At 62.5% G+C, this 57,671-nt stretch carries 50 protein-coding genes and 1 other RNA gene (2 of these 51 running past the window's edge); 21 read left to right on the forward strand and 30 right to left on the reverse strand.

Annotation, left to right across the window (positions count from 1 at the left end; translation table 11 throughout):
- Together J5286_RS13800 and J5286_RS13805 are read right to left on the reverse strand one after the other, a co-directional pair.
- Window positions 1–307 carry the 5' portion of a dihydrofolate reductase gene (locus tag J5286_RS13800; RefSeq protein ID WP_209190820.1) on the reverse strand. 206 nt of this gene lie to the left of the window's left edge, so the window shows 307 of its 513 coding nt (coding positions 1–307); the start codon lies at window positions 305–307; its stop codon lies off the left edge, out of view.
- A 12-nt stretch (window positions 308–319) separates the two neighbouring features.
- Entirely contained in the window at window positions 320–1,114 is a 795-nt protein-coding gene (locus J5286_RS13805; protein ID WP_209190821.1) for a thymidylate synthase, read from the reverse strand.
- Window positions 1,115–1,230: 116 nt separating this feature from the next.
- Here J5286_RS13805 and ssrA point away from each other — a divergent pair.
- The 5 genes from ssrA (at window position 1,231) to J5286_RS13830 (ending at window position 3,349) form a co-directional block, all read left to right on the forward strand.
- Window positions 1,231–1,600, forward strand: a transfer-messenger RNA (tmRNA) gene (ssrA, locus tag J5286_RS13810).
- A gap of 127 nt (window positions 1,601–1,727) precedes the next feature.
- Complete coding sequence (locus J5286_RS13815) at window positions 1,728–2,246, forward strand: SspB family protein (RefSeq protein WP_018900294.1); 519 nt, start codon at window positions 1,728–1,730, stop codon at window positions 2,244–2,246.
- Window positions 2,247–2,309: 63 nt separating this feature from the next.
- Window positions 2,310–2,504: a DUF4169 family protein gene (locus J5286_RS13820; protein ID WP_209190822.1), complete on the forward strand. Its 195-nt coding sequence runs from the start codon at window positions 2,310–2,312 to the stop codon at window positions 2,502–2,504.
- A 79-nt stretch (window positions 2,505–2,583) separates the two neighbouring features.
- Window positions 2,584–2,859: a ribbon-helix-helix domain-containing protein gene (locus J5286_RS13825; RefSeq protein ID WP_209190823.1), complete on the forward strand. Its 276-nt coding sequence runs from the start codon at window positions 2,584–2,586 to the stop codon at window positions 2,857–2,859.
- Window positions 2,843–3,349 carry a GrpB family protein gene (locus tag J5286_RS13830; protein ID WP_209190824.1) on the forward strand — a complete coding sequence of 169 codons (507 nt, stop codon included), beginning with the start codon at window positions 2,843–2,845 and terminating at the stop codon, window positions 3,347–3,349. The genes J5286_RS13825 and J5286_RS13830 overlap by 17 nt, the downstream gene beginning before the upstream one ends.
- Before the next feature lie 36 nt (window positions 3,350–3,385).
- Here the strand turns inward: J5286_RS13830 and J5286_RS13835 are convergent, their stop codons facing one another.
- The 3 genes from J5286_RS13835 to J5286_RS13845 all read right to left on the reverse strand — a co-directional run bounded on the left by J5286_RS13835 (window position 3,386) and on the right by J5286_RS13845 (window position 9,935).
- Window positions 3,386–7,138 carry an AsmA family protein gene (locus J5286_RS13835; protein ID WP_209190847.1) on the reverse strand — a complete coding sequence of 1,251 codons (3,753 nt, stop codon included), beginning with the start codon at window positions 7,136–7,138 and terminating at the stop codon, window positions 3,386–3,388.
- 242 nt (window positions 7,139–7,380) lie between these two features.
- Window positions 7,381–8,793, reverse strand: coding sequence for an FAD-binding oxidoreductase (locus tag J5286_RS13840; RefSeq protein WP_209190825.1), 1,413 nt, complete (start codon window positions 8,791–8,793; stop codon window positions 7,381–7,383).
- Between the two features lie 107 nt (window positions 8,794–8,900).
- A complete protein-coding gene (locus J5286_RS13845; RefSeq protein ID WP_209190826.1) occupies window positions 8,901–9,935 on the reverse strand; it encodes an aldo/keto reductase in 1,035 nt (344 codons plus the stop codon).
- 92 nt (window positions 9,936–10,027) lie between these two features.
- Between J5286_RS13845 and J5286_RS13850 the strand changes: the two genes are divergently transcribed.
- Window positions 10,028–10,930, forward strand: coding sequence for a LysR family transcriptional regulator (locus J5286_RS13850; RefSeq protein ID WP_209190827.1), 903 nt, complete (start codon window positions 10,028–10,030; stop codon window positions 10,928–10,930).
- 159 nt (window positions 10,931–11,089) lie between these two features.
- Entirely contained in the window at window positions 11,090–12,178 is a 1,089-nt protein-coding gene (locus J5286_RS13855; protein ID WP_209190828.1) for an AbrB family protein, read from the forward strand.
- Here J5286_RS13855 and J5286_RS13860 read toward each other — a convergent pair.
- On the reverse strand, window positions 12,175–13,074 hold the full coding sequence (locus J5286_RS13860) for an AraC family transcriptional regulator (protein ID WP_209190829.1): 900 nt from the start codon (window positions 13,072–13,074) through the stop codon (window positions 12,175–12,177). The genes J5286_RS13855 and J5286_RS13860 overlap by 4 nt on opposite strands.
- A 33-nt stretch (window positions 13,075–13,107) precedes the next feature.
- Between J5286_RS13860 and J5286_RS13865 the strand changes: the two genes are divergently transcribed.
- On the forward strand, window positions 13,108–13,515 hold the full coding sequence (locus tag J5286_RS13865; RefSeq protein ID WP_209190830.1) for a DUF2000 family protein: 408 nt from the start codon (window positions 13,108–13,110) through the stop codon (window positions 13,513–13,515).
- A gap of 117 nt (window positions 13,516–13,632) precedes the next feature.
- Here J5286_RS13865 and J5286_RS13870 read toward each other — a convergent pair whose 3' ends face one another.
- From J5286_RS13870 to J5286_RS13885, 4 genes are all read right to left on the reverse strand, one after another.
- Window positions 13,633–14,298: a YiaD family glycine zipper/OmpA-like lipoprotein gene (locus J5286_RS13870; RefSeq protein ID WP_113200701.1), complete on the reverse strand. Its 666-nt coding sequence runs from the start codon at window positions 14,296–14,298 to the stop codon at window positions 13,633–13,635.
- 186 nt (window positions 14,299–14,484) lie between these two features.
- Window positions 14,485–15,480 carry a flagellin N-terminal helical domain-containing protein gene (locus J5286_RS13875; RefSeq protein WP_209190831.1) on the reverse strand — a complete coding sequence of 332 codons (996 nt, stop codon included), beginning with the start codon at window positions 15,478–15,480 and terminating at the stop codon, window positions 14,485–14,487.
- A 267-nt stretch (window positions 15,481–15,747) separates the two neighbouring features.
- A complete protein-coding gene (locus tag J5286_RS13880) occupies window positions 15,748–18,903 on the reverse strand; it encodes an efflux RND transporter permease subunit (RefSeq protein ID WP_209190832.1) in 3,156 nt (1,051 codons plus the stop codon).
- Complete coding sequence (locus J5286_RS13885; protein WP_209190833.1) at window positions 18,903–20,102, reverse strand: efflux RND transporter periplasmic adaptor subunit; 1,200 nt, start codon at window positions 20,100–20,102, stop codon at window positions 18,903–18,905. Before J5286_RS13885 ends, J5286_RS13880 begins: the two co-directional genes overlap by 1 nt.
- 352 nt (window positions 20,103–20,454) lie before the next feature.
- Here J5286_RS13885 and J5286_RS13890 point away from each other — a divergent pair, with 352 nt between their 5' ends.
- Complete coding sequence (locus tag J5286_RS13890; protein WP_209190834.1) at window positions 20,455–21,276, forward strand: alpha/beta fold hydrolase; 822 nt, start codon at window positions 20,455–20,457, stop codon at window positions 21,274–21,276.
- 568 nt (window positions 21,277–21,844) lie between these two features.
- A complete protein-coding gene (locus tag J5286_RS13895) occupies window positions 21,845–24,328 on the forward strand; it encodes an ATP-dependent helicase (RefSeq protein WP_209190835.1) in 2,484 nt (827 codons plus the stop codon).
- A gap of 268 nt (window positions 24,329–24,596) precedes the next feature.
- Here the strand turns inward: J5286_RS13895 and J5286_RS13900 are convergent, their stop codons facing one another.
- Both J5286_RS13900 and J5286_RS13905 read right to left on the reverse strand, forming a co-directional pair.
- Complete coding sequence (locus tag J5286_RS13900) at window positions 24,597–25,703, reverse strand: type I restriction endonuclease (protein WP_209190836.1); 1,107 nt, start codon at window positions 25,701–25,703, stop codon at window positions 24,597–24,599.
- A gap of 49 nt (window positions 25,704–25,752) precedes the next feature.
- Window positions 25,753–26,100 (reverse strand): hypothetical protein, encoded by a 348-nt coding sequence (locus tag J5286_RS13905; protein WP_037178840.1) that lies wholly within the window; start codon window positions 26,098–26,100, stop codon window positions 25,753–25,755.
- 288 nt (window positions 26,101–26,388) lie between these two features.
- Between J5286_RS13905 and J5286_RS13910 the strand changes: the two genes are divergently transcribed.
- The 5 genes from J5286_RS13910 (at window position 26,389) to pncA (ending at window position 33,380) form a co-directional block, all read left to right on the forward strand.
- Window positions 26,389–27,225, forward strand: coding sequence for a siderophore-interacting protein (locus J5286_RS13910; protein WP_209190837.1), 837 nt, complete (start codon window positions 26,389–26,391; stop codon window positions 27,223–27,225).
- 652 nt (window positions 27,226–27,877) lie between these two features.
- The gene (locus tag J5286_RS13915) at window positions 27,878–28,381 is read left to right on the forward strand and encodes a hypothetical protein (RefSeq protein WP_209190838.1); all 504 of its coding nucleotides are present in this window, start codon (window positions 27,878–27,880) and stop codon (window positions 28,379–28,381) included.
- A 261-nt stretch (window positions 28,382–28,642) separates the two neighbouring features.
- The gene (locus J5286_RS13920) at window positions 28,643–30,283 is read left to right on the forward strand and encodes a Na+/H+ antiporter (RefSeq protein WP_209190839.1); all 1,641 of its coding nucleotides are present in this window, start codon (window positions 28,643–28,645) and stop codon (window positions 30,281–30,283) included.
- A gap of 1,065 nt (window positions 30,284–31,348) precedes the next feature.
- Window positions 31,349–32,650, forward strand: coding sequence for a sugar MFS transporter (locus J5286_RS13925; RefSeq protein ID WP_449090024.1), 1,302 nt, complete (start codon window positions 31,349–31,351; stop codon window positions 32,648–32,650).
- A gap of 103 nt (window positions 32,651–32,753) precedes the next feature.
- On the forward strand, window positions 32,754–33,380 hold the full coding sequence (gene pncA / locus J5286_RS13930; protein WP_209190848.1) for a bifunctional nicotinamidase/pyrazinamidase: 627 nt from the start codon (window positions 32,754–32,756) through the stop codon (window positions 33,378–33,380).
- Here pncA and J5286_RS13935 read toward each other — a convergent pair.
- The gene (locus J5286_RS13935; protein WP_209190849.1) at window positions 33,377–33,625 is read right to left on the reverse strand and encodes a DUF2164 domain-containing protein; all 249 of its coding nucleotides are present in this window, start codon (window positions 33,623–33,625) and stop codon (window positions 33,377–33,379) included. The genes pncA and J5286_RS13935 overlap by 4 nt on opposite strands.
- 133 nt (window positions 33,626–33,758) lie before the next feature.
- On the opposite strand from J5286_RS13935, the gene J5286_RS13940 reads away from it, so the two are divergent.
- Both J5286_RS13940 and J5286_RS13945 read left to right on the forward strand, forming a co-directional pair.
- Complete coding sequence (locus J5286_RS13940; RefSeq protein ID WP_209190850.1) at window positions 33,759–34,475, forward strand: AzlC family ABC transporter permease; 717 nt, start codon at window positions 33,759–33,761, stop codon at window positions 34,473–34,475.
- 1 nt (window position 34,476) lies between these two features.
- On the forward strand, window positions 34,477–34,785 hold the full coding sequence (locus tag J5286_RS13945; protein ID WP_209190851.1) for a branched-chain amino acid transport AzlD family protein: 309 nt from the start codon (window positions 34,477–34,479) through the stop codon (window positions 34,783–34,785).
- Between the two features lie 47 nt (window positions 34,786–34,832).
- Here the strand turns inward: J5286_RS13945 and J5286_RS13950 are convergent, their stop codons facing one another.
- Window positions 34,833–36,668 carry an aminopeptidase P family protein gene (locus J5286_RS13950; RefSeq protein WP_209190852.1) on the reverse strand — a complete coding sequence of 612 codons (1,836 nt, stop codon included), beginning with the start codon at window positions 36,666–36,668 and terminating at the stop codon, window positions 34,833–34,835.
- A gap of 285 nt (window positions 36,669–36,953) precedes the next feature.
- On the opposite strand from J5286_RS13950, the gene J5286_RS13955 reads away from it, so the two are divergent.
- Entirely contained in the window at window positions 36,954–37,103 is a 150-nt protein-coding gene (locus J5286_RS13955; RefSeq protein WP_018897591.1) for a hypothetical protein, read from the forward strand.
- A 238-nt stretch (window positions 37,104–37,341) separates the two neighbouring features.
- Here the strand turns inward: J5286_RS13955 and J5286_RS13960 are convergent, their stop codons facing one another.
- From J5286_RS13960 to J5286_RS13970, 3 genes are read right to left on the reverse strand one after another with little or no spacing between them, the layout of a single operon-like run.
- On the reverse strand, window positions 37,342–38,220 hold the full coding sequence (locus J5286_RS13960) for a 50S ribosomal protein L11 methyltransferase (RefSeq protein ID WP_113010339.1): 879 nt from the start codon (window positions 38,218–38,220) through the stop codon (window positions 37,342–37,344).
- 15 nt (window positions 38,221–38,235) lie between these two features.
- Window positions 38,236–39,360 carry an FAD-dependent oxidoreductase gene (locus J5286_RS13965; RefSeq protein ID WP_209190853.1) on the reverse strand — a complete coding sequence of 375 codons (1,125 nt, stop codon included), beginning with the start codon at window positions 39,358–39,360 and terminating at the stop codon, window positions 38,236–38,238.
- Between the two features lie 4 nt (window positions 39,361–39,364).
- Window positions 39,365–39,967: an SCO family protein gene (locus J5286_RS13970; protein ID WP_018897588.1), complete on the reverse strand. Its 603-nt coding sequence runs from the start codon at window positions 39,965–39,967 to the stop codon at window positions 39,365–39,367.
- 465 nt (window positions 39,968–40,432) lie between these two features.
- On the opposite strand from J5286_RS13970, the gene J5286_RS13975 reads away from it, so the two are divergent.
- The gene (locus J5286_RS13975; protein ID WP_037110830.1) at window positions 40,433–40,903 is read left to right on the forward strand and encodes a chemotaxis protein CheW; all 471 of its coding nucleotides are present in this window, start codon (window positions 40,433–40,435) and stop codon (window positions 40,901–40,903) included.
- An 85-nt stretch (window positions 40,904–40,988) separates the two neighbouring features.
- Here J5286_RS13975 and J5286_RS13980 read toward each other — a convergent pair whose 3' ends face one another.
- From J5286_RS13980 to J5286_RS14000, 5 genes are all read right to left on the reverse strand, one after another.
- Window positions 40,989–41,858 carry an aldose 1-epimerase family protein gene (locus J5286_RS13980; RefSeq protein ID WP_245206020.1) on the reverse strand — a complete coding sequence of 290 codons (870 nt, stop codon included), beginning with the start codon at window positions 41,856–41,858 and terminating at the stop codon, window positions 40,989–40,991.
- 116 nt (window positions 41,859–41,974) lie between these two features.
- A complete protein-coding gene (locus J5286_RS13985; RefSeq protein WP_209190855.1) occupies window positions 41,975–42,469 on the reverse strand; it encodes a CreA family protein in 495 nt (164 codons plus the stop codon).
- A 160-nt stretch (window positions 42,470–42,629) separates the two neighbouring features.
- Window positions 42,630–43,220 carry a 3'-5' exonuclease gene (locus J5286_RS13990; protein ID WP_047505782.1) on the reverse strand — a complete coding sequence of 197 codons (591 nt, stop codon included), beginning with the start codon at window positions 43,218–43,220 and terminating at the stop codon, window positions 42,630–42,632.
- 90 nt (window positions 43,221–43,310) lie between these two features.
- Window positions 43,311–43,691 (reverse strand): helix-turn-helix domain-containing protein, encoded by a 381-nt coding sequence (locus J5286_RS13995; RefSeq protein ID WP_209190856.1) that lies wholly within the window; start codon window positions 43,689–43,691, stop codon window positions 43,311–43,313.
- Window positions 43,688–43,987: a type II toxin-antitoxin system HigB family toxin gene (locus tag J5286_RS14000; RefSeq protein ID WP_209190993.1), complete on the reverse strand. Its 300-nt coding sequence runs from the start codon at window positions 43,985–43,987 to the stop codon at window positions 43,688–43,690. The genes J5286_RS13995 and J5286_RS14000 overlap by 4 nt, the downstream gene beginning before the upstream one ends.
- 290 nt (window positions 43,988–44,277) lie before the next feature.
- Between J5286_RS14000 and J5286_RS14005 the strand changes: the two genes are divergently transcribed.
- Window positions 44,278–44,811 (forward strand): GNAT family N-acetyltransferase, encoded by a 534-nt coding sequence (locus J5286_RS14005; RefSeq protein ID WP_209190857.1) that lies wholly within the window; start codon window positions 44,278–44,280, stop codon window positions 44,809–44,811.
- Window positions 44,812–44,853: 42 nt separating this feature from the next.
- Here J5286_RS14005 and ligA read toward each other — a convergent pair whose 3' ends face one another.
- The 8 genes from ligA to J5286_RS14045 all read right to left on the reverse strand — a co-directional run bounded on the left by ligA (window position 44,854) and on the right by J5286_RS14045 (window position 56,201).
- Window positions 44,854–47,016, reverse strand: coding sequence for an NAD-dependent DNA ligase LigA (gene ligA / locus J5286_RS14010; protein ID WP_209190858.1), 2,163 nt, complete (start codon window positions 47,014–47,016; stop codon window positions 44,854–44,856).
- Window positions 47,017–47,183: 167 nt separating this feature from the next.
- Entirely contained in the window at window positions 47,184–48,857 is a 1,674-nt protein-coding gene (gene recN / locus J5286_RS14015; protein ID WP_209190859.1) for a DNA repair protein RecN, read from the reverse strand.
- A gap of 5 nt (window positions 48,858–48,862) precedes the next feature.
- Window positions 48,863–49,729: an outer membrane protein assembly factor BamD gene (locus J5286_RS14020; RefSeq protein ID WP_026282828.1), complete on the reverse strand. Its 867-nt coding sequence runs from the start codon at window positions 49,727–49,729 to the stop codon at window positions 48,863–48,865.
- 273 nt (window positions 49,730–50,002) lie between these two features.
- The gene (gene lpxC, locus J5286_RS14025; RefSeq protein WP_209190860.1) at window positions 50,003–50,959 is read right to left on the reverse strand and encodes a UDP-3-O-acyl-N-acetylglucosamine deacetylase; all 957 of its coding nucleotides are present in this window, start codon (window positions 50,957–50,959) and stop codon (window positions 50,003–50,005) included.
- 288 nt (window positions 50,960–51,247) lie between these two features.
- The gene (gene ftsZ / locus J5286_RS14030) at window positions 51,248–52,969 is read right to left on the reverse strand and encodes a cell division protein FtsZ (protein ID WP_111562103.1); all 1,722 of its coding nucleotides are present in this window, start codon (window positions 52,967–52,969) and stop codon (window positions 51,248–51,250) included.
- Between the two features lie 57 nt (window positions 52,970–53,026).
- Window positions 53,027–54,358 carry a cell division protein FtsA gene (gene ftsA / locus J5286_RS14035; RefSeq protein WP_018897575.1) on the reverse strand — a complete coding sequence of 444 codons (1,332 nt, stop codon included), beginning with the start codon at window positions 54,356–54,358 and terminating at the stop codon, window positions 53,027–53,029.
- Window positions 54,355–55,287, reverse strand: a complete 933-nt coding sequence (locus tag J5286_RS14040) for a cell division protein FtsQ/DivIB (RefSeq protein WP_209190861.1) — start codon at window positions 55,285–55,287, stop codon at window positions 54,355–54,357. The genes ftsA and J5286_RS14040 overlap by 4 nt, the downstream gene beginning before the upstream one ends.
- Window positions 55,275–56,201, reverse strand: a complete 927-nt coding sequence (locus tag J5286_RS14045) for a D-alanine--D-alanine ligase (RefSeq protein ID WP_209190995.1) — start codon at window positions 56,199–56,201, stop codon at window positions 55,275–55,277. Before J5286_RS14045 ends, J5286_RS14040 begins: the two co-directional genes overlap by 13 nt.
- A gap of 499 nt (window positions 56,202–56,700) precedes the next feature.
- Between J5286_RS14045 and J5286_RS14050 the strand changes: the two genes are divergently transcribed.
- A protein-coding gene (locus J5286_RS14050; RefSeq protein WP_209190862.1) for an MFS transporter crosses the window boundary here: on the forward strand, window positions 56,701–57,671 show its 5' portion. It continues 334 nt past the right edge of the window; the window shows 971 of its 1,305 coding nt (coding positions 1–971); its start codon is at window positions 56,701–56,703; its stop codon lies off the right edge, out of view.

The following is a 57,671-nucleotide window of genomic DNA, read 5'->3' on the forward strand; positions in this document are numbered from 1 at the left end:
AGACCTCGTCCGCGCCGGTTTCCACCGCCAGCCTCTCGGCCACCGTCACCGCCTCGTCGAGCGAGCCGACGGTTCTGACATCAGGATGGTCGATAACCGTCGAGCGCGAGATCACCACGTTCGGCCGTCCCGGCAGCGGGCGGCCGATCGAATCATAGGTCTTGCGCCCCATGATCACGGGCTTTCTCAGCGTCAGCGCCTTGAACCGTTTCAGATCGGTCGAAAGCCGCCACGGCATGTCGCCGTCACGGCCGATGATGCCGTTGCGCGCAGCGGCAACCACGATCGTCTTGCGGAAATCGGACATGAACCCCCTCAATCAGACCGCGATCGGCGCCTTGATGCTGGCATCGGCCTCGTAACCGACCAGCTCGAAATCCTCGAACTTGAAGCCGAAAATGTCCTTAACCTCGGGATTGATGCGCATGAAGGGCATCGGCTTCGGCTTGCGCGTCAGCTGCAGTTTCGCCTGCTCGAAATGGTTATGATAGATGTGCGTGTCGCCGAGCGTATGCACGAAGTCGCCAAGCTTCAGCCCGGTCACCTGCGCGATCATCATCGTCAGCAGCGCATACGAAGCAATATTGAAGGGCACGCCCAAAAACACGTCCGCCGAACGCTGGTAGAGCTGGCACGACAGCTTGCCGTCGGCGACATAGAACTGGAACAGGCAGTGGCACGGCGGCAGCGCCATGTTGTCGACTTCGGCGGGATTCCAGGCCGAGACGATGTGGCGGCGCGAATTCGGGTTCTTGATCAGGCCGGACACCAGATTGGCGATCTGGTCGATATGCTCGCCATCGGGCGCCGGCCATGAACGCCACTGCGCGCCGTAAACAGGGCCGAGATCGCCCTTCTCGTCGGCCCACTCGTCCCAGATCGAGACACCATGCTCCTTGAGATAGGCGATATTGGTGTCGCCCTTCAGGAACCACAGCAACTCATGGATGATCGAGCGCAGGTGCAGCTTCTTCGTCGTGAGGACCGGAAATCCCTCCTGCAGATCGAAGCGCATCTGGTAGCCGAACACCGAACGCGTGCCGGTTCCGGTCCGGTCGCCGCGGTCGGTTCCGGTTTCCATCACGTGGTTCAAGAGATCGAGATATTGCTTCATCGCCCGCCGCCGATTCCATTTTTTCCATATTTAAGCCCATCGACCGGCAAAACCAATCACGCCCCCGTGTTTTTCCCGGTGATTCCTTGAAAGACCACGATGCTTTTGTGACGATGGCTCTTCCCATGCGCTCAGGAAAACACTATATCACGCTTGCCAGTCTTCGGATTGGCTATGGCGATAAACGAGCGGTGTAATAAGCCTATTGGACCCGGGGGCGGTACCCGGCGCCTCCACCAAAAACCGGCGGCCTTACAAAGAGATGGCCGGCTTTTGATGGGGGCGAAACAGGATCGACAAGGGTGTAAAGATCGTCTTTTTGCTCGGCATTGTACCGCCGTTATCGGGCTAAAATTGTAGTTGCAAACGACAACTATGCGGAAGCTCGTCTCGCTGCTTAATCGCGGTGTGACACTTCAAATTAAGTCCTGAAGGTTCGCACCTTAAGGCGGGGTCCGAAGGCACCTGGCAACAGAAGCCTTCACCTTCTCCCCCAAGCTCAAATCATGTATGATTTGCGAAAGCATGACTCGGCTGCGGGCTTTTCCAAGCCGCTTGAGCATGGCATATAGGCTTGGAACAGACGTACGGACGAAAGAAAGACAGGGAAAGCATGGGGCAGGATCATATCCGGTACGACATTCTGGCACAGGACGCGCTTCGCGGCGTCATCCGCAAGGTATTGTCGGAAGTCGCTGCAACCGGCCGCCTGCCGGGCGAGCATCACTTTTTCATCACCTTTCTGACCGGCGCTCCAGGCGTTCGCATCTCGCAGGCCCTGAAGTCCAAGTATCCCGAGCAGATGACCATCGTAATCCAGCACCAGTTCTGGGAAATGAAGGTCACCGAATCGAGCTTCGAGATCGGCCTCTCCTTCTCCGACGTTCCGGAAAAGCTCTTCATCCCCTTCAACGCCATCCGCGGCTTCTACGATCCGTCGGTCAATTTCGAACTCGAGTTCGACGTGCCGCTCGCCGATAGCGACGAACTGCCGGAAGCCGAGATCACCGCCTACCCGGTCGCCCCCGAAAAGGCGGAAAAGACCGAAGACGCGGCGGCAAAGCCCGCCGACGGCGACGAGAAGAAAGCCGGATCGGTCGTCTCTCTCGACGCCTTCCGCAAGAAGCAGTAAGGACCAAAGGGAAGCAATCGCTTCCCTTTTTCATATCGCCTGTTTTCATATTTTAGGTGTCCCGTGAGCGCCGAAATCGTCAATCTCCGCCAGTTCAAGAAGAAGCAGGCCCGCTCCGACAAGGAGAAGCAGGCCGAGCAGAACCGCATTTCCTTCGGCCGCACCAAACAGGAAAAGCAGCTCACCAAGGCGTTGAACGACAAGGCCGAACGCGCGCACGACCAGGGCCGCATCGAAAAGAACGACGACGCCGAATGACCGCGCGCGACCGCGAAAAAGAGTCTGCGATCAAACGTTTGCGTGCGTTTGCGGACTCATTTTCCGAACAATCAGCGCAATGATCCGCAAGCACTCGATCACGCTGCACGGCCACCGCACCAGCCTGTCGCTGGAAGACGAATTCTGGACCGAACTCACCGCCATCGCCGCCGCCCGCGCCATCCCGCTCGCTGGCCTGATCTCCGAGATCGACGATAACAGGGATGCCGACAGCAACCTTTCCTCGGCGCTGCGCCTGCATGTGCTCGCCTGGCTGAAATCGACGGGCGTCGCTCCGTCGCCACAGGATAACCAGCCCGACAACGGGGAAGCGACGGATGCCGGAGCGCGTTGAGATCGTCCCCTATGACGCGGCATGGCCGGCGCACTTCCGCGAAATCGCCGCCGCCCTAAAAACCCTGCTGGGCGATCACGTGCTCGATATCCATCACATCGGCAGCACCTCCATCCCGGGCATCGCCGCTAAGCCGCTGATCGATATCGATGTGATACTGCCGAACGCAGCCGACGTCATCGACGCCTGCCCGCTGATGGAAGCCATCGGCTACGAGCCACGCGGCAATCGCTACGACGCCGATATCTTCGCCTTCATGAAACGCATCACCACGCCCAAGCAGCGGGTCTATCTATGCCCCGAAGGCCACGACACGCACCACCGGCGCATACTATTCCGCGATTATCTGAGAACCCACCCGCAAGCAGCTGCCGACTATCAGGCGCTGAAGCTCAAGTTGGCCGAGGACTTCGAATATGACGGTGACGGCTACACCGCCGCCAAGGCCGCCTTCGTCAACGATATCGTCGCCCACGCCAGCAAGCGCTGAAACCTGACGAACAGCCGACACCGGCCGCGCAGAACGCTATTGCGGAACCTGCACGCCCGGCAAACCCGGCACCGTGTTGAAGTTCAGCGAGTTCTGCGGCGGCGTGATCAGTTGCTCCTGCGCGCGGCGCGCAGCCTCGGCCGCAGCCTTGGCATCCGCTTCCGCCTTGGCCTTCGCGGCTGCTTCCGCCTGCGCCTTGGCCTCAGCTTCGGCCTTGGCGGCAGCTGCCGCCTGGTCGCGCTCGGCCTGCTGGGTCGCAAGCAGCCTCAGCCGCTCCTCTTCCGCCTTGCGCTGCGCCTCGATGGCGGCGGCCTTCTCGCGCTCCTGATCGTTGAACTTGGCGAGCGACACCTCGCGGCGCAGTCGCTGCTGTTCGAGAACGTTCGATTGCAGCTTCTCGACCCGCCGGCGCTCGCGCTCGAAGGCGCGCAGAGAGAGGTAGCCGGTGATATCGGTGACATCCATCACCCGGCCCGGCGATCCGAGAACGCCGGAGAAATCGAGCCGGATCGAAGGATCCGCGCCGGTCAGTGCCTCGCCCATCGGGTTGAGATTGATGTCGAGCGACGCGTTGATCCGCTCCTGCGGCAGGTCGATCTGCGCATTGCCCGTCAGCGTCGCCTGATCGGTGGCGACAGTCACGTTCTGAACCCTCAGCACCCCGTCCGTGACGTTGAACGGCACCGCCGTCGCCGGCAGCTTCGCCTCGCCGTTGTTGAGCAGCGTCTCGACGATCGGATGCACCTTGCCGGCATTCAGCTGGTCCTGCATCGGGTCGGTCGCCGAAAGAAGCGGCGCCAGCATGCCGAGATTGAGACCGCGCACGCTGGTATCGCCCAGCTTCATCTCGCCGGAGCCGTTGAGCGAGCTCGCGATATCCTTCATCGACTTGCCCGATGCTTCCATCGACAACGCCAGCCCGAACTTGCCGCTGGCCACAGGCGAACCGCCATCCCGCTGCCAGACGACGCCGCCGAGATCGGCATCGGCAAGCGCAAGCTTGGTCTGCAGGAAGCCGGTTCCATCGGCATTGGTAAACTTCACATTGGCATCAACAGTGCCGCCGTCCCAGTTGCCCTTCATGTCGTTGAGCTGCAGCTCGTCACCCTTGTAGGCGACGTTGGAGGTGAAGTCGGTGATCGGGTTCGACCACCCGAGCCAGAACTGCTTGGCGTTAAGCTTCAGGTTGACATCCATGTCCTTGAACACGGGAATGCCAAGCGGCGCCGCGAGCAGATTGCCGTTCGCCGGATCCGTCATCGGCCCGTAGACGGCTTCGCCAAGCCAAGTGGCATCGGCCTTCGTCAGGGCGAGTTCGCCCGAGGCCGTCGTCCGCTCGGCCTTGCGATCCAGCGTCATGGCGCCGGTGAATTCGTTGTCCGCCGCATGGCCGGCAATGTTGCCGAAGGCGACCTTGTCGCCATCGATCGCCGCCGTCGTCGTCAGCTTGAACGGCAGGCCTGTCCCCATCTGCGGCACGCCGATGCCGTTCATGACCAGATAAGGGTCGAGGTCGGCGCTCTCCAGCGACAGCGCCAGCTGCCCGTTCATGAAGCTCTGTGGCCGGATATCGACCTTGCCGGCGGCGGTAAACGAGGTGCGGTCCGTCGCAAATGTCAAGTTGGCGTCGGCGGGATCGGTCCCCTCCGCCTGCACCTTCAGCGTCATGCGGCCGTTGGCATCCGCATCGACAGGCAACGGATCGAGCCCCGCCTGGCCGAACAGCACCGACGTCACGTTGTTCTCGAGCGTCGCCTCAAGGCTCGTCGTTCCCTTGCCGGTCAGCGCCAGAAGGTCGGACATGCGGTAATCGAGGTTCACGCGGCTGCCATTGGCGACACCGGCAAGCGTCACCGAGAGCCCATCGCCCTGATCGCCGCCGAGCGTGACGGCACCGCGCAGCGCCGTGTTCGTGTACCAGGCCGCGTTGCGCACCAGCCGATCCATGACGGGGTGCTGCGGCAGTTTCTGCTTCAGCATGGTGAAGAACGGACCGGGGTCGGCCGCCTTGAAGGTGATTTCGCCCGAGCCCTTGTAGTCGAGCAGCGATCCCTCGGCGCGGCCGGTCGCCGTGAACTCGGCGCCCGCCAGGTTCTTCACCGAAAGCTTGTCCACGCCGAGCGCGCCGTCGGCGATCGTGAAGCTCGTCTCGACATCGCCCGCTTCGACACCAAAGGCCGTGAACTTGTCGGCCTTGAGCTGCGCCTTGATCTTGTGGTCGAGGACGTTATTGCCTGCATCCTGCCCGGTAAACAGACCCGTCAGCGCTCGGAGCGCATCGAGATCCAACGCATCGCCTGATAGCGCGACATCGAGCGTCGGCGCCTGGTTCGGCACCGCCTGGCGGTCGAGCCTGCCCTTCAGCGTCGCCGGACCGACCGCGATCTCGAGATCGTCGAACGTCTGCCGCTCATGCGTGAGGTTCACATTCGCCGAAAAACCGGCCTGCTGCAGCGACCGTATCGCCGGATCGACATCACCCGACAGCCACGAGGCAAGCCCGGTCGGCTGCTTGGAGGCAACGGTGATCGCGCCCTTGAAGGATGGCTGGCCCTGCAGCGTCAGCTGACCGTTGCCCTCGACCAGCGTGCGCCCCGGCAGCGTGCCGAAGGCGTGGTCGATTGTCCAGCCGCTGCCGGCCGGCTCCAGGTCGAGCTGCACGTCGCGAATGGTGGTATCACCGGCCACGATCGCCGGCAGCCTGACACTCGCCTTGCCGGGCACCTGCGGCACCGGGATCTGCGAGACGATCTGGATCAGCGCATTCAACCGCTGCTTGGCCGACAGGCTCGGATCGCGCGAGGTCTTGCCGCCAGAGCCCTGGTTGCCAATGCGATTGACGTCGATCTGCTGGCCATCGGCGGTGAGCAGGAACTGCGGCTTCACGCCGGTGTCGAGCGTCGCCTCGCCGGTCACCACATAGGGGTCTTCCACCGCGCCGATCTCGAGCCGGTATTCGGGAATGCGAATGCTCTCGTTGGTAAGCTCGAACTTGCCCTTCAGCCGCGGCGGCTGGCTCTTGTCGGTGCCCTTGGCCTGGTTGGTGCCCGTGCGCTCGATCTGCGCCGACATCGTGCCCTGGTAATTGGGCTTGCGATCGACAAGCTTCAGCTCGCCATCGAGATCGACCGACACAGGATGCTTGTCCGGCTGCAGCCGGGTGCGCATTCTGAGAACGCCGTTCTCGTCCAGCTGGTTGCTGGAGATGAGGAAATTGCCGTGCTCGCCGTCGAGCGCCGCATCACCCTCGATCCGCCACGGCCCGGCCAGCGATTTCGCCGACATCTCGGCGTTGATCCCGGTCACGAGACGCGTGCGGCCCGATTGGTCGTCGATGAACTGAACGTCGCCGCCGCTGACATGCACGTTCTCAAGAACCACCGTCTTGGCGGGAATTTCCGGCTGGCTGCCGCGCGTCCAGTCGAGCGTACCATCCTTCAAGAGCCGCAGCTTGACCTTGGGGTTGACCACGCGCATGTCGAAGATCAGCGCCTCGCCCGAGAGGAACGGCGCCAGTTCCGCATCCATGGAAAACTGCTCGACCTGCACGATTGGCGAGCCGTCCTGCTCCTGGCCGACGCGCACGTCGTGCATCGTCACCGAGGGAAACGGCAAAAGGCGCGCATCGACCGCGCCGTGGACCACGACCTTCTTGCCGATGATACGGCTGGCCTGATCCTCGAAATTCTGACGGAAGCCGGTCCAATCGATGAACATAGGCGCGAACAGCGCCACGAACAGCGCCACGACAACCACACCACCCAGTACGACGAGAAACCGGCCTACCAAGTCAATCATTCTCCATTCGGGCTACACCGCGGACACAAGGCCAAACTCGATCAGGAAACCCGATCGAGTTTTGACCCTAGATCATCAACCCGAAGCGTGTGAAGCCGCTTTCAGGCAACAAACCGCGCAATTCCTTGTTACGCCCACGCTTTCCCGGCGGCGCTCCGATTCGCTACGCTGTTCTCAATCCCTATCGGCATTCATGCCGCAAGCAAGCCAAGATCAAAACAGAGTGTTGATTTTCAGGCAGAATGGAAAATCTTGCCCGGATTGAAGATGTTATCCGGGTCGAGCGCATGCTTGACCTGGCGCATCAGATCGACCGCGCCCCCAAGCTCTTCTTCGAGAAACGCCATCTTGCCCTGGCCGATACCGTGTTCGCCAGTGCAGGTGCCGTCCATCGCAAGCGCCCGCTTGTTGAGCCGCGACACGAAGCCCTCGGCAACGGCGATCCCCTCCTCCGTCTTGTCGTCGAACAAGAGCAGCACGTGAAAGTTCCCGTCGCCGGCATGGCCGACGATCATCGCGAGAAGACCGTGCTCCTCGATATCGGCCTGCGTCTCGCCGATGCAATCGGCCAGGCGCGAGATCGGCACGCAGACGTCGGTCGAAAGCGCCGCCATCTCCGGCGCCAGCGCGCGCGAAGCCCAATAGGCATCGTGGCGGGCTTTCCAGAGCTTGCTGCGCTCTTCGGCGTTGACGGTCCAGGCGAACTCGCCGCCCCCGCATTCCGCTGCGATCTCGCCGAACTGCGCCGATTGCAGCGCGACGGTTTCGTCGGTGCCGTGAAACTCGACGAACAGCGTCGGCTTCTCGTCGTAATTCAGTTTCGAATAGGCGTTGCAGGCGCGGATCTGCAGGGCGTCGAGAAGCTCGATGCGCGCGACCGGCACGCCCATCTGGATCGTCATGATCACCGCGTCGCAAGCGGCACGCACCGTCGGAAACGCACAGACGCCGCCGCCGATCTTCTGCGGAATGCCCTGCAGGCGCAGCGTCACCGACGTCAGGATGCCAAGCGTACCCTCGGAGCCGACGAAGAGGCGCGTCAGGTCATAGCCGGCCGAGGATTTGCGGGCGCGCCGCGCCGTGCGGATTTCCTCGCCATTGGCGGTAACGGCAGTGACCGAAAGCACATTGTCCTTCATCGTGCCGTAGCGCACGGCGTTGGTGCCTGAGGCCCGCGTCGCCGTCATGCCGCCGATCGAGGCGTTGGCGCCCGGATCGATCGGGAAAAACAGGCCGGTGTCGCGCAGATAGGTATTGAGGTCCTCGCGGGTAACGCCCGGCTCGACGGTGCAGTCGAGGTCTTCCATGTTGACCTCAAGCACGCGGTTCATCCGGCTGAAATCGATCGAAATGCCGCCGTTGGGCGCATTGACCTGCCCCTCCAGCGACGAACCGGTACCAAAGCCGATGACGGGCACCTTGTGCTCGGCGCAGACCTTGACGACAGCCTTCACATCATCGGCGCTCTCGGCGAAGAGGACACCGTCCGGCAGCTGCGAGGGAATGTAGGTGGTCGTATGTGCATGCTGCTCGCGAAACGACTGGCCGGTCTGGAAGCGCTCGCCGAAGCTCTGTTTCAGGATGCCGAGAACGCTGGCGATACCCGCCTCGTTGCGTGTGCCGGCCTTTGCGTCTTTGAGCGCCATCTCTTTGATCTCCTTACCGTCGTTGCCCGAGGGCACGTTGGGTATGAGACAAGAGATGGCGGCTGTCTAGTAGCAGAATAGCCGCAGCGGTACGGCCATCAGCGACCTCAGACGAGCGGCGGGTTCAATCGCGCGAAACCCTCCTGCCGCTGATACGGAAAATAAGGATAGGGCGCGCTGACGGCACTCGCCTTGTCGAGCCGCTCGACCTGCTCTTTCGACAGCGACCAGCCGACAGCACCGAGGTTCTGCCGCAGCTGCTCCTCGTTGCGCGCCCCGATGATCACGCTCGACACCGTCGGGCGGCCAATCAGCCAGTTGAGCGCGATCTGCGGCACCGTCTTGCCGGTCTCTTCGGCCACGATGTCGAGCGCATCGACGATATCGTAGAGCTTCTCGTCATCGACGGGAGGCCCGTATTCCGCCGTCTGGTGCAGCCGGCTTCCCTCTGGAAGAGGCTGCCCGCGCCTGATCTTCCCGGTCAGCCGCCCCCAGGCAAGCGGGCTCCACACCAGCGCGCCGACACCCTGGTCGGCGGCGAGCGGCATCAGCTCCCACTCATAGTCGCGGCCGGCCAGCGAGTAGTAGACCTGATGCGCCACATAGCGCGAATAGCCATGCTGAGCGGACACGCCGAGCGATTTCATCAGCTGCCATCCGGAGAAGTTGGAAACGCCGATATAGCGGATCTTCCCGGCGTTAATCAGCTGCTCCAGCGTCGAGAGCACCTCCTCGATCGGCGTCGATGCGTCGAAGGCATGCAACTGCAACAGGTCGATGTAGTCGGTGCCAAGCCGCTTCAACGCCGCATCCGTCGCCCGCAGCAATCTTGCGCGCGACGTCCCCCAATCGCCGGGCCCGTCTCCAACAGGAAGCGCGGTCTTCGTCGAGATCAACACCTGGTCGCGCCTGCCCCTGATCGCATGGCCAAGCACCTCTTCCGACGCGCCCGCCGAATAGACGTCGGCAGTATCGAACAGCGTCACTCCTGCCTCGATCGCGATATCCACCATCCGCGACGCCTCGGCGCCCGTCGTATTGCCCCAGGCACCGAACAGCGGCCCCGATCCACCGAATGTGCCCGCGCCGAAACTCAAAACCGGCACCCGAAGGCCGGATGCACCAAGCTGTCTGTATTCCATGGCCAGTCTCCTGTTGTTTCACTAGAGATAGACACTCCACACACGATGAAATAGACCGCCTTAAAGAACACAATTCATGAATTGAAGTCATCATGAGCAGACCAGACATCAACCGCTCCGGAGAGATGGAAGTCTTCGTCCGCGCCGTCGAACTGGGCGGCTTCACCGCCGCCGCCCACGCCTGCCGCATGACGCCATCGGCCGTCAGCAAGCTCGTCGCGCGGCTCGAAGCCCGGCTCGGCGCCCGCCTCGTCAACCGCTCCACCCGCAAGCTGCAACTGACGCCCGAAGGCTGCGCCTTCTATGAGCGCAGCGTCACCATTCTCGCCGATATCACCGAGGCCGAGCGTTCCGCATTGTCGGGAGAACTGGCCGCCGGCCCGGTCCGCATCAACACCAGCGCCTCCTTCGGCAATCACATCCTGGCACCGCTCGTCCCGGGATTCCTTGCGCTGCACCCCCGGATCACGCTCGATATCTCTCACACCGACAGGGTCGTCGACCTGCTCGACGACCGCGCCGACGTCGCCATCCGCGCCGGACCGCTGAAGAGCTCGACGCTGATCGCCCGCAAGCTCGGCGCGACGGACATGGTCATCGTCGCCTCACCCGGCTACCTCCAAACACACGGCACGCCGGCCACCGTGTCCGATCTCGAACACCACCGTCGCATCGGCCTCTCCTACGCCCGCAGCGTCGAGGGATGGCCCATGCGCGATGGCGGCGACGTCATCCGGCTACCTCTCACACCGGGCCTCCAGGTCGCCGATGGCGAGGCGATGCGGCACATGGCCTTGTCGGGTGCCGGCCTCGGCCGCCTCGCCCGTTTCACCGTCCGCGCCGATATCAAGGCCGGCCGCCTGATCCCGCTCCTCGAAGACCTCAATCCTCACGACACCGAGGAATTCCACGCCGTTTATATCGGCCAGGGCGGCCCGCTGCCGGCGCGGGTCCGCGCCCTGCTCGATTTCCTCGCCGCAAACGTCAGCATGTAAAGGCCCAAGAATTCGCAATTGACCCCCGGCCCCGCCCGCGCCTATATCCACGGCACGCCATCGGCGCCCGCCGATTTTCCAGCAAAGCCTCTGCCGCTCCCCCCAAGACGTCGCATCGACCCGTCATCAGCATTGGCAAGACATGCATCGGATAAGCCGTTGAAAGACGCCAGCCGCCAGTTCCGAACCGCCAGCCTGCCGCGCTGGGTTTTGCTGCTCGCCCTCTCCACCATTCTTGTCGTTGGCCTGGAAATGCTCGGCCTGCCTGCCTCGCTGCTGATCGGCCCGATGGTCGCCGCGATCGTGCTCGCGGTCTCTATCGGCCAGGGATCGCTGCGCGTCCCGCGCTGGCCGCTGCTGTTCGGCCAGGCGCTGGTGGGCTTCATGATGGCCCGCGCGATCACCGTCGATATCCTGCAGACGATGGCGACCGACGCGCCGCTCTTCCTTTCCATGATCTTCGCCGTCATCGCCGCCGCCGGCTTGCTCGGCTGGCTCTTAACCCGCTGGCAGGTGCTCCCAGGCACGACGGCGGTCTGGGGCTCGTCGCCGGGTGCGGCATCGGCCATGGTCATCATGTCGGAAGCCTATGGCGCCGACGCGCGCCTCGTCGCCTTCATGCAATATCTGCGCGTCGTCTTCGTGGCCGTCGCAGCCTCCGTCGTCGCCCGCCTGTGGGTGGCCGCCGATGGCGGCGAGCCGCCGCCGCTCGTCCTGTTTCCGCCGATCGACTGGCCGGCCCTTGCCGCAACCGTCGCACTGACGATCGTCTCGGCCTTTTGTGCTGTCCGTTTCCGCATTCCCGGCGGCACCATCATCGTGCCGCTCGTTGTCGGCTCGCTGCTGCAGGGCTTCGGCCTGTTGAAGATCGAGCTCCCCATGTGGCTGCTGGCGATCAGCTATGCCTTGATCGGCTGGAGCATCGGGCTGCGCTTTACCCGCGGAATCATCGCTCATGCCGCCCGCGCCCTGCCGCGCGTCGCCGCCTCGATCCTGCTTCTGATGTCGCTATGCGGCTGCATGGCCTACGCGCTGCACGTCTTCGCCGGTGTCGATCCGCTGACCGCCTATCTCGCCACCAGCCCGGGTGGCGCCGATTCCGTCGCCATCATCGCGGCCTCCAGTGACGTCGATGTCCCCTTCGTGATGGCCATGCAGACCGGCCGCTTCCTGATCATCCTGTTCACCGGCCCGATGCTTGCCCGCTTCATCGCGCGGCGCTCCGGTCTCGCGGAAAATCCGGCCTAAGAGAAATCTCGCCTCAGCCCCGCCCATTGGCCTGGCGTCATGCCATACGCCTTCTTGAAATGCCGATTGAAGTGGCTCTGGTCGGCAAAACCGGTGGCGAACGCTGCCTCCGCCAGCGCCTCCCCGGCCCCGATCATCGCACGCGCCTGCTGCAGGCGCCGCATGAGGAGATAGCGATGCGGGCTGGTCGCGAATGCGGCCCGGAAATGCCGCGCCAACTGAAACCGGTCGAGCCCCGTCACGGCCTCCAGTTCGGCCGACGTCACCGGCCTTGTCGCATGCGCCTCGAGATAATCCCGCGCCAGTCTCGCCCGTTGCCAGGCAATGCTGCCAAGCGGCCGACGCGGAGTACCCGCATGCCGCGCCAGGCCACCCGCCACGCGTGACACGAAGTCGTCGACGAAGAGTTCATCCAACTCCCGGTCCAGTTCACTCAGCGCCCCCAGAAACGTGCCGGCAAGCAGGGGATCGTCGAAGACTGGCTGATCGACGAAGGGCAAGCCGATGCGCGCCGCTTCCAGACAATGGAAGAGCAGCGAGGGTTCCAGATAGAGCATGCGGTATTGCAGCCCGTGATCCGTCCCCGCCCCGCCATCATGCTCCTCGTCGGGATGCAGAACGATCACCTGCCCCGGCAGGCTGAAACGCCGCTCGCCACGATAGGAAAAGGTCTGCACGCCCTTGATCGTCACCCCGAGCGCATAGGTATCGTGACGATGCGGCTCGAAGGCGTTTCCCGCGAACTGCGCCTCGATGCGCTCGATGCCAGGAAAGGCCGGCGCGGTTACAATTCCCGGAGCAATCGCACCGGACGCAATGGAGCGCCCGTCAGTGCCCGGCTCCGTGCACAAACGTTCAAGACCCTCAAGGGCGTGATGGCTTAGATCCTCATCCAACCGACGTCGAAACCCGCATGAAAAGAGACTGGAATGTTTGATACCAAAATTGCGATCGTGCTGCGAAACAATCTTCCATCCTGGCAGACGCTGAATGTCACCGCCTTCCTGATGAGCGGGATCACCGGCCAGAACCCCGAGATCATCGGCGACGCCTACAAGGACCGATCGGGCAATCTGTACAACCCGCTCTCGATCCAGCCGATCATCGTTCTGGCAGCGCCCAAGGAGACCATGTCCACCATCCACCGCCGCACGCTGGAGCGCGGCATCACCGCCTCGCTCTTCATCGAGGAGATGTTCGCGACCGGCCACGACGCCGCCAACCGCGCCGTCTTCGCCGAATACGCGCCCGATGACGCCAGGGTGGTCGGCATCGCGATCCGCGCCGACAAGAAGATCGTCGACAAGATCACCAAGGGCGCTGTCATGCACCCTTGAAGCAATGCCAGGAAAAGTGTGAAGCGGTTTTCCGTCCGGAATTGCGTAATTCAAACTACTCTAACGCAAAACGGCCGGGCATCGAGCCCGGCCGTCTTAACTCTCAAGCGAGCCCGATCAGCTCTGGGTGATCGGCGCGATCTGGATTTCGACGCGGCGGTTCTGTGCGCGTCCGGCTTCCGAGGCGTTGGAAGCCACCGGCTGCGACGGGCCGAAGCCGACGGCCGACATGCGGCGCTGGTCGATACCCTGGCCGCCGAGATAGCCGGCAACGGACTCGGCGCGGCGCTGCGACAGTTCCTGGTTATGCTGCAGGCTGCCGGTCGAATCGGTGTGGCCGTTGACGTCGATCAGCGTGCGGTTGAACTTGCGCAGCACGATCGCCACCGAGTTCAGCGTCGGGTAGAAGCCCGGCTTCACGGCATCCTGGTCGACGTCGAAGGTGATGTTCGACGGCATGTTCAGGATGATGTTGTCGCCGTTGCGGGTAACGGAGATGCCGGTGCCCTGGAGCTGCGCGCGCAGTTCCGATTCCTGCTGGTCCATGTAGTTGCCGATCGCACCGCCGGCGAGAGCGCCGACACCGGCGCCGATGAGCGCCGCGTTACGTCGACCTACCGGCGAACCGCCAACAGCGAGACCCGCCAATGCGCCGACGCCGGCGCCGAGCAGCGCGCCGCCCGATGTGTTCGACATCTTCTGTTGGCCCGTATACGGATCCGTCGTCGTGCAGGCGCTGAGGTAGGTCGCGGCAACGGCGAGAAGGATGAATTTCTTGATCATGGACAGGCGTATCTCCAATTCGATGGTGATGCGAGCAGTATTAAGGAATGCGGCAAGAAGATGAAGCGCGCGCCCTGAATACTGGAAAATCGATGGATTGCACAGCCTTAGAGCCGGAACTCCCGAAAAAGTCACCGGCGTCGGCGACGCCGGCCGCCAATAGCGGCCGATACAAACGATGACGCGTCAGAAGTTCTGGAACAGCTGCCGCACCGTATCGTAGGTGGCGTTTGCGATGTTGAGCGATTGCAGGCCCAGTTGCTCCTGCGTCTGCAGCGCCGCAAGCCGGCTCGATTGCTCCTCCATGTCGGCATCGATCAGCTTGCTCATCCCGCGCGCGAAGGCATCGCCCAAGTTCTGCGCGAAGTCGCTCTGCAGGCTGATGCGCTTTTCCAGCGCGCCGAAGGACGAGCCGATCGTCGTCATCTGGCCGAGCATCTTGTCGACGACCGAGACCATCTCCTTGACCTCCGCGGTGGTCGTGGTCGAGGATATGCCGATCTCGACCTGCCCCGCCGTATTCCCCGCGCTAGCGAGCATCACATAGTTCTTCGAGGCCCCCAGTTCCGTCGCGAAATACTGCGAGGTCAACGCCCCGTATTCACCTGATCCCGTGGTCCGATCGTCGATCAGGTAGCGCGCGTCCTTGGATGTCGTCGATCCCACCGGCGCGATATCGACCTCGTAGCTCAGCGTTCCGATTTCGACGCTTCCATCGGGATGGCGCGTGAACGACGCCGGAATCTCGCGCGGCTTGGCCGGATCGTCGCCATCATCGATCGCCACCCAATTGTCGTTGTTGAAGCTCGCCGCCGCGGAAACGGAACGAAGCTGATCTTTCAGATGGGTGATGTCGAGATTGATCTTGTCCTTGTCGACACCGTCCTCGGTGGCGGCGACGAGCTTGGCCTTGATCTGGCTGACGAGATCGGTCGATTCGCCGACGGCGGTATAGGCCGTATCCATCGTCGCAGCGGCCAATCCCAGCGCATCGCGCACTGCCGATTGGGCCTTCTGGTCGCTTTTCAAGGTCGAGCTGATCGCCCAATAGGCGCCATTATCCGAGGCGCGTTCGACCCGGAGGCCGGTGGAGACCTGCCTCTGGGTCGTCGTCAGTTTATTCCCGATGTCGCGCAATACATAAAGCGCGGCATCCACCGAAGTGCGCCGATAAATACTCACGGATACAGAACTCCGAACACAACAATACGCAACAGGTACAAATGAACCGGTGCCGCGAACACTCATGTCCGGGGGCGCCAAAACAGCGGCGCCGTGCAGCCTCCCGAAACGCTGGGAGACCATCGGTATCGATGCCAATGATTACGGCTCATGCTTAAAAAACAGCTAAAAGTCGCAATTAATTTAGCCTGTTATGCAACCATTCGGAAACTATGAAAAAACGCCGCCCGCAACCTGCCCGAAGGCAAGATTACAGGGCGGCGATTATCACTCCGCAGCTTCGAGCTGATCCCGCGCGGCAACGATCTTCGGCCGCTCGGCATTTTCCATTTCCTGATGCAACCGTGCCTCTTCATGCGCATGCGGCTTGGCGAAGCGGGCGATCAGCAGATAGGCGACGGGCGTGATGAACAGCGTCACCAGCGTCGCGAAGCCCAGCCCGCCGACGATCACCCACCCGAGCGCCACGCGCGCTTCGGCACCCGCGCCATGCGCGAAGACCAGCGGCACGCCACCAAGGATGGTGGCGATCATCGTCATCATCACGGGACGCAGACGCAGCGCGCAGGCCTTTTCGATCGACGCCCTGACGTCCTGGCCCTCATCGCGCAACTGGTTGGCGAACTCGACGATCAGGATGCCGTTCTTGGCCATGACGCCGACAAGCAGCACCAGGCCGATCTGGCTGTAGATGTTGAGGCTGGAACCTGTGATCACGAGCGCGAAGACCGCGCAGGCAAGCCCAAGCGGCACCGTCGACATGATGATCACGGATGAGAACATGCTCTCGAACTGCGCCGCCAGCACCAGGAAGATGATGATGATGGCAAAGCCGAAGGTGAGAGCCATGCCGTTGGCGTTTTCTTCCAGCGTCGCCGCTTCCGCAAGCGGCATCAGCCGCGCACCCGAGGGAAGCAGAGGCCCGGCCAGCGTCACGGCCTCTTTCACCGCATCGCCAAGCGACACGCCATCCTTGAGGCCAGCGGTGATCGCCACAGACGCCAGCTGCTGCTCACGATTGAGCTGCGGCGCCACGGCGCCCTCTTGCAGCGAGGCGATGACCGACATCGGCACGATCTTGCCGTCGCCGGTTTTCAGGAACACGTTCTCAAGATCGGTCGGATCGTCGAGCGGCCGCGTGTTCGAGGTCAAAAGCACTGGATAGGCATCGCCCTTGACGAACACGTCGACAACAGAGCGCCCTTCCAGCAGCGATTGGATGGCGGTCGACAGGCCGGTGATGTTGATGCCGAGATCGGATGCCCGCTCGCGATCGATCGAGATCGACACCTGCGCCTGCGTCGGCTCGTTGGCGAGGCGCGGCGTGTCGTAGCGGCCGGTCGCGTCCAGCGCCTGTACCAGCTTCAGCGCCGATTGCGTGAGCGCATCATAATCGCTGCCGATCAGCGCCATCTGCAACCCGTTGCCGGCGCCGCGAATACGCAGGCTGTTGGACTGGATGGCATTGCCGCGCAGCGCCGGAACCTTCAAAGCCGCGCGATTGATATCCGCAACGATCTCGTTCTGCGTGCGCTCGCGCTCGCCCCATGGCGCCAGCGTCAGCACCATGAAGCCGCTATTGGCCTGCCCATTCTGCCCGGAGACGGAAAAGACATTGCGGATATCGCCGCTGTCGACCAGCGGCTGCAGATATTCCTCGACCAGCTGCAGCTTGTCGCGCGTATATTCGAGGCTCGATCCCTGCGGCGTCGTCAGCCGCATCATCACCATCGCCCGGTCCTCGTTGGGCGTCAGCTCGCTCTTCACGCCGGTAAAGGCCACGACGGCGGCACCCGCGAAGATCACCGAGAACACGATGACGACGAAGGGCGCATTCAGGCAGCGCTGCAGGCACCACTCGTAGGCGCTGGAAAACCGGTCGCCGAAGCGGCCGAGCATCCCATGATCCTCTTTCATCTCCCGGGTCAGCATCCGCGACGCCATCATCGGGCAAAGCGTTAGCGCCACCAGCGACGACAGGCCGACGGAGAATGCAAGCACGAAGCCGAACTCGCGAAACAGGCCGCCCACCTGCCCCGGCAGGAACGACAGCGGAATGAACACGGCTGCCAGCGTCGCCGTCGTCGCAATGACCGCGAAGAATACCTCGCGCGTGCCAAGCACGGCAGCCGCGCGCGGCCCCATGCCCTGCGCGCGCCTGCGCACGATATTCTCGAGCACCACGATGGCGTCGTCGACCACCAGACCGGTCGCCAACACGATCGCCAGCAGCGTCAGGATATTGATCGAGAAACCGACCATGTAGATCGCCGCCAGCGTGCCGATCAGCGCCACCGGCATGCTCACCGCCGGAATGATCGTCGCCCGCCAGTCGCGCAGGAAGAGATAGATGACGGCGGTGACGATGACGGCGGCCAGCACCAGCGCCAGCACCACCTCGTGGATGGCGCCCTGGATGAACACCGCGTCATCGCTGGTAATCGCGATCCTGGTACCCTCTGGCAGCGTCTTCGACAGCTGCTCGACCGCGGCCTTGATGCCGTTGGAAATATTCAGCGTATTGGATTGCGCCTGGCGGATGACGCCGAGACCGATGCCCGGCACCCCGTTCGAGCGCAGCGCCGTCTGCCCATCGCGCGGTCCAAGCGTCACGGTCGCCACATCCCCCAGCCGCACGCGGTCGAGCAACATGACGTTGGCGAAATCCTCGGGCTTCTGCAGGCTGGCGGTAGCGCGCACGACGATGTTCTGCGTCGGGCTCTTGAGCGAGCCGGCCGGCACGTCGAGTGCCGCGTTCGACAGCGCATTGGTGAGATCGCCGATCGTCAGCCCACGGCTCGCGAGCTCCGACTGATCGACATCGACCCGAAACACCTTCTCCTGGTCGCCATAGCTCTCGACATCGGCAACGCCGTCGACGGAGGCCAGCCGGTCGATCACCTCATTGTCGACGAGCAGCGTCAGGTCGTCCATGTTGAGCTTGGTGGAGGTGACGGCAAGACGCATGATCGGCTGCGAATCCGAATCCGCCTTGACGATCTGCGGCGCGTCGGCGTCGTCAGGCAGCCGGTCGGTGATCCGCCCGATCGCGTCGCGCACGTCGTTGGCGGCGACCGCCAGATCCACCGTATCGGAAAACTCCAGCGTCACCCGGCTCTGGCCGAACTGCGAGCTCGACGAGATCGACTTCAACCCGCTGACGCGCGCCGACGCGCCCTCGATGATCTTGGTCACCTCCTGGTCGATCGTCTGCGGCGACGCGCCGTCGAAGGTGGTGCGCACGGTCACGACCGGCCGGTCGACATCAGGCAGCTCGCGCACCTCGATGCCGACATAGGCGGCGAGACCCGCAACGATCATCAGCGTGTTGAACACCAAGGCCAGGATCGGCCGGCGCACGAAGAGCGCCGTGAACGTCTGCTTGCCCGATGGCGTATTGTTGTGGGGGCCGCTGTCGCTCATCAGGTGACAGGCTCCTTGGCGGCAAGTTCGCCCCCTTCGGAGCGCACCGGCCCGCCCTCGCGCACACGCTGCAGGCCCTGCGTGACGATCAGGTCGCCATTATCGAGGTTGCCCTTGACCAGCACATAGTCGGGATTGCGCTGGACGATGCTGACGCGCACCTTGTGCGACTTCTGCTCGGCCACGCGCCAGACGAAGGAGCCTTGCGAATCCCACTGCACCGACTGCGGATCGACCGCCGGATACTGGTCGCCATCGAACCGCATGCCGACGCTGAACGACATCCCTGCCCTCAGCTCGTCGGCTGCATTGTTGAGCCGCGCCCGCATCCGGAGCGTACGGCTGGCGGGATCGACGCGGTTGTCGATCGCCTCGACCGCGCCCGAAAACACCTGCCCCGGCCGCGCCACCGACGTCGCCTCGACCGCCTGGCCGACCTTGACCGTATTGGCGAAACGCTCCGGCACCCAGTAGTCGACGAGGATTTCCGTGCGATCGTCGAGCGTCACGATCGGCGTCGTCGTCGAGACGTTGTCGCCGATATTCACGGGCATGATGCCAACGATGCCGTCGATCGGCGCCAGGATGTTGCGGCGATCGAGGCTCAGCTGCGCCGCCTGCAATTGCAGCCGCGCGTTCTGCTCGGCGATCTCCTGATCGAACACGTCCATGCGCGACACGCTGGACTTGATATTGTTGTAGAGGCTGGACTTCTCGACCGCCGATTTCAGCGCGACTTCGGCCTGCCCCTTGACGATCACCTGCTCTTCGCTGTCGAGCTTGGCGATGATCTGCCCCTGCTTGACCCGGTCGCCGGACTTGACGAGGATTTCGCGGATGAGACCGCTCGCCTGCGGCGTCACCACCACCGAGCGGATCGCATCCCCCGTGCCGATCGCACCCAGCCGATCATTGACGACACCGGGAACCACGGCCTGCGTGACGACAAGCACCGCGCCGTTGCGGCCACCGCCACCATTGCCACCATTACCGCCGGAACGACGATTGCTTGCCTGCTCGCCACCTGCTGTAGGCGGCGCCGCGCTTGCTTTGTCAGGATCGATCGCCTTGCCAACAAGAGCTTCGGGAACGCCGGCATTGCGCAGCGTATCGCGCGCACCAGGCACAAAGACAGCCCATCCGGTAACGCCGGCGGCGATAACGATGAGACAGATCGCAAACTGCTTCCAAAATGACATTCACGTCTCCAGAGGGACTCGAGGTTGTCCAGGGTCGATCGAAAGAGGCGCATACGTGGCAAATCGCCGCGCAACGCAGGAATTATTGTCCGATTGCAGGTCAGCGGCAAGCAAATTGGCCGCCCATTACAGCATTGTAATGTCAACTGTTGGTGACCGGCTGATGTCGGTCATCTCGCCCTGACGTTGCCGTCCTCGCAAAAGCGCGCACCGACGCGAGCAAATGTCGGCCGGCCTGGCAAATAGTGCTTTCGTTTCTGATCATTCCGATGTTCTCTGCCGTCGCGCAATGGGCCGCAAGCGCGCCCGCCGCTCCATTCATTCAACAGCGAACGCAAAGAGGATGACGAGCATGCCGAAGATCACCACCAAGGACGGAACGAAGATTTTCTACAAGGATTGGGGCACCGGCCAGCCGATCCTCTTCTCGCATGGCTGGCCGCTTTCGGGCGACGCCTGGGAAGCGCAGATGCTCTATTTCGGCCAGAACGGCTACCGCGTCATCGCCCATGATCGCCGCAGCCACGGCAAATCCTCCCAGACCTGGGACGGCAACAACATGGACCAGTACGCCGACGATCTCGCCGAGCTGATCGAGAAGCTCGATCTCAAGAACCTGATCATGATCGGCCACTCCACCGGCGGCGGCGAAGTCGCCCACTATCTCGGCCGCCACGGCACCAAGCGCGTCGCCAAGGTGGTGCTGGTCGGCGCCGTTCCGCCGTTGATGCTGAAAACCGACGCCAACCCCGAAGGCCTGCCGCTCGACGTCTTCGACGGCATCCGCAAGGGCACCGCGCTCGACCGCTCGCAATTCTTCCGCGACCTCTCCATGCCCTTCTACGGCTTCAACCGCGACGGCGCCAAGGTCAACGAAGGCCTGCGCGAGACCTTCTGGCTGATGGGCATGGCCGGCGGCATCAAGGGCGAATACGATTGCATCCACGAATTCTCCGAGGTCGACTACACCGACGACCTCCGCAAGATCGACAAGCCGACCCTCTTCATCCACGGCGACGACGACCAGATCGTCCCCATCGTGGCAGCGGCCCTTAAGTCCTCGAAGATCGTCAAGGGCGCCGTGCTCAAGGTCTACGAAGGCTCCAGCCACGGCCTCGCCCAGGTCGAGCCGGAACGCTTCAACGCGGATGTGCTGGCCTTCATCAAGGGGTGAGCGGGTCACCGCGCGGTTGCGTGTTGGACGCTTGAGGTTCATCCGCACCGTTGAACTCGCGGAGACGTGCTTAGATCCTCGGCACAAGGCCGAGGATGACGCCGAGCGAGAGGAAAGCGCTTCGACCTCAATAGGTTACAGACGCGCCCCTCATTCTCAGCCGTCATCCTCGGGCTCGTCCCGAGGATCTGCCAAGCCCTCGCTTTGCTCGACGTGAATGGACACTTGGCGCTGCACCGGGCCATTATCCTTTGAAGCGTTGAAGCTCATCCGCGCCGTTGAACTTGCGGAAACGTGCTTAGATCCTCGGCACAAGGCCGAGGATGACGCCGAGAGAGAGGAAAGCTCTTCTACCTCAATAGGTTACAGACGCGACCCCCATCCTCAACCGTCATCCTCGGGCTCGTCCCGAGGATCTGCCAAGCCCTCGCTTTGCTCGACGTGAATGGACACTTGGCGCAACCCGCACACCACTCGCACCCCCACAACACACAACATCCCGTGGACCGGGAATGAAAGCAGAACATCTTTTCTGGTCTTTCCGATCCGAATCACTACATTACGCGCCATGAGCAACAGTTTCGACGATATGCCCTTCTTCGACGAGGAGCCGGGCGAAGCGCCGCGCAAGCCGCAAGCCCCCGCAGCCCCAGCCCGCGGCGCCCCAGCATCGGGAGGTCTCGCCGCCCGCGCCATGGCCGCCCGTGGCGGCGCTCGAGAGCGGCCGGATTATCTCGATGGTCTCAATCCCGAGCAGACCGAAGCCGTCGAAACGCTGGAGGGCCCGGTCCTCGTGCTCGCCGGCGCCGGCACCGGCAAGACGCGCGTGCTGACCACGCGCATCGCCCATATTCTGAATACCAACCGCGCCTTCCCCTCGCAGATTCTCGCCGTCACCTTCACCAACAAGGCCGCCCGCGAAATGAAGGAGCGTATCGCGCATCTGGTCGGCGGCGCGGTCGAGGGCATGCCCTGGCTCGGCACCTTCCACTCGATCGGCGTCAAGCTGCTGCGTCGCCACGCCGAGCTCGTCAACCTGCGCTCCGATTTCACCATTCTCGACACCGACGACGTCGTGCGCCTCGTCAAGCAGCTGATCCAGGCAGAAGGCCTCGACGACAAGCGCTGGCCGGCCAAGCAGTTCGCCGGCATGATCGACACCTGGAAGAACAAGGGGCTGGGCCCCGCCGACATCCCAGAAGGCGACGCCCGCGCCTTCGCCAACGGCAAGGGCCGCGAACTCTACTTCGCCTACCAGCAGCGCCTCTCGACACTGAACGCCTGCGATTTCGGCGACCTCCTGATGCATCCGATCGCGATCTTCAGGAAGACGCCGGATCTGCTCAAGGAATACCATCAGCGCTTCCGCTATATCCTCGTCGACGAATATCAGGACACCAACACCGCGCAGTACATGTGGCTGCGCCTGCTCGCCCAGCGCCCAAAGGGCGAGCCGCAGAATGTCTGCTGCGTCGGCGACGACGACCAGTCGATCTATGGCTGGCGCGGCGCCGAAGTGGACAACATCCTGCGCTTCGAGAAGGATTTCCCCGGCGCCAAGGTGATCAAGCTCGAGCGCAACTACCGCTCCACCGCCCATATTCTGGGCGCCGCCGCCCACCTGATCACCCATAATGAAGGCCGCCTCGGCAAGACGCTGTTCACCGACCGCCGCGACCCCGATGATATCAAGGTGCAGGTCCACGCCTCCTGGGATTCGGAAGAGGAAGCCCGCGCCATCGGCGACGAGATCGAACAGCTGCAGCGCAATCAGCACAAGCTGAACGACATCGCGATCCTCGTGCGCGCCTCCTTCCAGATGCGCGAGTTCGAAGACCGCTTCGTCACGCTCGGCCTCAACTACCGCGTCATCGGCGGCCCACGCTTCTACGAGCGCCTCGAAATCCGCGATGCCATGGCCTATTTCCGCCTCGTCGCCCAGCCGGCCGACGACCTCGCCTTCGAGCGCATCATCAATACCCCCAAGCGCGGCCTCGGCGACACCACCGTACGCGCGCTGCACGATTATGCCCGCGCCCGCGACATCCCGATGCTTGCGGCAGCCGCCGACATGATCGAGACCGACGAGCTGAAGCCGAAGGCGCGAAAAGCGCTGTTCGACGTGATTCAATCTTTCCGCAGATGGCAGGAAAGGCTTGAAAACACATCACATACCGAGCTCGCCGAGCAGATCCTCGAAGAGTCCGGCTATACCGACATGTGGAAGGCCGACAAGACCGCCGACGCCCCCGCCCGCCTCGACAACCTGAAGGAACTCATCCGCTCGATGGAGAGCTTCGAGTCCATGCGCGGCTTCCTCGAGCACGTCTCGCTGGTCATGGACGCCGAGCAGAACGAGAACCTCGACGCGGTCTCGATCATGACGCTGCACTCGGCCAAGGGCCTCGAATTCGAGACCGTCTTCCTGCCCGGCTGGGAAGAAGGCCTCTTCCCGCACCAGCGCTCGCTCGACGAGACCGGCCGCGCAGGCCTCGAGGAAGAGCGCCGCCTCGCCTATGTGGGGCTGACCCGCGCCAAGCGCCGCTGCCACATCTGGTTCGTCTCCAACCGCCGCATCCACGGCCTGTGGCAATCGACCATCCCCTCGCGCTTCCTCGACGAACTGCCCGATACCCATGTCGAGGTCGCCGAAGTCGAGCAGAGCTACGGCGGTTACGGTCGCGGCGGCTATGGCCAGTCGCGCTTCGACAAGGCCGAGCCCTTCGCCAACAGCTATTCCACCCCCGGCTGGAAACGCGCCCAGCAAAACCGCAACGACGCCACCCGCGACAACTGGGGCTCCCGCTCCGGCCACTCGGTCGAGCGCATCGGTTACGGCGAAAGCGGCCCGAAAACCCGCACCATCGACGGCGAACTCGTCGCCAAGTCGACAGCAACCCAGCCCTCGAAATTCACCATCGGCGACCGCGTCTTCCACATGAAGTTCGGCAACGGCAACATCAAGATGATCGAGGGTAACAAGCTGACGATCGACTTCGACAAGGCCGGCGAAAAGCGGGTGCTTGACGGGTTTGTCGAGGCGGTCGGCTAGAGAAGACGCGGCGGCCCAAAGCCGCCGTCACCCTTTCGTGACTTCGCATATAGGCCCACCTCCCGCATACTCCCGGCGCCCGCACCATAATCACGGGCCTAATAGGAGGATGCCATGAAACGCTACTCGCTATCCCTGATCGCAATGTCCCTTGCACTGGCCATCGTCGGCAACCCGGCGATCGCGCTCGCTTGCAACAAGATCATCGGGACGTGATCAGCTGAAATGAATAGGGTGAGCGGGTGCGAGCCCGCTCATTCCCTGCCACTTAGCCGCCATTTCCGATGTAGGATTGGATCACAGACTGAATTTGCGTCTTCGCTTTGAAGATATCGGTCACCTGCACGATATCAAATCGCGCGCCCGCTTTGTCTGAATCGAAAATCGTCAGGAATTTTGTCTTCGAGTTGAAGTGAAGCCTGACGATCGGCTTGCGATTATTGTCATCGAAGTTGATGCCGCAATACGATTTCTGATCACGCATCACCACGCGGGAAATATCGGCGATCTCCGCCGCAATCGCGCGAACGATGTTGAAGCCATCGACTTCTTCCTGTGTCGTCTCGATCCCGTCGCCGTCCTCCGTCAGTTGCGTCACGGAGTCGACGTCCTTGATCGTCGGGATATTGACGTTGTCGTTGAAAGCGGCCGTGAGCTTCTTCTGTATCTTCTGCCTGACCAGATCCTCGAACGCGCGCTTGATGATCGGCTTGAACTCGCTGACCACCGCTGAGGTCAGCTTGCCTTCATAAAGCCCTTTCGAGATCATCCGGACAAACTCGTCATCGGGATCGTTGAACTGCGCTTCGATGCTACTGATCGCAGCCTTCATCCGTTTCAACGTATTGGCAGAACTCTTGATGTCGGCGATCGAGAAGCGATCCTTGTGGAATTTCTCCAATTCCTTGAGATCGTTGTCGTCGTAGTCGAAGAGATCGAACTTGAAGAACGGATTGGTGTCCAACTTGTTTGGCGCATCAAGGTCGGTGAAGAACCAGATCTGGATGCCGTTCGTCAGGATGGCAATCGAGCAGTCTGTCGTTGAGAAATATCGATAAAGCTGGCTGTATTGAGCTTGTGACAGGTTGGCGCTTACAGCCTTCGCCTCCAGTATATACTCGATGCGATCATTGATCCTGACCGCATAATCAACTTTCTCACCCTTTTTCAGACCGACATCCGCGGTGAACTCCGGGACAATCTGTGAGGGATCGAAAACATCGAAGCCTAAAGTTCGAAGAAATGGCATGACTAGCGCGTTCTTTGTCGCCTCTTCTGTTAACGCAATAGTCTGCGCGGAAACGGCACGCTTGGAGAGTTCTGTAACCTGTTCTTTGAAAGACATTGATTGATCCCCAGAATCACTAGGAATCAATTATTAAATGCACTCATAAAAAGTGCAATCCATGGGAGAGTTGAAGCCCTCACCCCAAGATCGGCATCGACCCCAGCCCCAATATATCGTTGAGCAGCGCCAGCCCGATCCCCGCGGCCACGATCGTCAGTCCGATCAGAAACAACCGCCGCGAGCGGTCGTATTTGGCGGCGATCAGCGAATCCCGCGCCAAGAGATCGGCGAAGACCTTCACCTGCAGGCCGATGCCGACGACAAGCAGCAGCATTGGCAGGATGTCGATCCGGCTCCAGTCGTTCGGGTTGGAGACCCAGCGGCTGATGAAGGTGAGGCAGAAGCCGAGGATGATGCCGGCGGCGGTCAGCGAGCCGTTGCGGAAGGTGGCGTCGATCTTCTCTTCCGGATCCGGCTCGGGCATGGCTCTGGCTTTCGGTTGAACGGCTCAACGAAGCAAGGCAGAAATCGCGCGAAACGGCAAGAGCGGCCGAAGATTACAAAAGCTTCACTAAAATATCATGTTTTAATCTTGCCAGTCCTGTCGGCCCCGGCTAGGTAAGAAACACATCTGCCGCATCCGCTCCTTGAGAGCGGCGCCGCACGTAAGCGTTAACGTCAACCAACGCGCTGATCGAACCCGAAGCCGGGGTGCGAGCGGCGCGGCGTGCCTGCGTCCTGAGCGTCCCGGTTCTTGAAGAAGGAACCGAATATGACGGCCAACACCACGCCATCCCCCACCGAAAAGCGCCACCTGATCGAACGCGTTCGCCATGAACTGAAGCGCCGCGTGCTCACCGTCCGCCGCGTCGAACACGTCACGCCGCAAATGCTGCGCGTCACCCTCGAGGGCGCCGATCTCGAAGGCTTCGTCAGCCTCGGCCATGACGACCACGTCAAGATCCTCGTGCCCCGCCCCGGCGAGGAACCGGCGTTTCCGGAGATGGGCCCCGAGGGCAAGCTTTTGATCGACCCGGAAAACCGCCCGTCGCTGCGCGACTACACGCCTCGCCGCTATGATCCCGTGGCCGGAGAACTCGACATCGACTTCGCGCTGCACGAGGCCGGCCCCGCCACCGAATGGGCGCTCAATGCCAAGCCCGGCGACAGGCTCGGCCTCGGCGGTCCGCGCGGCTCCTTCGTCGTCTCCACCGATTTCGACTGGTATCTGCTGGTCGGCGACGAAACCGCGCTCCCCGCCATCGGCCGCCGCCTCGAAGAGTTGCCCGAAGGCGCCAAGGCGATCGTCGTCGCCGAAGTCGCCGGCCCCGAGGAAGAGCAGGCCTTCGCGAGCAAGGCCGACCTCTCCGTCACCTGGCTGCATCGCGGCGCACAGCCGGCGGGCACCACGGACGATCTCGAACAGGTGCTGCGCGATATCATGTTGCCCGAGGGCGACGGCTATGTCTGGATCGCCTGCGAAACCGTCCTCGCCAAGCGCCTGCGTGTCGTCATGGTCGAGGAGCGCGGGCACCCCAAGCCCTGGATCAAGGCCGCCGGCTACTGGAAGCGCGGCCAGGCCGATTTCCACGAGACGCACGGGGATTGAGGACTCCGCCGTCATACTCGGGCTCGTCCCGAGTATCTGCTCAGCGTGCCACTTGCTCGACGGGAATGGACACGAGGAAAGGCGGGGCTGCGGGTGCTCGCAGCCGTCCACCCACAGCCGCACCGTTGCACTCTCGGCGACGTGCTTAGATCCTCGGCACCTTGGCCGAGGATGACGCCGCGCGTGGGGTTTTCGCTGCGGGAACAAGTGGTTGGTGGCCGTCACCAGATGTCTGGGCACCGCCGCTGCTCCACTCTCGGCGTCATACTCGGGCTCGTCCCGAGTATCTGCTAAGCGTGCCGCTTGCTCGACGGGAATGGACACGAGGAAAGACGGCGCTGCGGGTGTTCGCGGGCACCGAGTCAAAGCCGCACCGCTGCACTCTCGGCGGCGTGCTTAGATCCTCGGGACAAGCCCGAGGATGACGCCGCGAATGGGGTTTTCGCTGCGGAAACAAATAGTTGCCGGTTGCCGCCCCGAATCGCCCACACACATAGCGTAAACGAAATCTTAATCCCGCCCCTTGATCTCGGTCAATCGGGGGAAATTCATCACAACATTCCCCTTTTGACGCCGCCGGCAAATCACCTTAGCCCGTCCATGTTCGTCCATGAAGGACGGCTTTCACGATGGACTCGCAAAGGAGATTCCAGTGACCAGTGTTTCCTCCCTGGGCGGCAATAGCGCCCAGTATATTTCCAGCCTCGACAAGAATGGCGACGGCATCGTCTCCGCCGACGAACTGGCCGCAGCCAACACAACCAGCGCCACGAGCGCGACGACGACCAAGGCATCGACGGCGAATAGCACCGCCGACAGCGCCAGCGTCACCCAGAAGATCGCAGCCGACATCCTCTCGCTGATGCTGCAGCTGCAGCAGTCGAGCGAAAGCGACGACGGGTCGAGCGACGATGGCAGCCTCTCCGGCAACAGCCCCAAGGGCATTCTGGCGCTGATGGACAGCAACAACGACGGCAAGCTGACGACCAGCGAAGTTCTCTCCGCCGATCCGTCGAAGATCGCCGAGAGTGCCGGCGCCGGCGACAACACCGCAGTGACGCAGGTCCTCACCGACATGCAGACCGCCATCCGCGCCTACCAGACCACCTACGGCTCTTCGCTCGCCGCCGATACCGACAACACGCAGACTGCGTGATCGACCAGACTTCTGACCTAAAAGGCCGCCTGATTGGCGTGCAACACGGCTCCGCCGGGGGAGCCGAAACAGCCTGTTCTTGCGATACCGCCCGCCGTGTATGGGCAAGCGGATCCAGCCTCTTCAAGCACTTGACCCGCAGTGCACGCGCCTATGGCGCAATGTCGCAGGTCGGGTGAACCAATAGCCCCGCCGTTGCAACGACAGCCAAAAACCCGCAAAACCGAACTTCGACGGTAAGAACGAAGGACATGGCATTTCATGGAAAGCATCAGCGTTTCGTTGATCCTGCTCTTTGCAGTGGTCGTTAGCGGAACACTCACCAGGCTCTCCCCGATCCCGATCCCGCCGCCTCTCGTGCAGATCGCGCTCGGCGCCGTCATCGCCTCGGTGGCCGATCTTGGTGTGAACCTCGATCCCGACCTCTTCTTCCTGCTCTTCCTGCCGCCGCTGCTCTTTCTCGATGGCTGGCGCATTCCAAAGGAAGGCCTGTTGCGCGACAAGACCGTCATCCTCGAGCTGGCGCTCGGCCTCGTCATCTTCACCGTTCTCGGCGTCGGCCTGCTGATCCACCTGCTCATCCCCTCCATGCCGCTCGCGGTCGCCTTCGCGCTGGCAGCCATCCTCTCGCCGACGGATCCGATCGCCGTTTCGGCGATTGCCGCCCGCGTGCCGATCCCCAACCGTCTGATGCACATCCTCGAGGGTGAATCGCTGCTCAACGATGCATCCGGCCTGGTTTGCATGCGGTTTGCGGTCGCTGCCGCACTCACCGGCACCTTTTCGCTGACGGATGCCGTCGGCACCTTCTTCTGGGTGGCGATCGGCGGCATTGCCATCGGCGTCGGCGTCACTTGGGCCGTCATGCAGCTGCAGCGCTTTATCACGCGCAAGCTTGGCGAGGAGACCGGCTCGCAGATCCTCATCAGCCTGCTCTTGCCGTTTGCCGCCTATCTGATCGCCGAACACCTGGAATGCTCCGGCATTCTGGCGGCGGTCGCGGCTGGCATCACCATGAGCTACGGCGAGCAGAGCGGCCGCGCATCCGCCGTCACCCGCGTGCGCCGCACCGCCGTATGGGATACGGTCCAGTTCGCCATGAACGGCGTCATCTTCGTGCTGCTCGGCGAGCAGCTCCCGCAGATCGCCTCCAGCGCCATCCACATCGTTCGCGAAACCGGGCATTATGACCCGCTGTGGCTCATCGTCTACATCGTCGCGATCAACGTCGCGCTCGCCGCGCTGCGCTTCTCCTGGGTCTGGGTGTCGCTGCGCTTCACGCTCTACCGCGCCGCCCGTAGCGGCTACGATTTTACCCGCCCGAGCTGGCGCCTCGTGGCCGCCACCTCGCTTGCCGGCGCGCGCGGCGCCATCACGCTCGCCGGTGTTCTGACATTGCCGCTGACCATGGGCGACGGCTCCCCCTTCCCCGGCCGCGACCTGTCGATCTTCCTCGCCGCCGGCGTCATCATTGTCTCCCTCGTCGCCGCCAGCATCGGCCTGCCCTTCCTCTTGAAGAACCTGCATGTGCCGGCAGAACCCTCCCACCAGCGCGAGGAGGACGAAGCGCGCATCCGCGGCGCCGAGGCCGCCATCAAGGCGATCGAGCAGCTGCAGCACGACATGGGCGAAGGCCGCGCCGATGCCGACCTCTACGCCGACGCCGGCGCCCGCCTCATGGACGTCTACCGCCAACGCATCGCCGGTCGCTCCAAGACCGGCGACGACGCCATGCTCGCCCGCCGCAGCGAAGAAATCGAACGCAAGCTGCGTCTCGCCGGCGTCAAGGCCGAACGCGCCGAGTTTTTCCGCCTCGCCAAGAACCGCAAGCTCTCGGAAGAGCTGATGAAGAAGCTCGTGCGTGAGGCTGATCTTGCCGAGGCGCGTTTTTCGGGGACGTGAGGGCGGGCCGGGTCGTGTAAGGTTTTGGTCTGACGTTGAGAGGTTTTACCGTGTAACGCCCTCTCTGGCCTGCCGGCCATCTCCCCCACAAGGGGGAGAAGACTCGCGTCTATAACTCGCCCAGACAGCAAATGTGGAGCGAGCGGCCGCCCCCAGCGTTCTCCCCCCTTGTGGGGGAGATGCCGGCAGGCAGAGAGGGTCTTTCGTGCACAACTCCAGCCGCCCCATACCACCACCCCACCTCACGGGCACAACCACCCACCCCACAAAACAAATCCCTCAACCCACTCAACACCCTACCCGCGTCACCCCACTTTTCTCATCCCCACCCCAACGCCGCCTCGCCATACTCCCCTCGTCACCGCACTGGGAGCCGGGTCGCGAACCGGATGCTCAGCCGCTCGAAATCTGGCGTGTGGTGATGGTTGCCAAGGGGATCGGACGCCGTCAGGGCCGATGATCCACCGGCAAGGCCGATCCGAGAGACGCTCCTGTCGGGTCGGGCGAACCGGAAACCGAGGTGATCGGGCAGGCGGACAGCCTGACACTTATACTACCGACAACAAACCGCCTGCCCTTCCCGTTTTATGACGCCGACCGTCGCGAGGTTTTGCTTCGCGCGCGGTTTTGGCGTGCGTGGTGGGTGTGATGATGGGTGGCGTTCTGCCGTGCAACGCCCTCTCTGACCTGCCGGCCATCTCCCCCACAAGGGGGGAGAAGACTCGTGGTCAGCGCTCGCCCATACAGCAAATGTGGAGCGAGCGGCCGCCCCCAGCGTTCTCCCCCCTTGTGGGGGAGACGCCGGCAGGCAGAGAGGGTGTTTCGCCCCGCAAACACCGTCACAAACACCCTCTCCCCGCTCATCATCTCGCAAATGCGAAACATTTTACTGCAAAGCACAACAAAACACTTTGAATACTATCGAAATCCTGGAATTGCGCGTATATGACGCACCGTGGCTTGCTGCACGCTTCCTCCCAGAGCGCCCCGCCGAGCCACCGCCGGCCCGTTTTGACAACGGCTTTCAAAGGAAAATACCCGGCGTCCACAACAGGAGGTACCAAAGTGGCCAGTATAACAACAAGCAATGCTGCGAAGACGTCCGCGTCGTCGTCTCCGGCAGCCAACTATCAGTTTGCGCTCATTGCCCTGACATCGCTGTTCTTCATGTGGGGCTTCATCACCTGCCTGAACGACATTCTCGTCCCGCATCTGAAGAACGTCTTCCAGCTGAACTACACGCAGTCGATGCTCATTCAGCTATGCTTCTTCGGCGCCTATTTCATCGCCTCGCTGCCATCGGGCGCGATCGTCAAGCGTATCGGCTATAAGTGGGGCATCGTGCTCGGCCTGATCATCGCTGCCATCGGATGCGCGCTCTTCGTTCCGGCAGCAAGCTACCGCGTCTACGGCCTGTTCCTCGGCGCGCTCTTCGTGCTGGCATGCGGCGTCACGCTGCTGCAGGTCGCGGCCAACCCATACGTCACCGTTCTCGGCCCGCCGGATACCGCCGCAAGCCGCCTGACCATGACCCAGGCCTTCAACGCGCTCGGCACCACGGTCGCGCCGATCTTCGGCGCCTTCCTGATCCTGTCGGCAGCCACCGCGGCCGTTTCCGGCGCCACGCCCGAACAGCTCGACGCGATCAGGGTGGCCGAAGCCGGCGCCGTGAAGTTCCCCTACATGCTGCTTGCAGCCGCCTTCCTGGTGCTCGCCGCCGTCTTCGCGGCCCTCAAGCTGCCGCAGGTCGAAGGCGATGAGGAGATCGAACCGATCGTCGGCGGTGGTTCTGCCTGGCAGTTCCGCCACCTCGTCCTCGGCGCGATCGGCATCTTCGTCTATGTCGGCGCTGAAGTCAGCATCGGCAGCTTCCTCGTAAACTTCATGAGCCAGCCCGACATCGCCGGCTTCTCGGAAGCCGACGCCGCCCACTACGTCTCCTATTTCTGGGGTGGCGCCATGGTCGGTCGCTTCATCGGCGCGGTCGCCATGCGCTATGTCGACGATGGCAAGGCGCTGGCCTTCAACGCGGCCGCCGTCATCATCCTGCTGCTCGTCACCGTGTTCACGACCGGTCACACCGCCATGTGGGCGATCCTCGCGGTTGGCCTGTTCAACTCGATCATGTTCCCGACGATCTTCTCGCTCGGCCTCTATGGCCTAGGCAAGTTCACCAGCCAGGGCTCCGGCATCCTGTGCCTGGCGATCGTCGGCGGCGCGCTCCTTCCTGTCCTCCAGGGCGTTCTTGCCGACACGATCGGCATCCACCTCGCCTTCCTGATGCCGATCGTGTGCTACGCATACATCGTCTTCTACGGCCTGAAGGGTCACCGCCCGGTATCGCACCAGATCGCGCGTCACGCCTGACCGATAAAATCGCGCCCCGCCTTGCTGGCGGGGCGTTTCCACTCTTGCGCCATCACACACGTCTTGGCATGTTGCCGTGCAACAATAGGTGGAGAAACTGCCAATGAAGGCCTTGCTGCTGATCGACATCCAGAACGGGTTCTGCCCCGGCGGAAACCTCGCCGTTCCCGATGGCGACAAGGTGGTCCCGATCGCCAACCGGCTGATCGCAAGCGACCGATACGACCTGATCGTCGCCTCGCAGGACTGGCACCCGGAAGGGCACGGCAGCTTCGCCTCCTCTCATGAAGGCAAACAACCCTTCGAACTCCACGAGCTGTCAGGCAAGCCGCAGATGATGTGGCCGGACCATTGCGTCCAGGGCACGAAAGACGCCGAACTGCATCCCGAGCTCAGGGTGCCCGAGATCGATGTGATCTTCCAGAAGGGCGAGAAGCACCACGTCGACAGCTACTCCGCTTTCCGCGACAACGACCAGGACGCCATCACCGGCCTCGCCGACTATCTCAAGGAACAAGGCGTCACCGAGCTCGACCTCTGCGGCCTCGCAACCGATTACTGCGTCAAGTTCTCGGCCCTCGATGCGCTCGAAATGCTACCCGGCGTCAAGGTTCGCTTCATCGAGGACGCCAGCCGCGGCATCACGCCGGAAGGTGTGGCGGCCGCGATCAGGGAGATGCGCGAAAGCGGCATCGACATCGTCACCAGCGAGCAGCTGATCGAAAACTAATCGCCGGCATCGCGCTGCAACTGATAGACATCATCCGAGAAGTCGTCGATGCGCCGCGCCAGCGCCGCCTGTGCATCGTCGATGCCCTGGCGATAATAGGCGGCCCCCACCTCCTTGGCGAAGAAATCAAGCACCAGCTCGGCCTTCAACTGGCCGATCGGCTGGTCGAGCTCGCGGTCGAAGTGGTGCTGGATGCGCGCGATCAGCGCCGCCTTCTCGTCCTTGGAAAATTCGATCGGCTTCATCGTCCCCTCATTGGCTTCACGGCTACTGCATTGGCACCGTTCAGCGAAATCGATCGGTCAATCAAGGAAATTCGCTTGCGGCCATAGCCCTCGCCCCTTAGAGGGGTTCCAAATTCCAGGAGGATGATCGCCGATGTCACGCGCGAATTTTATCGACGGCCTGCGCGGCGGTTTCCCGATTGCGTTGGCTTCCGCCCCGTTTGGCGCGCTGTTCGGCGCTCTGGCCGCAGATCACGGCATGTCGCTGTTCGAACTCACCTTCATGAGCGCCACCGTCTATGCCGGCGCCAGCCAGATGGTCGGTCTCGAGCTTTTCGGCCATGACGTCCAGGCATGGCTGATCGTCGCCTCCATCCTCGCCGTCAATTTCCGCCATGTGCTCTATTCGGCGGCGATCGCGCCCTACATCAAGCATTTCACCAGGGTGCAGAAGTTCTTCACCTTCTTCCTGCTTGTCGACCCGCAGTTCGCCGAGACGGTGAAGCGCGGCGAAGCCGGAAAGCCGGTGACCTTTGCCTGGTATCTCGGCTTCGGCCTGATCATCTATGTTCCATGGACGCTGGTCAGCCTGCTCGGCGGCACGCTCGGCCGCTATATCGGCGATCCGAAGTCGATCGGGCTGGATATCCTGCTGCCGGCCTATTTCCTCGGCATCGTTCTCGATTTCCGCCACCGCGACAACTTCATCCCCGTGGCCGCCGTCAGCGCCGTCGCCTCGGTCGTCGCCTATCACTATGTCGGCTCGCCCTGGCATGTGAGCCTCGGCGCTGCCGCCGGCATCCTGCTTGCCGCCCTGTTCCCGCCGCCGCCAACGGCGCAGGAACTCGAATCCGATCTGCACGAGGTGTGACGTGACCTTCGATCCCCACATGTTGCTGATCATTCTGGCGGCCGCTGTCGCAACCTATGCGACGCGCATCGGCGGCTATATCCTGATCACCACGATGAAGCGCATTCCGCCGCGCATGGAAGCGGCCCTTGCCGCCGTGCCGGCAGCGGTGCTCACCACGCTCGTCGCCCCCGCCTTCTTCACCGGCGGCTGGGAAACCAAGCTGGCGTTGATCGTCGCCCTTCTGGTCGGCCTGCGTGTCTCGCACACCTGGATGCTGGTCGCCGCCTGGGCGGTCGTCATGGCCTGGCGCCACACGATCGGCGGCTGACGCGGCGACCGATCAAACGGTCGCCGCCACCACAGTTTCAATAGTTCTCAATATTCCAGCGGCAGCGTCGCGTTTTCCAGCCACGCCTTGACCTCGTGGTCATGGATCAGCGGCATCAGCGCCTCACGCGTCTTCATGTGATAGTCGTTGAACCAGTGCAGCTCGTCATGGGTCAGAAGCTCGGGAATGACGAGGCTGCGGTCGATCGGGCAGAAGGTCAGCGTCTCGAAGCTCAGCACCGGCATGTCGCCGCCCTCGACGGGCTCTGCATCGCGCACATAGATCAGGTTCTCGATGCGGATCCCGAAGGCGCCCGGCCGGTAGTAGCCCGGCTCGTTGGAAAGGATCATTCCCGGCAGAAGCTCCTGCGTCGACATCCTGGAGATCCGCTGCGGCCCCTCGTGAACCGAGAGATACGAGCCGACGCCGTGACCGGTGCCATGGCCGAAATCGGCCCCTGCCCGCCACAGCGCGATGCGCGCCAGCGGATCGAGATCGCAGCCGCGCGTGCCCCTAGGGAACCGCGCCGTGCTGATCTGGATCATCCCCTTCAGCACCAGCGTGAAGAACCGCTTCTGCTCTTCGGAGACCGTGCCGACGCCCACCGTGCGGGTGATGTCGGTGGTGCCGTTGATGTACTGCGCGCCGGAATCGATCAGGAACAGCTCGCCCGCCTCAAGCTTGCGGTTGCTCTCGGTCGTCACCCGGTAGTGCATGATCGCCGCGTGCGGTCCGGCACCGGAGATCGTGTCGAAGGAGATGTCCTTCAGCGGGTTCTGCATGCTCTGCCCGACCTTGGCGCGCGCCGCCTCGAGCTTCTCGGCGACCTCGATCTCGGTCACCGTGCCGGGCTTGGTCTGCGCCAGCCAGCACAGGAACTCGACCATCGCCGCGCCATCCTGCAGATGCGCCGCCGCCGAGCCGTTGATCTCGACGCTGTTCTTGACAGCACGCGGCAGCTTTGCCGGATCATTGCCCTCGACCACGACACCATCAGCCGCGCGAATGATGCTGGCAAGCCCGTAGGAGGTCAGATCGGGATCAACGAGCACCCGGCCGCCAGCCTTTGAGACAGCCGAAAGCTTGTCCTCGAGCGCCGATGGCGGCAGCTGCACGCACATCTGCGCCAGATAGGCCTCCTGCTCGATCCCCGTCTTGCGCTTGTCGAGAAACAGATCGGCCTTGCCGTCCGCGTAAATGATGGCGCGCGCCAGCGGATGCGGCGTGTGCGGCACGTCGGCGCCGCGAATGTTGAAGATCCAGGCAACCGACGACGGGTCGGCGATCAGAACGGCCTTGATATCCTTGGCCTTAAGATCGGCCGCGATCTTGGCGATCTTCTCATCGGCGAGAACACCCGCCTGCGCCACGTTCTGGATCGCTACAGCCCCCAGCGGCTCCTGCGGCCGGTCGGCCCAGAGCCGGTCGAGCGGATTGTGCGGCAGGATGACCAGCGAACCGCCGATCGCGTCCAGCGCCTTTTCCAGCCGCTTGACCTCGGCGCCCGAATGCAGCCACGGGTCGATCCCGAGCCGCAGGCCCTTGGCGCCGTGATTGCCGAGCCACAGATGCGGCGGCTCGTTGACGAGATCGCCGCCGGTAAACACCGATCCGTCCACCTGCTCGGCAAGCTGCGTCACATAGCGGCCGTCGACGAACACGATCGCCTCAGCGCGCGTTACCAGTGCCATGCCGGCCGAACCGGTGAAGCCCGTCAGCCACGCCAGCCGCTCCGAACACGCCGGCACATATTCGCCGTTGAACTCGTCCGCCCTGGGGACAAGAAAGGCGTCGATTGCAAGTTCGTCGAAACTTGCACGCAGCGCAGAGGTGCGATCGCGGCCGAATTGTGGCGTGGAGGTGACTTCGAAAGACTGGTACATGCTCAAAAACCTGATGTTTGGTCCGACATTCAACACGAATCCGGCAGGCGGAATGCCGCTATGTTATCGGAATTTCACGCGAACGGGAGAAAAACCGCGTCTCGCCGACAACCGAAAGCCGCGTAATATTTGGGCGGAAATGAGGCGCAATTCACCGGCTTGGCACGCTTTATGCATTGGCTGCATGGCTCCCATGAGACAAACCCTCTGCCTCGATTTTTTCAATCGGTTATAAGGCGCTCATCGAATGGTTCAAAGTGAACCGGAAACAAAAGGAATTTTGAAATGACTGCCTCTCTGTCGCGCTCCGCTTACAGCAGCCCGGTACAGGCTGGCGAGCGCCAGACTGTCCGTCATATCATCGGCGCTCGTCGCCCGCTGAACGAAGGCCCCCGCACCATTCTCGCTGGCGCCGCAAGAAGCTACGCATTCTGAGCAACGCGCCGCTCCGCTCTCCTCCTCCCTCACCGGAACGGCGATCAGAATAAGTAGACGTCTGCTTGAGCACTCCTCCTCATCAAGCTCGCAGACATGATCGGGAAACCGGTCGCAAGGCGGTGCCATTGGCGCCGCCTTTTCTTTTTGTCGCGATTTGACGCGACAAGAAATGCAAAAGCCCCGAGGCCAATCAGGCGCTCGGGGCTTTTTGATTGCAAATTAGATCCTGGTGGCCTCAGGGCCGGTCGAGATGGATGGTCACCCAGCCATTGCGCCAGATCGTGCGCACATGCCTCAGATGCGCGCCATTATAGGCCGCCAGCACCTTCCAGCGCTGCGACGCCAGAATGCCCGACAGGATCACTGATCCGCCCGGCGCCAGATGCGTGACGAGCTGCGGCGCCATCTTGATCAGCGGCCGCGCCAGGATATTGGCGATGATGAGATCGAACGGACCGTGGTTCGAAAACGCCGTCGAATGGAACCCTGGCGCCGTCTCAGTGACGATACCCGACGCGATGCCGTTGCGGCGCACGTTCTCGGCCGCGACACGGGTGGCGATCGGATCGATGTCGGTGGCGAGAACCGGAATGTTCTTCAGCTTGCGCACCGCGATCGCCAGAACACCACTGCCGGTGCCGAGATCGAGCGCGTTGCGGACGCGGCGCGAGCGGACCACACGGTCGATGACCTCAAGGCAGCCAGCCGTCGTGCCGTGGTGGCCGGTGCCGAAGGCCTGGCCGGCATCGATCTCGATGGCGATATCGCCGGAGCGCACCTTGTCGCGATCGTGCGAACCATGCACCAGGAAGCGCCCTGCCCGCACAGGCTTCAGCCCCTCGAGCGATTTCGCCACCCAGTCGACATCGGGAATGACCTCGCGCTCGACGGTCATCTCGGGGAACGCTTCGGAAAGCGCCGCCTCGACGCGGACGCGGACGTCATCCTCGTCGACCTGCATCATGTAGACGGAGGCTTCCCAGATGTCCTTCTTCTCGTCGATTTCGGTGGTGGCGATGGCGAAGTCTTCTTCGCCGAACACCTCGGACAAAAGGTCGAGCACTTCCCCGGCCAGCACTTCTGTCGTCGTCACATAGAGGCGGATTTCACTCAAGGTCGGTCTTTCCCGTTACAACGCGCCGTCGATCCACGGCGGCGGCGGCGTGTCGTATCCCGCAACGCCGGTCAGCAATCTTCGTTGGAATGCAGGTAGTCTAAAAAGCACCGGCACCGCAAGGTTCCGGATCGAAATTGCCAGTCGATTGCGCATCGCAATCAGCCTTGTCAGCTGCCGCGTCTGCTTCAGCACCGTCTTGACCGCCGGCAGCCGCAGCCGGCTGTACTCGGCCTCCCGCCCCTCTGAGATCAGATAGGCGAGCCAGCAGGCATCCTCGATCCCGAGGTTCATGCCGCGCGCACCGGCCGGCGAATGAATATGGGCGGCATCGCCGGCCAGAAACACATTGCCCTTTGCCATCTCCTCGACATAGCGGAAGTGAATGCGAAACTCCGAGGCCCAGAGACGCTCCGCCACCGGCCCGGGATGGACGATCTTCTGTTCGAAATCCGGCAGCGTCGAAATGAACCGCAGCACATCACGCTCGACCGGGATCCGGCCGATCATGCCGGGATCGACCAGCTGCATCTCGATGAAATGCGGATCGATCTCCTTCTTGTAGCGAAAGTCGGCGAGATAGAAGCTGCTCTCCAGCGCCTCGCCCGGAAAGCCGATGCCGACAGCCTTGCGCACCACCGAATGCGCGCCATCCGCCCCGATGACGATATCGAACGTCGCCGTCTCGACCGTCCCGTCAGGCTTGCGCAGCGTGACGACAGGCTTGAGATCGCCGGATACCTTCTCGATCGCGGTCTGCCATTCGGGATCGACTTCGTAATCATCGAGCTTGCTTAAGAGCAGCCGTTCGGTATGGCCCTGCGCCAGCGCGTAAATGGCGCTGAAGCGCCCCGGCAGCTTCGTCGTGTCGACCGTCGCCAGGCGTTTCCCCTCGGACGTCGCGCGAAACTGCGCGATCTGCTGCGCCTCCTGCAGGATGGCATCCGTCACCCGTGACGGACCAAGCAGCGTCAGTGTCCGGGCATTGACGCCGAGCGCCCGGCTTTCGGCGAGCGGAACGGGACCGACGTCATTGTCGACGACACGCGGCCGAAAGCCGCGTCGGGCGAGTTCGAGGGCAACAGTGAGACCGGTCGTGCCGGCGCCTGCAATCAGAATGCTGCGATGCCCCGGCGCCATGATCTCATCCCTTGTTGGCGAGGTTCTCCAGCTTTTTTACCGCCGTATCGGGATTTTCGCCATAGGCGATCGTTCCAGCGAAACGCCCTTGGGAATCGAGCAGGAACACCGAGGCCGTATGGTCCATCGTGTAGTCGCCATTGGGATTGTTTTCGTCGACCGGCACCTTCTTGGCGTAGACGCGATAACCCTTGATCACGTCCGCCACCTTGTCGGGCGCGCCCGAAATGCCGACGATCCGCTTGGAGACGTTCGACACATACTGGTTCATCACATCGGGCGTATCGCGCTCCGGATCGACGCTGACGAAATAGGCATGCAACTTGTCGCCATTGGGATCGACCTGCTTCAGCCAGCCATCCAGTTCGAACAGCGTCGTCGGGCAGACCTCGGGGCAATGGGTGAAGCCGAAGAACACCGCCGACGGCTTGCCGCGAAACGCCTGCTCGGTGATCGGCTTGCCGTCCTGCGCCACAAGCGTGAACGGCACGCCGAACGGACCATCGGAGGCCACCTCCTTGGTCTGCGTCACATTCAAGGTCAGCCATCCCAGGATGCCGGCCATCAGGAACACGGCAACCCACACGGCGATACGCACTGTTTTCATCGATAATTTCCTCGCCCGGGAAAGCAATCCCGCCCCTTGCCTGATATCGCGTCGCCGGCAGCCACGCAATTCAACAAGACGTTTTTCGGGCCGTGATGAATTGCCTCACCCGTGCGACATCCGCAATCTGCAAAACCTGGCCCGATATTGCCGCGAACCCGCGACATGTTAAATCAATCGTAACCTCTCCACGCGAACAATCGAAACAACTGAACGAGATCGATACAGCGACGACTCGAAGCCTGACGAACAGGCTGAAGACGCGGCGGGATCGACAAGACGAACGTTCAATATCGGCGAGGGCATGAATGCCCGTCACACGCCGCGGGAAGCATCAGCAGCCTCGCATCCGAAATCATCTCCCGCCCGAGCCCTCATCGGCAAGGTCGCGGGCGCATTCAGCGGCGGCAGCGCCGCACGAGCCATGGCCGCTCCGGCCGGAGACAACTGGGAAGAATTTTGATCATGAATAGCACTGTCATCAACCAGACCGGTTCTCATCTGGAGATCGTGTCCTTCCATCTCGGCGAGCAGGAATTCTGCATCGACATCATGGCGATCCGCGAAATCCGCGGCTGGGCGCCGGTCACCCCGATGCCGCACACGCCGCCCTACGTTCTCGGCCTGATCAACCTGCGCGGTGCCGTCATCCCCGTCATCGACATGGCCTGCCGCCTCGGCATGAAGATGACCGAGCCTTCCGAGCGCTCGGCGATCATCGTCACCGACATTGCCGGCAAGCTGGTCGGTCTGCTGGTCGAACAGGTCTCCGACATGATGACCATCAAGAGCGAAGACCTGCAGCCGGCGCCGGAAATCATTCCGGAAGAACAGCGCGCCTTCTGCCGCGGCATCGTGGCGCTGGAAAAGACCATGGTCTGCTTCCTCAACCTCGACACCGTCATCGCCGACGAACTGGCCCGCGAAGCCGCGTAAGCCATACCGAACGCTTCAATGCAAAACAGCCCGCGACGGCATCCGTCGCGGGCTGTTTTCATTTCAATCGGCAGCCAGCCTGAGCCTAACCGGAGATCTCGACGGAGAAGGCAAAGCGCGCGGTCTTGCCCGCTTCGAGCGTCTGGCTGTAGGGCCGCTCGGCAAGCGCCCTGGAGCCGCCATTCTCGGCCGCCATGCCATGCCAGGGCTCGATGCAAATGAAGGGTGCGCCGGGCTTCTGCCAGAGCGCCAGATTGGGAAGGTTCTCGAAGCTGAAATGCAGCGTCGGCCCACCCTCGGCGCTATAGCGCAGCCCCTCGCCGGCCCCCTCAGGAAAGACCATCGCGTCCTCATCGAACATCCTGTGATCGAGCACCAGCCGTCCGTCCTTGAACGGAGACGGATGCTTGGCGAAGGACAACAGCCCGCCGGACAGGCGGATGAGCGCGGGCTCGGCCGCATTGTCGAGCGTGATCACATGATCGCTTCCTTGGGCGCCCGGCAGCGGCCAGACGAAGGCGGAATGGAAGCCGAGCCCGAACGGCATCGGCCGCTGGTCGCGATTGCTCACCTCCGCGGCCACCGTCAGCGTGCGGCCCTCAAGGCTGTGCTCCACCGCAAGCACGAAATCGAACGGATAGACCGCCTTGGTCGCCTCCGACGCCGCAAGTTCGTAGCGGCACATCGTATCGCTGGACGCGGTGAGCGCGAACTCGGCGCGGCGGGCAAAACCATGCTGGTTCATCGGATAGCTCTTGCCCTCGATCTCGACCGCATCGTCAGGCGCCTTGCCCACGATCGGAAACAGGATCGGCGACCGCCCGCTCCAGAAGGCCGCATCGCCGTTCCACAGCAGCGAACGGCCATCGCTGGTATCCAGCGCCTGCATCTCGGCACCCAGCGACGATAAGTCGACGCTCAGAAACTCGTTTGCTATCCTGTAGCTACCAGCCATCATCAGTCCTCTCGCATTAAATCTCCGGCGCGGACCTTATCCGCGCCGCATGACGATTGCCATATCGCACGAGACGACAAGAGTGGGCTTCACCGAAAGTTGCGCGCGCCCCCGCCCTATTGCGGCTTGCCGTTCTTCCAGGTCACCGTCTGCCCGTAGAGCGACACGGTGGAGATCGCCATCTTCGCCGAACCATTGGTGAGCTCGCGCGAATGCGCCAGATAGATCAGCGTGTCGTTCTGCTTGTCGTAGATGCGGGTGACGACGAGCTTCTTCCAGACCAGCGAGATGCCAGATTTGAACACCTCGTCCCCGCCCTTCGAAAGGTCGATATCGCCGATCTCGATCGGCCCGGTCTGATGGCAGGAAATGGCGCTGTTGGAAGGATCCTCGAACCAGTTGCCGTTCTTGACGCGATCGATCACGCTGCGGTCGAAATAGCTGACATGGCAGGTGACGCCCTTCACCTCGGGGTCGGCCACCGCATCGACGAGAATATCATTGCCGATCCAGTCGACCCCCACCTTGCCGACGACATCGGCGTACGCGACACCTGCGGACACCCCAGCCAGGATGGCTGCGGAAAGGACGAGATTGCGAAGTCTGGACATGGCGGAATTCCCTCAGCGGCGCTTCAATGTTGCGCAAGCTAAGATAGGCGGCGCCTGCCCCATGGCAAGCAACCCGATGCCCATGAACTGACCCCTGAATTGCCCCCCAGGAAGCGAGCCACGCCGCGCCGGCCTCACAGCCCGCAACAAGCCCGCGCCGCTATCCCTTCCGGCAGGTACAGGGCTCATAACCGCGCGACGTCAGCCGCCCCGGCTTCATGCCGATGAATTCGGGGATCGCATGCACCGCGGCAGCCCCCACATGCCGTGCCATGGCAATCGCCGCCTGCGCGCAGACGGCGGCATCCTCGGCGGCATTGTGGTGCACGAAGCGCAGACCGAGATGCTCGGCCAGAATATTCAGCCGATGCGACAGGAAATGCGGCCAGATCCGCTGCGACATCTTCAGGCTGCAGAGATAGGTGAGCTCGGGATAGGCCTGCCGGTAGCCATCCAAGCAGGCGCGCCAGACGCTGAAATCGAAGGAAGCATTATGCGCGATCATCGTCGCCCCCCTGAAGTCATCGATGAACTCGTCCATCACTTCAGGGAACTCCGGCGCATCCTCGACATGTTCAGGCCGAATACCATGGATGGCGATGTTCATCCCCGAAAACCGCATCTCCCGCGGCCGGATCAACCGCTCCTCCACCCTGGTCACCACGCCATCCTCGATCCAGGCAAGCCCGACCGAACAGGCACTGCCGCGCTGCTCGTTGGCGGTTTCGAAATCGATGGCGATGGTTTTCAAGGGGTGGGTCCGATTCTCTGGTATCTCCCAGACATACCGGCAGCCGGCCGGCGAGGCAAATGACGACAGCGATCGCCCACAGCGCCCCGATTAGGCGACCGCAAGAGCATACGGCCGAGCAAGGTTCTCCGACGGCACGCCCCAAGCCTGGTTGAGCTTGAAGATCATCTCGACGGTCAGCGCCCGCTTGCGATTGAGGATTTCCGACGCCCGTGAGCGAGAGCCGAGAACATCCGCGAGATCAGCCTGATCCCGTCCCGTCATCTCCATGAACGCCTGGAGAAAATCGATCGGCGGAAGATCCAGCACCGGAAAATTCCGGCTTTCATAGGCCTCGATGAGATCAGCCAGAATATCGAAACGATCCGCTTCCGGTGTTCCAGCAGGGGGCGGATTGTCGAAATAAGGTCCGATCTCGGCCGTTGCCCAGGCAAGGTCCGCCTCGTTTCTGATGGGTCGGATAGCGCTCATCGTATCGTCTCCGGATCGATCCTGTCGTACTCGGCGTGCGTGCCAACGAATTTCACCAGCACCCGCTTGTGGCTATAGGCAACATGGACAATCAGCCGATACTTGTTGCCACCGATATCGAAGATCACCCTGTTATCGCCGACGAAGTCGACATTGGCTCCGAACATCCTCTTGACATCGGCGGGCCCCGACCACTGCGCCTTGACGACGGTCGCGTGCCACACGCCCAGGGGTATTCTCGCCTGCGGGTGGCGCTCCCAAAATGTACGAAGCGTGGATTTGGTGATCACCTGCACATGAAGACGATATTCCCAATACGGGAACAGGTCAACATTCCAAACCCACCAGCCTCTTCGCGAGACCCAACGAGGCAAATACCCGGATGAGTTGACAAATATGGCCACATATCGCAACCTCGCGCCATGATCGCCAACGCAACCATGATGACCCTTCATATCACCACGGCCCACCAAGGGTGCGCGGGTGCTGTGCTGTGTTGAATGCATAGCGATCATCCCGAGAACCCTGCCGAGGCGAGCAGGGTTTTGGGAACCGGCTCTCCTCGTATCGACAAAGGAGAGCCAGAATGCCGAGAGACCCTGAAAATCCGCAGCCTAATAAAGCATCACCGGCTGGAGACATCCGCGTGCGCGCCCTGCTTTCATCAGACGCCGAGGCCATCGCCGAGTTGACGAACCTTCCCGGTTTTCGCGCCGGCACGCTGCGTCTGCCCTATCCATCGGTGACCGAGGTCCGCAAGTATGCGGAGAACCCCTCGCCCGGCGCGCTGAACCTCGTCGTGACGCTCGACGACAAGATCGTCGCCAATGGGGGACTTAACCGTTTTTCCGGACGCCGCCAGCACGTCGCGAGCATCGGCATGGGCGTGCACGATGACTTTGTTGGTCGCGGTTTTGGCAGAAGACTGCTGGCGGCGATGGTCGAAGCGGCGGATGACTGGCTCGACATCAAGCGCCTTGAGCTCACCGTCTACACCGACAACGAACCCGCCATCGCGCTCTACCGAAAATTCGGCTTCGAGCAGGAAGGGCTGCTGAAATCCTTCGGATACCGCGCCGGCGAATACGTCGACGCCTATGCCATGGGGCGGTTGCGATGAGAGTACGGTGGTCGGCAATCAACCGATCACCGACCTGAAACCTCACCCGCCGATCAAAGCCAGCCACTCATCCTCGTCCATCGTCTGGACGCCGAGTTCCTTCGCCTTGTCGAGCTTCGATCCGGCGCCGGGGCCGGCGACCAGGATGTCGGTCTTCTTCGAGACCGAGCCGGCGACCTTGGCGCCGAGGCTTTCGGCGCGCGCCTTGGCCTCGTCGCGGGTGAATTTCTCAAGGCTACCGGTGAAGACGACGGTCTTGCCGGCGACGGGGCTGTCGGAAGCGGCGATCTGCTCGGCGGCCTCCGGCGTCACCTCGTCCAGCAGGCGGCCGACGACATCGAGATTGCGCGGCTCCTTGTAGAACTCGACGATGGCGCGGGCGACGATCTCGCCGATACCCTCGACATTGTTCAGGTCCTGCCAGGCGTCACCGGCCAGTGACGACGCCTCTTTCATCGCGGTCTCGAAGGCCTCGTAGGTGCCGTAGTGGCGGGCGAGCAGCTTGGCGGTGGTCTCGCCGACATGGCGGATGCCGAGCGCGTAGATGAAGCGGTTGAGCGCGATCGAGCGGCGCTCGTCGATGGCGTCGAACAGCTTCTTGACGCTCACCTTGCCGAAGCCGTCGATATTCTCGAGCTTGGTCAGCGTCGATGCTTCCTGCCGCTTCTTCAGCGTGAAGATATCGGGCGCAGTGCGGATCTTCAGCGCCTCGTCCTCGCTCTCGAAGAAGAAATCGACCTGCTTGGTGCCAAAGCCCTCGATGTCGAAGGCGTTGCGCGAGACGAAATGCTTCAGGTGCTCGGTCGCCTGCGCGCGGCAGACGAAGCCGCCGGTGCAGCGTGTGACGGAATCGAGCTTGCCGGTCTTCTCGTTGCGCTCGCGTACAGCATGCGATCCGCACACCGGACACGTTTTCGGAAACACATAGGCCTCCGCCCCCGCCGGCCGCTTCTCCATCACCACGTCGAGCACCTGCGGAATGACATCACCCGCCCGCTGCACGATGACGGTGTCGCCGATGCGGATATCGTGATCATCCTCGCGGATGCGCTCGCCGGAATTGCCGATGCCCTTGATGTAATCCTCGTTGTGCAGCGTCGCATTGGTGACGACGACGCCGCCGACGGTGACAGGCGTCAGTCGCGCGACCGGCGTCAGCGCGCCGGTGCGACCGACCTGGATGTCGATGTTTTCGACGGTCGTGAACGCCTGCTCGGCCGGGAACTTGTGGGCGGTCGCCCAGCGCGGGCTGCGCGAGCGGAAGCCGAGGCGCTGCTGCAGGTCGAGCCGGTCGACCTTGTAGACGACGCCGTCGATATCGTAGTCGAGATCCGGCCGCTGAAGGCCGATCTCGCGGTAATGGCCGAGAATATCCTCGACCGAGGACAGCCGCTTCATCAGCGGATTGATGGGAAAACCCCATTTGCCGAAGGTCTCGACCATGCCCATCTGCGTATCCGAGGGCATTTCGGAGATCTCGCCCCAGGCATAGGCGAAAAAGCGCAGCTTGCGGCTCTCCGTCACCTTGGCATCGAGCTGGCGCAGCGATCCCGCCGCCGTGTTGCGCGGGTTGACGTATGTCTGCTTGCCCTCGGCCTCCATCTGCGCGTTGAGCGCAAGGAAGTCGCTCTTGGCCATATAGACCTCGCCGCGCACCTCGACGATATCGGGCGCATCCGCAGGCAACGTGTTCGGGATCTGCTTGATGGTCTTCACGTTCGCCGTGACGTTCTCGCCCGTCGTGCCGTCGCCGCGGGTTGCGGCACTCACCAGCTTGCGGTTCTCGTAGCGGATCGACATCGAAAGGCCGTCGATCTTCGGCTCGGCGGTAAACGCGATGGAGCCGTCGGGGAGCTGCCCGAGGAAGCGGTAGACCGAGCCGATGAAATCCTGCACGTCCTCGTCGGAAAACGTGTTGTCGAGCGATAGCATCGGCCGCGAATGAGTGATCGGCGCGAAAGTCGGCAGCGGGGCCGCGCCGACACGGCGCGAGGGACTGTCATCGCGGATGAGTTCGGGAAAGCGCTGCTCGATCGCATCGTTGCGCCGCTTCAGCGCATCGTACTCGGCATCCGAAATCGCCGGCTGGTCCTTGCCATGATAGAGCTCGTCATTGCTGGCGATCTCGGCTGCCAGAAAGGCAAGCTCTGCGGCGGCCTGTTCTTCGCTCAGGGTTTCGACGGGCGTTTGATTGGCGGCGGACATGACGGAGCTCCTGTGAGGAGTCGTTTTCTAGAGCAATTTTCACCCGGGAAAAAGCGCCGCTTTATGGTTGTCAGCAACTGGTTACAGATCGGTCCGATGATTGACTGGACCGATCGCCATTGCCGCTGCCATCTTGTTGATCGCTACGTCGGCGTGGTGGTCGACGACTACTCGCCCGCCGTCAACAACCGCTTGGCGGCCGCCCTCGCCTCTTCGGTCACCGAAGCGCCGGCCAGCATGCGGGCGATCTCTTCGGTGCGGTCGTGCGGCTCCATCGTCGCCACGCGGGTGGCGATCTTTTCGGAGCCCTCGGAAGCCGGTCCCTTGGAGATCAAGAGATGCGTCGCGGCCCGTGCCGCCACCTGCGGCGCGTGGGTGACTGACAGCACCTGCACCTTGGCCGACAACCGCTTCAGCCGCTGACCGATCGCATCGGCGACAGCACCACCGACGCCCGTGTCGATTTCGTCGAAAACAAGCGTCGGCGCCGAGCCGCGATCGGCAAGCGCCACCTTGAGCGCCAGCAGAAAGCGCGAGAGCTCGCCGCCGGATGCGACCTTCATGATCGAGCCGGGACGTGTGCCCGGGTTGGTCTGGACGTGGAATTCGACGACGTCGATGCCCTCGGCCGCGGCGTCCTCGGGATTGGAAGCGATCTCCACCATGAAGCGGGCGCGCTCGAGCTTCAGCGCCGGAAGTTCCGCCATGACGGCTCCGGCAAGCGCCTCGCCGGCCTGGTGACGCTTGGCCGAGACCACCTGCGCGGCAGCCTCATAGGCGACTTTCGCGACGCCGACCTCGGCCTCGAGCTTGGCAAGCTTTTCCTCGCCGGCATCAAGATCAGCCAGATCGTTGCTCATGCGGATCGCCAGCGCCGGCAGTTCGGTGACCGGCACCGAATATTTGCGCGAGGCGCCGCGCAGCGCGAAAAGCCGCTCCTCGACGCGCTCGAGTTCCTTGGGATCGTATTCCGTCTTGCGCAGTGCGGCTTCGACTTCCATCTGCGCGTTGGACAGCTGGTCGAGTGCTGCATCAAGCAGCGCCACGGTGTCCTCAAGCAGGCCCGGCGCCTCATGGCTCTTGCGCTCCAGCCGGCGCACCAGCGAGGCGATATGGGGCACGGGCGAGGCATTGCCGTTGAGGAATTCGGAGGCCTCGGCGATATCGCCGGCGATCCGCTCGGCCTTCATCATCTTCTGGCGGCGTTCGGCGAGCTCGTCCTCTTCGCCGTCCTGCGGTGCCAGCTTGTCGAGCTCTTCGACGGAAGAGCGGATGTAGTCCGCCTCGCGGGCAGCCGCCTCGACCTTCTCGCGGTGTTTCTTCAGCGTCCGCTCCGTATCGCGCCAGACGCGGTAGAGCTGCGAGACGCCGGCCACCTCGTCGGCGATGCCGGCGAAGGCGTCGAGCAGGATGCGGTGGGCGTGGGTATCGACCAGCGCGCGGTCATCGTGCTGTCCGTGGATCTCGACCAGCATCTGGCCGGCCTGGCGCATCAGCTGCACGCTGAGCGGCTGGTCGTTGACATAGGCCTTGGTGCGGCCATCGGCGCTCTGCACGCGGCGGAAGATCAGGTCGCCGTCATCGTCGATGCCGTTGTCGCGCAACAGCACGCGAGCCCGGTGGTCGGGGCCGACGTCGAAGACGGCCGTCACCTGCCCCTTGTCCTCGCCGTGGCGGACCAGACCGCCATCGCCGCGCCCGCCAAGGGCGAGCGACAGGCTGTCGAGCAGGATGGATTTGCCGGCGCCGGTCTCCCCCGTCAGAACGGAGAGACCCGCCTCGAAGGCAAGATCCAGCCGCTCGATCAGGACGATATCGCGGATCGAAAGCTGGATCAGCATCGGCTTTAAGTACCGAGGAGTTTCTTGCCGGCCTGCGAAATCCACGAGCCCTGATTCTCACGCGGCTCTGCGCCGTTGCTCTTCAGCAGCTTGTAGGAATCCGCGTACCACTGGCTGTCGGGGTAGTTGTGGCCGAGAACGGCGGCTGCCGTCTGAGCTTCCTCGACGATACCCATCGCGTAATAGGCCTCGACCAGACGCGCGAGCGCCTCTTCAACCTGGTTCGTGTTCGGATACTTCTCGACGACGATACGGAAGCGCGAGATGGCGGCAAGGTATTCCTTGCGCTCCATGTAGTAGCGGCCGATCTGCATTTCCTTGCCGGCGAGCTGGTCGCGGGCAAAGCGGATCTTCGCCTGCGCGTCGTCGACATATTCGGAATCTGGATAGTTGTCGATCACGGCCTGCATCGCCTCGACGGTTCTGGACGCAGCGCGCTGGTCCTGCGTCACGTCGACGATCTGCTTGGAATAGGTGAGACCGATCAGGTACTGCACATAGGCGGCATCCTTGGACTTCGGATACTGCGCCATGTAGCGGTTGCCCGAGGCCAGCGCTTCGTCGAGGCGGCCCTGGCGGTACTTCACGAAGGTGCTCATCACCAGACCCTTGCGGGCCCATTCCGAGAACGGATTTTCGCGGTCGATCGAATCGAACTTGCGCGCGGCTTCCGCCATGTTGCCGGCCTTCATGTTGGCCAGACCCTGATTGTAGAGAACATCAGGCGGATCGCTCTGCAGGCCGAGCTTGGTAATATCGATATCGGGGTCCGATTGGCATCCGGAAATCAAGGCACCTGCGCTCAGCACCAGGAGCGATGCGAACAAAGCACGCGCTGTCTTCATCATACTTTCAGACCCTGCATAACCCATCGGAACATCCCAAGAGCCGCCATCCCTCAACGGCAGCCACGCCTCGCTGGCGTTTCTAGCCACAAATGCATGGCCAGAGCAACGCATTGATGATGCATTAACGCATTTTTGTGGCGGCCCCGCCGATAATCGTCTGTTTTGTCCGGATAATTCTCGATTATGCCCAGCTAAATATCTGCCGCGAAAGGTCTATCGGGAATCACACCTGGCTGTTGCACATAAAGAAACCGCCTCCCGAAGGAGGCGGCCCTGGCCTAAAGAATGCGACGGAGGTCAAGCCGACCAGGGAGCAAATTCAGGAGCGTTGACGCGGATGAAATCGCGCGGGGCAACACGCTGGCGTGGTGCCGAGGTCTCGACCACTTCATAGGCGGTCGGATCGCTGAGCAGCGCCTTCAGCGCGTTGGCGTTCATCTTGTGGCCGCCGCGATAGGAGCGGTAGCAGCCGATGAAGGGAGCGCCGGCAAGCGACAGGTCGCCGACGGCATCAAGCGTCTTGTGACGCACGAATTCGTCCTTGGCGTAGCGCAGGCCTTCGACGTTGATGACGGTGTGATCGTCGGAGATGACGACCGAGTTTTCCAGCGACGAACCGAGCGCGTGGCCCGAGGCCCAGAGACGTTCGACGTCACGCATGAAGCCGAAGGTGCGGGCGCGCGACAGTTCCGACTTGAAGGTGGCGGCGGTCATGTCGCCTTCCCACTTCTGGCGGCCGATCAGCGGCGTGTCGAAATCGATCTCGACTTCGAAGCGCATGCCGTCATAGGGGCGAAACTCGCTCCAGGAGCCACCATGCTCGATACGAACCGGCTTGGTGATGCGGATGTAGCGACGCTTGACGCCGAGCGATACCAGACCCACCTGTTCGATGGCGTCGATGAACGGCATCGAGCTACCGTCCATGATCGGCATTTCGGCGCCGTCGACTTCGATGACGACGTTGTCGAGGCCAAGCGCGTAGACGGCGGCCATCACATGTTCGACCGTCGCGACGGAGCGCGCCGGAGAAAAGCCGAGAACAGTGCACAGATCGGTATTGCCGACCTGCGAGGAAACAGCGCGAAGCTCGGTGACTTCGCCGTTGTCATGCATGCGATTGAATACGACACCAGTGTCGGCTTCAGTGGGGTTGAAGGTGATCGAAACGTCGGCACCCGAATGAACGCCGATCCCCGAAAGAGTGACCGGACGCGATACCGTCGTTTGAAAACCCAACATGCCAATAACCATTAATCTTGCCTTTATTATCCCTGGCGATCCGCTACGACCCGTATGCCGAAACTCATCCGCCAAGGCTTATTCTCTCCATCGCAGTGCTGCGTCAAGGCGCACGTAGACGGTTTGTCAGCCCATACATACGTGTGCCCGCGCTGCAATCCAAATCACTGTTTCTTTCGCATTGTTACGAAAGCATGCATTTGAAATCACAAGGCAATCAGGCGCAAATCGGAGTGCCTGATACAACAATGCCCGGGAGCGAACTCCCGGGCTGTTGCGTGGCGATTCTGCGTGTCTTTATCAGTTCGACTGGCGGCGAAGGAAGGCCGGAATTTCGAGCTGATCGTCTTCCTGCATCATGCGGGCCTGCGGTACGGCACGGCCCTGATCATCCAGGTTTCCGCGACGCGGAGCATAGAGGCTCGCTTCCGGAGACAGCGGGCGGCGCTGCTGCGAGGACGCTGCCGGAGCCGACGTCATCTCAGGCGCGACTTCCTCTTCGCGGCGACCAAGCGAGTTGGTGATGCGCTTCAGGAGGCCCATCGGACCGCGCTCTTCATGCGCATGCGACACAGGTGCCGGCTGCGAACGATGATCGATCTCGGCCTGAACGACCGGCGGGAAGTCCTCGACCTTCGGCATGCGGACCGGCTGCTGCTGCATGACAGGAGCAGGCTGCTGCATGACCGGCGCCGGCTGATGCATCACAGGCTGCGGAGCCGGCTGCTGCATCACGGGTGCCTGCTGCTGGACCGGAGCCGGACGGATGACCGGTGCGGCTTCCGGAGCTGCGAAGATCTTGCTCGCCGGGCGGAAGGTTTCCTGCGGAGCAGGCTGCTGGTGAACCGGGGCAGCCGCACGCGGAGCGTGGATGTCGAGTTCGCGTTCCATTTCGGCTTCGGCCATGCGGATGGTCTGGGCGATCTGGTCGGCCTTCGGTGCCTGCTGCATGACAGGGGCAGGCTGGACTGCGGCCGGAGCCGGAGCAACGGCCGCCGAAGGACGGATAATCGGCTTCTGAACCGGCTGGAAGGTCTTGCCGGCGTCCTGGTTCATCGCGCGGTCGATGCCGGTGGCAACGACGGAAACGCGGATGATGCCTTCAAGCGATTCGTCGAAGGTCGCGCCGAGGATGATGTTCGCATCCGGATCGACTTCTTCGCGGATACGGGTAGCAGCTTCGTCGACTTCGAAGAGGGTGAGGTCGCGACCACCGGTGATGGAGATCAGCAGGCCCTGTGCGCCCTTCATCGAGGTTTCGTCGAGCAGCGGGTTTGCGATCGCGGCTTCCGCAGCCTGCATCGCGCGGCCCTGGCCGGAAGCCTCGCCGGTACCCATCATCGCGCGACCCATTTCGCGCATGACCGAACGGACGTCGGCGAAGTCGAGGTTGATGAGACCTTCCTTCACCATCAGGTCGGTGATGCAGGCAACGCCCGAGTAGAGAACCTGGTCGGCCATCGCGAATGCGTCGGCGAAGGTGGTCTTGTCGTTTGCGATACGGAACAGGTTCTGGTTCGGAATGACGATCAGCGTGTCGACCGACTTCTGCAGTTCCTGGATGCCCGCTTCGGCCAGACGCATGCGGCGGCCGCCTTCGAAGTGGAACGGCTTGGTCACGACGCCAACCGTCAGGATGCCCTTGTTGCGGGCAGCCTGGGCAACGACGGGAGCCGCACCGGTGCCGGTGCCGCCGCCCATGCCGGCGGTGACGAAGCACATGTGGGTGCCGTTCAGGTGATCGACGATTTCGTCGATGCATTCTTCAGCAGCTGCACGGCCGACTTCCGGCTGCGAACCCGCGCCGAGACCTTCGGTGACGCTGGCGCCGAGCTGGATGATGCGCTCTGCCTTGGTCATCGTCAGTGCCTGGGCATCCGTGTTGGCAACGACGAAGTCGACGCCCTGGAGACCAGCGGAGATCATGTTGTTGACAGCGTTGCCACCGCCACCGCCGACGCCGAACACGGTGATGCGCGGCTTCAGCTCAGTGATATCTGGCGTATGCAGCTTGATAGTCATGGTACCCGTTCCTTCTCTTTATGGCCGCATCGCCACGCCGGCCAATTCACTCAATTTCTAGAAGCTTTCCTTCAGCCACTGGCCCATCCGGGCGAAGCGGCTGCTATTTCCGCCAAGCGACATGAGCAGACCGCTCTGTGACGCATGTGTTTCCTGGTCCGCGACTTGCGGATAGATCATCAGGCCGACCGCCGTCGAAAAGGCCGGACCCTTGGCAGCGGTCGGGAGACCCGAGACGCCCATCGGGCGGCCGATACGGACGTTGCGGGCAAGAATCTTGCGGGCAACGTCGGCAAGGCCGGTCAGCTGGCTTGCGCCGCCTGTCAGCACGACGCGCTTGCCGACGATCGGGCTGAAGCCCGAGCGCTGAATGCGGTCGCGAATGAGTTCCATCGTCTCCTCGATGCGGGCGCTGACGATCCGCGACACCAGTGCGCGCGGCACCTGCGTCGGCAGATCGCGGTCGTCCTCGCCGATCGGCGGGATCGAGATCAGCTCGCGCTCATCGGAAGAGTTCCCCATGGCCGAGGCATGAACCACCTTCAGACGCTCGGCGTCCTCGATGCGGGTCGAAAGGCCACGGGCCAGATCGGTAGTGACGTGATGACCGCCGAGACCGACGGCATCCGTGTGCACCAGCTTGCCTTCGGCAAAGACCGAGATCGTCGTCGTGCCGCCGCCCATGTCGATGGCAGCACATCCGAGTTCGACTTCGTCGTCAACGAGAGCGGCAAGACCGGAGGCGTAAGGCGTCGCAACGATACCCTCGACCGACAGATGCGCGCGGTTGACGCTGAGCTCGAGGTTCTTCAGAGCCGTGCGCTCGGCGGTCACGACATGCATGTCGACGCCCAGAACGTCACCGTACATGGACAGTGGATCGCGAATGCCGCGCTCACCATCGAGCGAGAAACCGGTGGCCAGCGAGTGCAGCACGGCGCGATCCTGGCGCAGCGACTGCTGGCAGGCTGCCGCCAAAACCTTCTTCAGATCGTTCAGCTCGACTTCCTGGCCGCCGAGATCGATGGTGGCGGTGTAGATGTCGCTGGTGAGGCGTCCGGCCGTCAGGTTGACGATCAGGCTCTCGACGGTGAGGCCCGCCATGCGCTCGGCGGCATCGACCGCGAGGCGGATGACGCTTTCCAGCGCATCGAGATCCGAGATCGCGCCGGTCTTGATACCGCGCGAACGCTGATGGCCGATGCCGATGATTTCGATGTTATGCGTGCGACCGGGGAGGATCTGGCTCTCCTCGCGCGGCGTCAGCCGGCCGATCATGCAGACGACTTTCGTCGAACCGATGTCGAGCACGGAAACGACGTGCGACCGCTTGGACGAAAGCGGCTTCAGGCGCGGCAATCCAAAATGGGACGAACCGAACAAGCTCATATATTCTGCCCCGCCTTCTTCAAATCCTTGGTGCGCTGATCGAGAACAAGCTGACGGCGCTCCATGGCTTCAGGCGTCAGTTGGATGGCCATACGGTCGGAGAGGCGAAGATCGACGGCCGCGATATCGCGATCGAGAAGCGCCTGCTCGCCGTTGAATTTCGAAAGGCGCGCCAGCGCCTGATCGACATCGTCTTCCGGCAGCTTGACGACGACGCCGTTATCCATGTGCAGGTCCCAACGACGGCCGGAGACCCAGACATAGGCCTTCACGCGCGCCTTGATATCCGGCCACTTGGAGAATTCGTCCGCGAGCGAAGCGGCAGCCACTTCGGCGCCGCGACCAACGACCAGCGGAAGCTGCGAAAACTTATTGTCGCGAAGCGGCGCGATGACCGCCCCGCCCTTCTCGACCAGCGAGAGCTCGGCGCCATGCTGCCAGATCGCGTAGGCTTCGCGCTCCTTGAGCTTCACCTCGATCGTCTTCGGATAAACCTTGCGAACCTCGACGCTCTCGACCCAGGGAAGCTTCGCGATCTTCTGACGCGCCGCATCCACATCGAGCGCCACGAGCGAAGTCGTGCCGTCGAGACCGATCAGCTGGAGGATATCGATTTCGGAGGTCTCGGAGTTGCCGGATACCTTCACGTCCTCGACGGCAAAGCCGGCGGCAGCCGTCGTCGCCTGGGCGACAACTTCCGTGTGACCACCCAGAGACATGCCGTAGAAACCCGTCGCGGCGAAGAACGCCAGCGCCGACACAGTGCCCGTATGGGCAGGAATATAGATGCGGCCGCTACCGAGGCTGACAAGGAAGCGGACGACGCGACGCAGAGGCCGCGGCAGCACGATGCGCCCATCGCCTTCAGCATAGGAAGGCTCGGCTTGATGGCTTGGGCGCCCAATCCTTTTGACCGTTACCGAGAACAAGAAGCGTCCTCCACCATCCAACGAAGAAATTCACCAAACGAGTAGCCGGCATGACCGGCCATTTCGGGCACAAGCGAGGTTGGAGTCATGCCTGGCTGAGTATTGATCTCCAGCCAGATGATTTCGCCGTCTTCGGAGAAGCGATCGTCATACCGAAAATCCGACCGACTCACTCCACGGCAACCAATTGCTTGATGCGCCCTTAGGGACAATGATTGTATTTTTTGGTAAATATTCGGTGAAATTTTCGCCGGAATGACGTGTTTCGAACCACCGGCCACATACTTGGAATCATAGTCGTAGAAGCTGTGACCCTGCGGAACGATCTCGGTCACACCAAGCACCTGATCACCCATGACGCCACAGGTGAGCTCGCGACCATGCACGTAACGCTCGACGAGAACCTCCTCGCCATACCGCCATTCGGCCGAGCCGATGATCTGCGGCGGACGCGACTGATCCTCCTGGACGATGACAACACCGAAGCTCGAACCCTCGCGCACCGGCTTCACCACATAAGGTGGCTTCATCGGATGTTCGGCAGGAAAAGCGAAGCGGTTGATCACCTGCGACTGCGCGACAGGAATGCCGGCGGCGGCCGCAACACCCTTTGCCTTGCTCTTGTCCATGGCAAGTGCCGAGGCCAGAACGCCGGAGTGAGTGTAGGGAATTTCGAGATATTCGAGGATACCCTGGATCAGCCCATCCTCGCCGAACGGCCCATGCAGGGCGTTGAACGCCACATCGGGACGGAGAGCGGACAGCTTGGCGGAGACGTCACGATCGATATCGATACGGGTCACCTGGAAGCCTTCAGCCTCGAGAGCATCCGCGCACGCCGCCCCGGACGAAAGGCTGACAGGCCTCTCCGAGGAAAATCCGCCCATAAGGACAGCGACATGCTTGCGACTCATAGATACCCCCAAAATAATCCGTACTTTGCATTCCAAGGCTTGCACCAGGCTGGCTTTCTTCCGAATCTGGCTCGCCTGGCGCACGTGTATTAGAACGTCATTATGGTTAACGAAGCGTTTACTTCTGTTAACTTCCTGGCTGCAGTGGCATGAATTGCGACAGTCGGGCGCAGCCGACGAAACGCGAAAACCCCGCAGCGCCAAGCGCTACGGCCGATATGTCAAAGCGAAACAAAAAGTTTAAACAACAGCGCCAAGCAGGCTCCGACCACCGGCCGCTGCCAGATTTGCGCGGACGCAAATCTGACTTCTCACCGCGCCTGCAACCGCTGGAAATACGGATTGCGACGCGGTTGAGCGCCCTACTTTCCGGCTGAAAAAGCAAGTACCCTAGTTTTTGTCGGTTTATTGCGCGATTAACGTTTGCGCCGAATTAAAATTGCGTTATGAGCCCCTAGCCTCCCAGGGGCATACAACCGAAATCCCGATTGGAATGAAAATGTCAGACGCGATATCAAGAGTATCGCCGACATCAGCTTCATCGAACAGTGCACCGCTCAACTCGCCGGCACGCGTTCTGATCGCAAGCGTCGTCGGCACCACCATCGAATTCTTCGACTTCTACGTATACGCGACGGCCGCCGTGCTGGTCTTCCCGACGCTGTTCTTCCCGAACAGCGATCCGACGACCGCGCTGCTCGCCTCCTTCGCGACCTTCTCCATCGCCTTCTTCGCACGCCCGCTTGGCGCCGTGGTCTTCGGCCACTTCGGCGACAGGATCGGCCGCAAGACGACGCTGGTCGCGGCCCTGCTGACGATGGGTATCTCCACCGTCATCATCGGCCTGCTGCCCTCTTATGAATCGATCGGCGTTCTAGCACCTCTGCTTCTCGCGCTTTGCCGTTTCGGCCAGGGCTTCGGCCTCGGCGGCGAATGGGGTGGCGCGGTGCTGCTGGCAACCGAAAACGCACCAGAGGGCAAGCGCAGCTGGTACGGCATGTTCCCGCAGCTCGGCGCACCGCTCGGCCTCTTCCTGTCGTCTGGCATCTTCTGGGTGCTGCTGCAGTTCATGCCGCAGGAACAGCTGCTGGCCTGGGGCTGGCGCGTTCCCTTCATCGCCTCGATCGTCCTGATCGTCATCGGCCTGTGGGTCCGTCTCTCGATCACCGAAACGCCTGACTTCCAGAAGGCCATCGACAAGCAGGAGCGCGTTGCCGTTCCCGTTGCCGAAGTCTTCCGCAAGCATAAGCGCAGCCTGTTCCTCGGCACCTTCGTGGCGCTCGCCACCTTCGTGCTGTTCTACATCGGCTCCGCCTACCTGCTCTCCTACAACGTCAAGGTCCTGAAGATCCCGTTCCTCGACGCACTCGAGATCCAGATCGTCGGCTCGATCTCCTTCGGCATCTTCATCCCCATCATCGGCAAGCTCGCCGAGCGCTTCGGCCGCCGCGAAATGCTGATCCTGACGAC

It is taken from the genome of Rhizobium sp. 16-488-2b, from assembly GCF_017741815.1.
Taxonomy (GTDB): Bacteria; Pseudomonadota; Alphaproteobacteria; order Rhizobiales; family Rhizobiaceae; genus Rhizobium.

Excerpts from the sequence above, each read along its gene's own strand:
- J5286_RS13935 (WP_209190849.1), bottom strand. The coding sequence starts at position 33,625 with ATGAAGCCGATCGAATTTTCCAAGGACGAGAAGGCGGCGCTGATCGCG.
- J5286_RS13885 (WP_209190833.1), bottom strand. The coding sequence starts at position 20,102 with ATGTCATTTTGGAAGCAGTTTGCGATCTGTCTCATCGTTATCGCCGCC.
- J5286_RS14020 (WP_026282828.1), bottom strand. The coding sequence starts at position 49,729 with ATGGGTTATGCAGGGTCTGAAAGTATGATGAAGACAGCGCGTGCTTTG.
- J5286_RS13955 (WP_018897591.1), top strand. The coding sequence starts at position 36,954 with ATGACTGCCTCTCTGTCGCGCTCCGCTTACAGCAGCCCGGTACAGGCT.
- J5286_RS14005 (WP_209190857.1), top strand. The coding sequence starts at position 44,278 with ATGCCGAGAGACCCTGAAAATCCGCAGCCTAATAAAGCATCACCGGCT.
- ftsZ (WP_111562103.1), bottom strand. The coding sequence starts at position 52,969 with ATGACTATCAAGCTGCATACGCCAGATATCACTGAGCTGAAGCCGCGC.
- J5286_RS13970 (WP_018897588.1), bottom strand. The coding sequence starts at position 39,967 with ATGAAAACAGTGCGTATCGCCGTGTGGGTTGCCGTGTTCCTGATGGCC.
- J5286_RS14045 (WP_209190995.1), bottom strand. The coding sequence starts at position 56,201 with ATGAGTCGCAAGCATGTCGCTGTCCTTATGGGCGGATTTTCCTCGGAG.
- J5286_RS13880 (WP_209190832.1), bottom strand. The coding sequence starts at position 18,903 with ATGAGCGACAGCGGCCCCCACAACAATACGCCATCGGGCAAGCAGACG.
- J5286_RS13965 (WP_209190853.1), bottom strand. The coding sequence starts at position 39,360 with ATGGCGCCGGGGCATCGCAGCATTCTGATTGCAGGCGCCGGCACGACC.
- J5286_RS13830 (WP_209190824.1), top strand. The coding sequence starts at position 2,843 with ATGCCGGAGCGCGTTGAGATCGTCCCCTATGACGCGGCATGGCCGGCG.
- J5286_RS13845 (WP_209190826.1), bottom strand. The coding sequence starts at position 9,935 with ATGGAATACAGACAGCTTGGTGCATCCGGCCTTCGGGTGCCGGTTTTG.
- pncA (WP_209190848.1), top strand. The coding sequence starts at position 32,754 with ATGAAGGCCTTGCTGCTGATCGACATCCAGAACGGGTTCTGCCCCGGC.
- J5286_RS13920 (WP_209190839.1), top strand. The coding sequence starts at position 28,643 with ATGGAAAGCATCAGCGTTTCGTTGATCCTGCTCTTTGCAGTGGTCGTT.
- J5286_RS13980 (WP_245206020.1), bottom strand. The coding sequence starts at position 41,858 with ATGGCTGGTAGCTACAGGATAGCAAACGAGTTTCTGAGCGTCGACTTA.
- J5286_RS13905 (WP_037178840.1), bottom strand. The coding sequence starts at position 26,100 with ATGCCCGAGCCGGATCCGGAAGAGAAGATCGACGCCACCTTCCGCAAC.
- J5286_RS13890 (WP_209190834.1), top strand. The coding sequence starts at position 20,455 with ATGCCGAAGATCACCACCAAGGACGGAACGAAGATTTTCTACAAGGAT.
- lpxC (WP_209190860.1), bottom strand. The coding sequence starts at position 50,959 with ATGGTTATTGGCATGTTGGGTTTTCAAACGACGGTATCGCGTCCGGTC.
- J5286_RS13940 (WP_209190850.1), top strand. The coding sequence starts at position 33,759 with ATGTCACGCGCGAATTTTATCGACGGCCTGCGCGGCGGTTTCCCGATT.
- J5286_RS13865 (WP_209190830.1), top strand. The coding sequence starts at position 13,108 with ATGTTTGATACCAAAATTGCGATCGTGCTGCGAAACAATCTTCCATCC.
- J5286_RS13985 (WP_209190855.1), bottom strand. The coding sequence starts at position 42,469 with ATGTCCAGACTTCGCAATCTCGTCCTTTCCGCAGCCATCCTGGCTGGG.
- J5286_RS13870 (WP_113200701.1), bottom strand. The coding sequence starts at position 14,298 with ATGATCAAGAAATTCATCCTTCTCGCCGTTGCCGCGACCTACCTCAGC.
- recN (WP_209190859.1), bottom strand. The coding sequence starts at position 48,857 with ATGCTGATCCAGCTTTCGATCCGCGATATCGTCCTGATCGAGCGGCTG.
- J5286_RS13995 (WP_209190856.1), bottom strand. The coding sequence starts at position 43,691 with ATGAGCGCTATCCGACCCATCAGAAACGAGGCGGACCTTGCCTGGGCA.
- J5286_RS13895 (WP_209190835.1), top strand. The coding sequence starts at position 21,845 with ATGAGCAACAGTTTCGACGATATGCCCTTCTTCGACGAGGAGCCGGGC.
- J5286_RS13825 (WP_209190823.1), top strand. The coding sequence starts at position 2,584 with ATGATCCGCAAGCACTCGATCACGCTGCACGGCCACCGCACCAGCCTG.
- J5286_RS13975 (WP_037110830.1), top strand. The coding sequence starts at position 40,433 with ATGAATAGCACTGTCATCAACCAGACCGGTTCTCATCTGGAGATCGTG.
- J5286_RS13805 (WP_209190821.1), bottom strand. The coding sequence starts at position 1,114 with ATGAAGCAATATCTCGATCTCTTGAACCACGTGATGGAAACCGGAACC.
- J5286_RS13815 (WP_018900294.1), top strand. The coding sequence starts at position 1,728 with ATGGGGCAGGATCATATCCGGTACGACATTCTGGCACAGGACGCGCTT.
- ligA (WP_209190858.1), bottom strand. The coding sequence starts at position 47,016 with ATGTCCGCCGCCAATCAAACGCCCGTCGAAACCCTGAGCGAAGAACAG.
- J5286_RS13950 (WP_209190852.1), bottom strand. The coding sequence starts at position 36,668 with ATGTACCAGTCTTTCGAAGTCACCTCCACGCCACAATTCGGCCGCGAT.
- J5286_RS13840 (WP_209190825.1), bottom strand. The coding sequence starts at position 8,793 with ATGGCGCTCAAAGACGCAAAGGCCGGCACACGCAACGAGGCGGGTATC.
- J5286_RS13850 (WP_209190827.1), top strand. The coding sequence starts at position 10,028 with ATGAGCAGACCAGACATCAACCGCTCCGGAGAGATGGAAGTCTTCGTC.
- ftsA (WP_018897575.1), bottom strand. The coding sequence starts at position 54,358 with ATGAGCTTGTTCGGTTCGTCCCATTTTGGATTGCCGCGCCTGAAGCCG.
- J5286_RS13910 (WP_209190837.1), top strand. The coding sequence starts at position 26,389 with ATGACGGCCAACACCACGCCATCCCCCACCGAAAAGCGCCACCTGATC.